The 57,073-nt window shown below is 65.9% G+C and carries 52 protein-coding genes (1 of these 52 cut by a window edge); 31 read left to right on the forward strand and 21 right to left on the reverse strand.

Features of this window, described 5'->3' with window-relative positions; translation table 11 throughout:
- From LL06_RS12835 to LL06_RS12855, 5 genes are all read right to left on the reverse strand, one after another.
- Positions 1–1,266, reverse strand: a 1,266-nt coding sequence (locus LL06_RS12835; protein ID WP_035527258.1) for an FAD-dependent oxidoreductase, incomplete at its 3' end; no start/stop codon positions are given.
- A complete protein-coding gene (locus tag LL06_RS12840; protein ID WP_035527261.1) occupies positions 1,263–2,159 on the reverse strand; it encodes a choline/ethanolamine kinase family protein in 897 nt (298 codons plus the stop codon). The genes LL06_RS12840 and LL06_RS12835, both read right to left, overlap by 4 nt.
- A 3-nt stretch (positions 2,160–2,162) precedes the next feature.
- A complete protein-coding gene (locus LL06_RS12845) occupies positions 2,163–4,163 on the reverse strand; it encodes an ABC transporter permease subunit (protein WP_052161522.1) in 2,001 nt (666 codons plus the stop codon).
- A gap of 26 nt (positions 4,164–4,189) precedes the next feature.
- Positions 4,190–5,212, reverse strand: a complete 1,023-nt coding sequence (locus LL06_RS12850) for a betaine/proline/choline family ABC transporter ATP-binding protein (protein ID WP_052161523.1) — start codon at positions 5,210–5,212, stop codon at positions 4,190–4,192.
- 151 nt (positions 5,213–5,363) lie between these two features.
- Positions 5,364–6,350 (reverse strand): ABC transporter substrate-binding protein, encoded by a 987-nt coding sequence (locus LL06_RS12855; RefSeq protein ID WP_035527267.1) that lies wholly within the window; start codon positions 6,348–6,350, stop codon positions 5,364–5,366.
- A 242-nt stretch (positions 6,351–6,592) separates the two neighbouring features.
- Between LL06_RS12855 and LL06_RS12860 the strand changes: the two genes are divergently transcribed.
- Positions 6,593–7,351: a DeoR/GlpR family DNA-binding transcription regulator gene (locus LL06_RS12860; RefSeq protein ID WP_035527271.1), complete on the forward strand. Its 759-nt coding sequence runs from the start codon at positions 6,593–6,595 to the stop codon at positions 7,349–7,351.
- 12 nt (positions 7,352–7,363) lie between these two features.
- On the opposite strand, the gene LL06_RS12865 is transcribed toward LL06_RS12860, so the two are convergent.
- The 10 genes from LL06_RS12865 to LL06_RS12910 all read right to left on the reverse strand — a co-directional run bounded on the left by LL06_RS12865 (position 7,364) and on the right by LL06_RS12910 (position 18,103).
- Complete coding sequence (locus LL06_RS12865; RefSeq protein WP_052161525.1) at positions 7,364–8,866, reverse strand: mannitol dehydrogenase family protein; 1,503 nt, start codon at positions 8,864–8,866, stop codon at positions 7,364–7,366.
- Positions 8,866–9,639 (reverse strand): L-iditol 2-dehydrogenase, encoded by a 774-nt coding sequence (locus LL06_RS12870; RefSeq protein WP_035527274.1) that lies wholly within the window; start codon positions 9,637–9,639, stop codon positions 8,866–8,868. The genes LL06_RS12865 and LL06_RS12870 overlap by 1 nt, the downstream gene beginning before the upstream one ends.
- Positions 9,639–10,637, reverse strand: a complete 999-nt coding sequence (locus LL06_RS12875; protein WP_035527277.1) for an ABC transporter ATP-binding protein — start codon at positions 10,635–10,637, stop codon at positions 9,639–9,641. The genes LL06_RS12870 and LL06_RS12875 overlap by 1 nt, the downstream gene beginning before the upstream one ends.
- 19 nt (positions 10,638–10,656) lie before the next feature.
- Positions 10,657–11,481, reverse strand: coding sequence for a carbohydrate ABC transporter permease (locus LL06_RS12880; RefSeq protein WP_035527279.1), 825 nt, complete (start codon positions 11,479–11,481; stop codon positions 10,657–10,659).
- A gap of 10 nt (positions 11,482–11,491) precedes the next feature.
- A complete protein-coding gene (locus tag LL06_RS12885; RefSeq protein ID WP_035527281.1) occupies positions 11,492–12,361 on the reverse strand; it encodes a sugar ABC transporter permease in 870 nt (289 codons plus the stop codon).
- Positions 12,362–12,472: 111 nt separating this feature from the next.
- Positions 12,473–13,738: a sugar ABC transporter substrate-binding protein gene (locus tag LL06_RS12890; protein ID WP_244447128.1), complete on the reverse strand. Its 1,266-nt coding sequence runs from the start codon at positions 13,736–13,738 to the stop codon at positions 12,473–12,475.
- A 209-nt stretch (positions 13,739–13,947) separates the two neighbouring features.
- Positions 13,948–14,904, reverse strand: a complete 957-nt coding sequence (locus LL06_RS12895) for a sugar-binding transcriptional regulator (protein WP_035527287.1) — start codon at positions 14,902–14,904, stop codon at positions 13,948–13,950.
- On the reverse strand, positions 14,901–15,617 hold the full coding sequence (locus tag LL06_RS12900; RefSeq protein WP_152599595.1) for an HAD family hydrolase: 717 nt from the start codon (positions 15,615–15,617) through the stop codon (positions 14,901–14,903). Before LL06_RS12900 ends, LL06_RS12895 begins: the two co-directional genes overlap by 4 nt.
- A 95-nt stretch (positions 15,618–15,712) precedes the next feature.
- A complete protein-coding gene (locus LL06_RS12905; protein ID WP_052161526.1) occupies positions 15,713–16,888 on the reverse strand; it encodes a carboxylate-amine ligase in 1,176 nt (391 codons plus the stop codon).
- A 57-nt stretch (positions 16,889–16,945) separates the two neighbouring features.
- Complete coding sequence (locus LL06_RS12910) at positions 16,946–18,103, reverse strand: acetate/propionate family kinase (RefSeq protein ID WP_035527290.1); 1,158 nt, start codon at positions 18,101–18,103, stop codon at positions 16,946–16,948.
- A 392-nt stretch (positions 18,104–18,495) separates the two neighbouring features.
- Between LL06_RS12910 and dhaL the strand changes: the two genes are divergently transcribed.
- From dhaL to LL06_RS12985, 15 genes are all read left to right on the forward strand, one after another.
- On the forward strand, positions 18,496–19,113 hold the full coding sequence (dhaL, locus tag LL06_RS12915) for a dihydroxyacetone kinase subunit DhaL (RefSeq protein ID WP_052161528.1): 618 nt from the start codon (positions 18,496–18,498) through the stop codon (positions 19,111–19,113).
- A 3-nt stretch (positions 19,114–19,116) separates the two neighbouring features.
- Positions 19,117–19,503, forward strand: coding sequence for a dihydroxyacetone kinase phosphoryl donor subunit DhaM (dhaM, locus tag LL06_RS12920; protein ID WP_035527295.1), 387 nt, complete (start codon positions 19,117–19,119; stop codon positions 19,501–19,503).
- Positions 19,504–19,526: 23 nt separating this feature from the next.
- Positions 19,527–19,829, forward strand: a complete 303-nt coding sequence (locus LL06_RS12925) for an HPr family phosphocarrier protein (protein ID WP_035527298.1) — start codon at positions 19,527–19,529, stop codon at positions 19,827–19,829.
- Positions 19,813–21,420, forward strand: a complete 1,608-nt coding sequence (ptsP, locus tag LL06_RS12930; protein WP_035527442.1) for a phosphoenolpyruvate--protein phosphotransferase — start codon at positions 19,813–19,815, stop codon at positions 21,418–21,420. The genes LL06_RS12925 and ptsP overlap by 17 nt, the downstream gene beginning before the upstream one ends.
- Complete coding sequence (locus LL06_RS12935; protein ID WP_035527300.1) at positions 21,417–21,839, forward strand: hypothetical protein; 423 nt, start codon at positions 21,417–21,419, stop codon at positions 21,837–21,839. Before ptsP ends, LL06_RS12935 begins: the two co-directional genes overlap by 4 nt.
- Positions 21,840–21,860: 21 nt before the next feature.
- The gene (gene dhaK / locus LL06_RS12940; protein ID WP_035527303.1) at positions 21,861–22,862 is read left to right on the forward strand and encodes a dihydroxyacetone kinase subunit DhaK; all 1,002 of its coding nucleotides are present in this window, start codon (positions 21,861–21,863) and stop codon (positions 22,860–22,862) included.
- A gap of 156 nt (positions 22,863–23,018) precedes the next feature.
- The gene (locus tag LL06_RS12945) at positions 23,019–23,711 is read left to right on the forward strand and encodes a hypothetical protein (protein ID WP_035527306.1); all 693 of its coding nucleotides are present in this window, start codon (positions 23,019–23,021) and stop codon (positions 23,709–23,711) included.
- A gap of 24 nt (positions 23,712–23,735) precedes the next feature.
- Complete coding sequence (locus tag LL06_RS27295; RefSeq protein ID WP_152599596.1) at positions 23,736–23,987, forward strand: hypothetical protein; 252 nt, start codon at positions 23,736–23,738, stop codon at positions 23,985–23,987.
- A gap of 101 nt (positions 23,988–24,088) precedes the next feature.
- Complete coding sequence (locus LL06_RS12955; protein WP_210165721.1) at positions 24,089–25,315, forward strand: DUF1513 domain-containing protein; 1,227 nt, start codon at positions 24,089–24,091, stop codon at positions 25,313–25,315.
- A 154-nt stretch (positions 25,316–25,469) separates the two neighbouring features.
- Positions 25,470–26,507, forward strand: a complete 1,038-nt coding sequence (locus LL06_RS12960; protein ID WP_035527314.1) for a BMP family protein — start codon at positions 25,470–25,472, stop codon at positions 26,505–26,507.
- Entirely contained in the window at positions 26,507–28,057 is a 1,551-nt protein-coding gene (locus LL06_RS12965) for an ABC transporter ATP-binding protein (RefSeq protein WP_035527316.1), read from the forward strand. Before LL06_RS12960 ends, LL06_RS12965 begins: the two co-directional genes overlap by 1 nt.
- A complete protein-coding gene (locus LL06_RS12970; protein WP_035527319.1) occupies positions 28,047–29,096 on the forward strand; it encodes an ABC transporter permease in 1,050 nt (349 codons plus the stop codon). Before LL06_RS12965 ends, LL06_RS12970 begins: the two co-directional genes overlap by 11 nt.
- A gap of 4 nt (positions 29,097–29,100) precedes the next feature.
- Positions 29,101–30,045, forward strand: a complete 945-nt coding sequence (locus LL06_RS12975; protein WP_035527322.1) for an ABC transporter permease — start codon at positions 29,101–29,103, stop codon at positions 30,043–30,045.
- Positions 30,042–31,331: an amidohydrolase family protein gene (locus LL06_RS12980; RefSeq protein ID WP_035527325.1), complete on the forward strand. Its 1,290-nt coding sequence runs from the start codon at positions 30,042–30,044 to the stop codon at positions 31,329–31,331. Before LL06_RS12975 ends, LL06_RS12980 begins: the two co-directional genes overlap by 4 nt.
- 99 nt (positions 31,332–31,430) lie before the next feature.
- Positions 31,431–32,126, forward strand: coding sequence for a hypothetical protein (locus LL06_RS12985; protein ID WP_152599597.1), 696 nt, complete (start codon positions 31,431–31,433; stop codon positions 32,124–32,126).
- A 27-nt stretch (positions 32,127–32,153) separates the two neighbouring features.
- Here LL06_RS12985 and lysS read toward each other — a convergent pair whose 3' ends face one another.
- The gene (gene lysS, locus LL06_RS12990) at positions 32,154–33,650 is read right to left on the reverse strand and encodes a lysine--tRNA ligase (protein ID WP_035527331.1); all 1,497 of its coding nucleotides are present in this window, start codon (positions 33,648–33,650) and stop codon (positions 32,154–32,156) included.
- Positions 33,651–33,654: 4 nt separating this feature from the next.
- Positions 33,655–35,127 carry a glutamate--tRNA ligase gene (gene gltX / locus LL06_RS12995; RefSeq protein ID WP_035527334.1) on the reverse strand — a complete coding sequence of 491 codons (1,473 nt, stop codon included), beginning with the start codon at positions 35,125–35,127 and terminating at the stop codon, positions 33,655–33,657.
- A 277-nt stretch (positions 35,128–35,404) separates the two neighbouring features.
- On the opposite strand from gltX, the gene LL06_RS13000 reads away from it, so the two are divergent.
- From LL06_RS13000 to LL06_RS13025, 6 genes are all read left to right on the forward strand, one after another.
- Positions 35,405–36,427 (forward strand): LacI family DNA-binding transcriptional regulator, encoded by a 1,023-nt coding sequence (locus LL06_RS13000; protein WP_035527445.1) that lies wholly within the window; start codon positions 35,405–35,407, stop codon positions 36,425–36,427.
- 48 nt (positions 36,428–36,475) lie between these two features.
- Complete coding sequence (gene xylB, locus LL06_RS13005; RefSeq protein ID WP_035527336.1) at positions 36,476–37,930, forward strand: xylulokinase; 1,455 nt, start codon at positions 36,476–36,478, stop codon at positions 37,928–37,930.
- Positions 37,927–39,240, forward strand: a complete 1,314-nt coding sequence (xylA, locus tag LL06_RS13010) for a xylose isomerase (RefSeq protein ID WP_035527339.1) — start codon at positions 37,927–37,929, stop codon at positions 39,238–39,240. Before xylB ends, xylA begins: the two co-directional genes overlap by 4 nt.
- Before the next feature lie 135 nt (positions 39,241–39,375).
- Positions 39,376–40,173 (forward strand): 3-oxoadipate enol-lactonase, encoded by a 798-nt coding sequence (pcaD, locus tag LL06_RS13015; RefSeq protein ID WP_035527342.1) that lies wholly within the window; start codon positions 39,376–39,378, stop codon positions 40,171–40,173.
- Positions 40,174–40,225: 52 nt separating this feature from the next.
- Positions 40,226–41,587, forward strand: coding sequence for a GH1 family beta-glucosidase (locus tag LL06_RS13020; RefSeq protein ID WP_035527345.1), 1,362 nt, complete (start codon positions 40,226–40,228; stop codon positions 41,585–41,587).
- A gap of 78 nt (positions 41,588–41,665) precedes the next feature.
- Positions 41,666–42,379 carry a YetF domain-containing protein gene (locus tag LL06_RS13025; RefSeq protein ID WP_052161529.1) on the forward strand — a complete coding sequence of 238 codons (714 nt, stop codon included), beginning with the start codon at positions 41,666–41,668 and terminating at the stop codon, positions 42,377–42,379.
- A 26-nt stretch (positions 42,380–42,405) separates the two neighbouring features.
- Here the strand turns inward: LL06_RS13025 and LL06_RS13030 are convergent, their stop codons facing one another.
- The 3 genes from LL06_RS13030 to LL06_RS13040 are packed head-to-tail and all read right to left on the reverse strand — an operon-like array spanning position 42,406 to position 45,625.
- Positions 42,406–43,410 carry a 4-hydroxyproline epimerase gene (locus tag LL06_RS13030; protein ID WP_035527348.1) on the reverse strand — a complete coding sequence of 335 codons (1,005 nt, stop codon included), beginning with the start codon at positions 43,408–43,410 and terminating at the stop codon, positions 42,406–42,408.
- A 23-nt stretch (positions 43,411–43,433) separates the two neighbouring features.
- Entirely contained in the window at positions 43,434–44,684 is a 1,251-nt protein-coding gene (locus tag LL06_RS13035; protein ID WP_035527351.1) for an FAD-dependent oxidoreductase, read from the reverse strand.
- Complete coding sequence (locus LL06_RS13040; protein WP_035527353.1) at positions 44,681–45,625, reverse strand: rhodanese-related sulfurtransferase; 945 nt, start codon at positions 45,623–45,625, stop codon at positions 44,681–44,683. The genes LL06_RS13035 and LL06_RS13040 overlap by 4 nt, the downstream gene beginning before the upstream one ends.
- A gap of 140 nt (positions 45,626–45,765) precedes the next feature.
- Here LL06_RS13040 and LL06_RS13045 point away from each other — a divergent pair, with 140 nt between their 5' ends.
- The 8 genes from LL06_RS13045 (at position 45,766) to LL06_RS13080 (ending at position 55,099) form a co-directional block, all read left to right on the forward strand.
- Positions 45,766–46,404: a 2-dehydro-3-deoxy-phosphogluconate aldolase gene (locus tag LL06_RS13045; protein WP_035527356.1), complete on the forward strand. Its 639-nt coding sequence runs from the start codon at positions 45,766–45,768 to the stop codon at positions 46,402–46,404.
- A 105-nt stretch (positions 46,405–46,509) separates the two neighbouring features.
- Positions 46,510–47,208, forward strand: coding sequence for a tellurite resistance TerB family protein (locus LL06_RS13050; protein WP_035527360.1), 699 nt, complete (start codon positions 46,510–46,512; stop codon positions 47,206–47,208).
- Between the two features lie 59 nt (positions 47,209–47,267).
- Positions 47,268–49,064 (forward strand): ATP-binding protein, encoded by a 1,797-nt coding sequence (locus tag LL06_RS13055; RefSeq protein ID WP_052161530.1) that lies wholly within the window; start codon positions 47,268–47,270, stop codon positions 49,062–49,064.
- Between the two features lie 66 nt (positions 49,065–49,130).
- Complete coding sequence (locus tag LL06_RS13060; protein ID WP_244447126.1) at positions 49,131–50,498, forward strand: sigma-54 dependent transcriptional regulator; 1,368 nt, start codon at positions 49,131–49,133, stop codon at positions 50,496–50,498.
- 288 nt (positions 50,499–50,786) lie between these two features.
- On the forward strand, positions 50,787–51,791 hold the full coding sequence (locus LL06_RS13065) for a DctP family TRAP transporter solute-binding subunit (RefSeq protein WP_035527364.1): 1,005 nt from the start codon (positions 50,787–50,789) through the stop codon (positions 51,789–51,791).
- A gap of 194 nt (positions 51,792–51,985) precedes the next feature.
- Positions 51,986–52,666, forward strand: coding sequence for a TRAP transporter small permease (locus tag LL06_RS13070; protein WP_081963950.1), 681 nt, complete (start codon positions 51,986–51,988; stop codon positions 52,664–52,666).
- A 6-nt stretch (positions 52,667–52,672) separates the two neighbouring features.
- Positions 52,673–54,289 carry a TRAP transporter large permease gene (locus LL06_RS13075; RefSeq protein ID WP_035527367.1) on the forward strand — a complete coding sequence of 539 codons (1,617 nt, stop codon included), beginning with the start codon at positions 52,673–52,675 and terminating at the stop codon, positions 54,287–54,289.
- 138 nt (positions 54,290–54,427) lie between these two features.
- Positions 54,428–55,099, forward strand: coding sequence for a LysE family translocator (locus LL06_RS13080; protein ID WP_244447127.1), 672 nt, complete (start codon positions 54,428–54,430; stop codon positions 55,097–55,099).
- A gap of 167 nt (positions 55,100–55,266) precedes the next feature.
- Here LL06_RS13080 and LL06_RS13085 read toward each other — a convergent pair whose 3' ends face one another.
- Positions 55,267–56,445, reverse strand: coding sequence for a pyridoxal phosphate-dependent aminotransferase (locus tag LL06_RS13085; protein ID WP_035527372.1), 1,179 nt, complete (start codon positions 56,443–56,445; stop codon positions 55,267–55,269).
- 85 nt (positions 56,446–56,530) lie between these two features.
- On the opposite strand from LL06_RS13085, the gene LL06_RS13090 reads away from it, so the two are divergent.
- Positions 56,531–57,073, forward strand: the 5' portion of a protein-coding gene (locus LL06_RS13090) for a GNAT family protein (RefSeq protein WP_035527375.1). The gene runs 135 nt beyond the window's last position; only the first 543 of its 678 coding nucleotides appear in the window; the start codon lies at positions 56,531–56,533; its stop codon lies off the right edge, out of view.

Genomic DNA, 57,073 nt, shown 5'->3' on the forward strand with positions numbered 1-57,073 from the left:
CGAGACGATGCGCGGGCGGCCCGACTCGTACTCCACATGGGGGAAGCCGATGGCGTAGTGCTTGCCATAGGCCTCGAGCGTGCGGTCGTTGACCCACTGCCGGTCCCTGTGCATCTCCGAGAACCGGCGGATGTCGACGACCCAGAGATCGAGCGGCGCCTCGCCGTCGATCGCCCATTGCGCCAGCACCCAGCCGGCGCCGCCGCCGGAGGCGATGCCGAAGGCGTTGAAGCCGGCGCCGACGAACATGTTGACGCATTCGGGCGCAGCACCCAGGATGAAGTTGCCGTCCGGGGTGAAGCTTTCGGGGCCGTTGATCATCTGCTTGACGCCGACCGAATTCAGCGCCGGCACCCGTTCGATCGCCTGCAGCATGTGCTGCTCGAAATGGTCGTAGTCATCGTCGAACAGCCGGAACTCCCATTCATGGGGCACGTCGTCCATGGTCCATCCTACCGGATTGGGCTCGTAGCCGCCGAAGCAGAGGCCGCCGACCTCCTCCTTGAAATAGGTGCGGCGGTCCGGGTCGCGAATGGTCGGCGCATCGCTCGACAGGCCGTCGATCTTCTCGGTGATGACATACTGGTGCTTGACCGGCTGCAGCGGCACATTGATGCCCGCCATCGCGCCCACTTGGCGCGCCCATTGCCCGGCGCAATTGACCACCTTCTCGCAGGCGATGTCGCCTTTGCTGGTCTTGACCGCGAGAATCCGGCCGTCCTTCATCTCGAAGCCGGTGACCCGGACATTCTCGAAGATCTTCGCGCCATGCATGCGCGCGCCCTTGGCCAGCGACTGGGTTATGTCGGAGGGACTGGCCTGGCCGTCGGTGGGCAGCCAGCTCGCACCCACCAGGTCGTCGACCTGCATCAGCGGAAACATGGATTTGGCCTCCTGCGGGGAGAGGAGCTGCATGTCCATGCCGAAGCTCTGCGCGGTGGTCGCGAGCCGCCGGTATTCGATCCAGCGGTCCTGGTTGGTGGCGAGCCTCAGGCAGCCCGACATCTTCCACCCCGTCTCGAGCCCGGTCTCCTGGTCGAGCCGCTTGTAGAGATCGACCGAATATTTGAGCACCTTGGTGATCGACGCCGAGGAGCGCAATTGCCCCACCAGGCCCGCGGCGTGCCAGGTCGAGCCCGAGGTCAACTGGCCCTGCTCGAGCAGGATGACATCGGCCTTGTGATCGCGCGCCAGATGATAGGCGGTGGAGCAGCCGATGATGCCGCCGCCGATGACGATGATCTGGGCTCTGTCCGGGAGTGTCATGGTGAGGTCTTTCCATAGGTCGAATGATAGTGCTCGAGGGCCGTGTCCAGGCGCGCAAGATTCTCGGCGGTGTAGGCGCGGTAGTCGACGCCCGGCGCATCGAGGTGCAGTTCCGAGACGAGGCTCCAGAGCGTCTCGCGCAGCAGCGAGGCGCATTGCATGGCGTGAAAGGCGCGGGTCGTCGCCGGATCGGGTGCGGAGCCAAGCGCGGCCTCGAGCAGGAGCGCGGCTTCATCGGGGCCCATTTCCGCATTCGATGCGGCGCCGGCGATGTCGAACATGGCGGTGGAGAAGCCGGCATATTCGAAATCGATGAGCCAGAGCTTGTGCCCGTCATCGAGGAAATTGGCCGGCAGCAGGTCGTTGTGGCCGAAGACGATCGGCAGCAGGCATTGTGCCGCCTCGAGAGCATCCGAAAGCTCGAGCCACGCCGGCAGGCGGTCGGTCATGCGGGATCCGCCCGATTTCAGGGTCCGGGCATAGTCGCGAATGACATGGAAGACCCAGAACATGAACCCCGCGCCTTCGACGTGATGCGGCATCGTCATGTGGAAATCGCGCAGGAGTCGGCCGATCCGCCCCGCATTGGCGCGGACATCGGCGGCGCTGAAGGTCTTGGCGTCGAGGAAGGCCGAGACCATGATTCCGGGCTCGGAATACTCGACGCGGGGGGCAAATCCGGCGGAATGGGCCGCGCGGGCGGTCATCACTTCCCGGGCGCGGTCGACATGGTGGAAGGGAAAGTCCCGGCCGAGCCGCACCACGTGGCGTCCGCCCGCATCCGTGACAAGCCAGTTCTCGTTGCTCAATCCGCCCGACAGCGGCGCGATATCGATGCTGCCCGAGAAACAGGGCAGCAGGCGGATGCGGTCGAGGGTGGCGGGATCGGTCATGGTCTACTCCAGGCCCAGGCGGCGTCTGGCATGGATGGCGCCCGCCGAGATCAGCCGGTCGGCGATGATGGCGATGGCGGCGATCGACAGGCCGGCGACGAGGCCGCGGCCGGTGTCGGCCTTGGTGAGCGCGATATAGACCTCCTGGCCGAGGTCGCGGGTGCCGACCAGCGCGGTGATGACCAGCATCGATAGCGCGAACATGATGGTCTGGTTGAGGCCAAGCAGGATTTCCGGGAGCGCCAGCTTCAGCCGGATGCGGGTGAGGATCTGCCACTCGGTGCAGCCCATGGCGCGGCCGGCCTCGATCAGCCTGGGGTCGACCTTGCGGATGCCGAGCGCGGTGTAGCGGATCGCCGGCGCAACGGCGAAGGCGACGACCGCGATCATGGCGGTGAAATCGCCGACCCGGAACAGCATCACCGCCGGCATCAGGTAAACGAAACTCGGCAATGTCTGCAGCGTGTCGATGGCCACCTGCACCCAGGACCAGACCCGGTCGCGGGTGGCGGCGAAGATGCCGATCGGCAGGCCGATCAGGGCGGCAAGGACAGCCGAGATGCCGCAGAGATAGACGGTGATCATCGCCTTTTCCCACTGGCCGGTGGCGGCGATGAACAGGGCCAGGCCGCTGGCGAGCGCCGCCAGCCGCAGCCCGCCGAGCCGGCATCCCGCAAAGGAGAGCAGGGCGGCCACGCCGAACCAGGGCAGGTCGCCCAGGAATCGCTTGAACGGGATCAGCACGTTGAGCAGCATCGCGTTCTTGATGGCCTCGAGCGTGTCGAAGAAATTGATGTTGATCCAGGCCACGACTTCCGACCAGAAGGTGCCGGTCGAAAGCTGCCACGCCTCCGGATAGGTGTGGATGCCGGGCACTACATAGCCCAGCAGCGTGGTCATGATCGCAAGCGCCAGCGCGGCGATGAGGTAGGGGTGGCGCGCGAAAAGTCCCGAGGTCGCGGGGTCCGAGGCGGGAGCCGAGAGCTTCTCCGCCGCCGCCTGGCTGAGGCGATCCATGGCGATGGCAAGCGCCACGATGGCGAAGCCCGCCTCGAGACCGGCGCCGAAATCGAGCCGTCTCAGGGCTGCCAGCACGTCGAAGCCCAGGCCGCCGGCGCCGATCATCGAGGCGATGATGACCATGTTGAGCGACAGCATGATAACCTGGTTCATGCCCACCATCAGGCTTTCGCGCGCGGCGGGCACCATCACCCGCCAGGTCATCTGCCGGTCGGTGCAGCCGACCATGTGGCCAAGATCGATGATCTCGCCCGGCACGGCGCGGAGCGCCAGGATGGCGATGCGGGTCATCGGCGGTGTGGCGAAGATCAGCGTGGCGATCACCGCCGCCGTCGGCCCGAAGCCGAACAGGAACAGCACCGGGACGAGATAGGCGAACACCGGGATGGTCTGCATCAGGTCGAGCGGCGGCGTGATCAGGCGCTCGATCCACCGCCAGCGCCAGGCGGCGATGCCGAAGAGCAATCCGAAGACGACGCCGAGCGGCGCGGCAACGAGGATCGAGGCCAGCGTGATCATCGCGCTGGTCCATTGCCCGAACACCGCCAGGAACAGGAAGCAGCCGCCCGCCAGCAGGCCGAGGCGCATGCCGCCGAGCCAGTGGCCGAGCAGCATGACCAGCCCGATGACCGCCACCCAGGGCAGGGGCGGGACGATCTGGATCGCCGACGAGCCGCTGCCTTCGAGAAAACCGGTGGACAGCAGGCTGGAGGCCAGCCTGTAGGGCACGTCCAGCACGGCGGAGACGAAGCGGGTGAGATCGGTGAAGCTGAACAGGCCGAAGCTGGCATCATCGATCAGCCATTTCATCGCAGAACTGATCCACTTGGCCAGCGGCACGGTGTAGGCTTTCGGATAGTCGAAGGCTGCTCGTGCAACGGGTTCGGCATAAAGCCAGAAGGCGATAAAAGCCGCTAGCGCGACCAGCCAGGCAATCGGCAACCGAAGGGCCTTCGCGGCGTCGTGCGCCGCGTTGGTTTCCAATGCTGGAGAGCCCGGGGTCGCCATCGTCAGCCCTGCAGCATCAGCTTGACCACGGCGTCGCGGTCGAGGCGACCGATGATGCGGCCAGTGTCGTCGGTGACGCCGAGATGGGCGACGCCGTCGAGGAACAAGGGGGCCGCCTGGGCGATGTTGGCGCGGGCGGACACGGTCGGCCCGGCCGGGTCCGCGCCATTGGCGGGCAGCATCAGGCTCTGGGCGCGGATCACCTTGGCGCGGGCGACGTTGCGGGTGAATTCGGCCACATAGGAGGTGGCGGGCGTGAGCACGATCTCCTCGGGCGTGCCGGCCTGGACGATCTCGCCATCCTTCATGATGGCGATCCGGTCGGCGAGCCGGATGGCCTCGTCGAAATCATGGGTGATGAAGACGATGGTCTTGTGCAGCACCGTCTGCAGCCGCATGAATTCGTCCTGCATCTCGCGCCGGATCAGCGGATCGAGCGCGGAGAAGGGCTCGTCGAGAAACCAGATTTCCGGCTCGACCGCCAGCGAGCGGGCGATGCCCACGCGCTGCTGCTGGCCGCCGGACAACTGGCGCGGGAAGGCGCTCTCCTTGCCGGCGAGACCCACAAGCTCGATCATCTCCCGGGCGCGGGCCTGGCGGGCCGCCCGGCCCATGCCCTGGATATCGAGCGGGAAGGCGACATTGTCGAGAACCGTGAGATGCGGCAGCAGCGCGAAATGCTGGAACACCATGCCCATCTGGTGGCGGCGGATCTCGATCATCCGCGCCTGCGAGGCCTTGAGCAGGTTCTCGCCCTTGAACAGCACGTCGCCGCCCGACGGCTCGATCAGCCGCGACATCAGCCGGACCAAGGTCGATTTTCCGGATCCGGACAGGCCCATGATGACGAAGATCTCGCCCTCGTTGACATCGAGATCGACCTCGCGGACCGCGCCGACGAGACCGGCCTCGGCGATCGCGGCGGCGTCGGGATGGCCATCATGATCGGCCAGGAAACCGGCGGCGCCGGGGCCGAACAGTTTCCAGACATTGCGGCAGACGAGCTTGGCTTCAGGAGAGGTCATGAACACCCCGGTCGGAGACACATGAGAGTCTGGTGGAGGATCGGGCCTGCGCCGGCCGCGCCCGCGAGGAGCAGGGAGCCATCGGCAACCGGGCCCGAAGGTCCGGCCGCCGAGGTGTCCCGGCAGGAGGCGCATCCGGCCCCGGGTCAGGCTATTTCTTGATCCAGCCCGACCAGCGGGCCTCGTTGGCGCCCATCCAGTCGGCCACGACGGCGGAGACGGTCTTGCCGTTGAGATCGACCTCGGTGATCATCTTGCCCATCTCGTCATTGTCGATGGTGAAGGCCTTGATCGCGTCATAGGCGCCCGGCCACTTGTCCTTCACGCCGGCCCAGCCGACCTTCCAGATCTCGCCGAACGGCTTGCCGCAGTCATAGGCGGCATCGGGATTGATGCCCGCGGCGGGGTCGTTGTAGCACTCGGCCGAATATTCCGGGAACTCGACCCACTGGCCTTCATACTTGGCCGGCGCCCAGTGCGGCGCGTAGATCCACAGCATGATCGGGGCCTGCCGCTGATAGGCGCTTTCGAGTTCGGCAAACAGCGCCGCGTCGGTGCCCGCATGGATGACTTCGAACGGCAGGTCGAGAGCTTCGACGCGCTCGTCGTCAAACCCGCCCCAGGTCACCGGGCCGCCAAGATAGCGGCCCTTGGGCGCGGTCTCGGCGGTCGAGAAGGCCTCGGCGCAGGCTTCCTCCTTGAGCGCTTCCCAATTGGGCAGGCCCGGGCATTTCTCGGTCATGTAGGAGGGGTACCACCACTCTTCCTTGGCCTTCATGCCGGTGGGGCCGAAATTCTCGACCTTGCCGGTGGCCGTGGCTGCGTCCATGGCCTCGCGGCCGGTGGTTTCCCACATTTCCATGGCCACGTGCAGGTCGCCCGTTTCGAGTCCCGCGAACTGCGCCAGGTAATCGGCCTGGACATATTCGATCGAATAGCCGGCCTTCTTGAGCACTTCGCCCATGATCTCGGTGGTGATCAACTGGCCGGTCCAGTCGTGGAGCGTGAGCTTGATCGGGTCGGTGGATTCCTGCGCCGGCGCGGGAGCGGACAGGCCGAGACAGGAAGCGCCCGACATGACGAGCGCCGCGGTCCATCGCCTGAAGGAGCGGCCGGTAAAGATATTGGCTGAATGCATGTCGAGCCTCCTGTTCACCCTGTTGGATCCCGCATCCCGGCGCCTCTGCCGTTGGCCATGGCCATCCCCCGGCAACACGCCCCTGCGCGGTTTGTTGTTGACCGGTCAATCCCACACCACGACCCGAACCTTGTCAATCAATTCTGTGGTTATTTTCGGCTTTGATGCCCGGATCGGTTGGTTTTGATTGATACGGCGCCAGCTATCGCTTAGAAAAAGGGCAGATCAACAGGTGTTCGTCCATGCTGTCCAAACGTCATGCCGAGATCATGCGGATGCTGACCGACGAAGGCACCGTGACCATCTCCGACCTTGCCGCCCGGCTCGGCGTGTCGCTCGAGACCGTGCGGCGCGACGTGCGGCCGCTCACCGACAGCGGTGCGGTGCTGAAGATCCACGGCGCGGTGGGGCTGGCGGGGCAGGTGGGCGAGGCGCCTTTCCAGCGGCGGATGCGCGAGAATGCGGACGCCAAGCGCCGCATCGCCCGGGAAATGGCGCAGCTCATCCATGACGGCGAGTCGGTGATGCTCGACACCGGCACCACCACCAGCTTCGTGGCGCGCGAACTGCTCGGCCACCGGCGCCTGACGGTCGTGACCAATTCCTCCGACATCGCCCGCACGCTGGCGACGGTGAACGGCAACAAGGTCTATATGGCGGGCGGCGAGCTCAGGAGCGATTCAGGCGCCGCCTTCGGAGTCTCGGCCATCGAGTTCATCGCCAAGTTCTCCGTCGCCCACGCGATCATCTCCGCCGGCGCCATCGATGCCGGCTCCGGCGTCATGGATTTCGATCTCGAGGAGGCCGAGTTCGCCCGGATGATGATTTCACGCGGCGAACGCAGCTATGTGGTCACCGACCACACCAAGTTCGGCCGGCGCGGCCTCGTCTCGGTGGCGGGCTTCGAGGCCATCGGTAACCTGGTGACCGATGCGCCTGTGACCCGCGACCTGGCGGAGGTCCTTGATGCGCAGCAGACGCGGCTGATCGTGGCGGCTTAAGGCCAGGCCGGATCAGCCGGCCAGATACTCGGCCAGCACCGTGCGGGTCGGATCCTGCTGCAGACGCCTGAGCGCCGCGGTGAAGGCGTCAACGAAGGCCTCGGTCTCCGCGAGCGCGCCGAAGATATCCGGCATGGCCAGGAATTCGCGCGGATCGCTTCGCGCCGCCAGCGCCCGCTCCGTCAGGCGCGCGGCATTGGGATCGTCGATCGCGACGGCTGACCCGTCATGGGCGGCGGCGCAATAATGCGCCCACAGCGCCACTTCCAGCGCCAGCCCCCCGATCGGCTGACCTGCCTCCAGCCGCGCGGCGATGGTGGGCAGGATGAATTTCGGCTGGCGGTTGGAGCCATCGAGGCAGAGCCGCGGAATGGTGTCGCCGAGTGCCGAATTCGAGAAGCGCCTGGCGACGAGGGCGATGTAGTCGGTCAGGCTGACGCCCTCGATCACCGGCACGGTGGGAAGGATCTCGTCCACCGTGAGCTTGGCGAGGAACCCCGAGATCAACGGATCGGCCATGGCGTCGTGGACATAGTGGTGGCCGAGCAGGGCGGAGGCATAGGCGATGGCCGCATGGCCGCCATTGAGGATCCTGAGCTTCATCAGCTCATAGGGGGCGACGTCGCGGACGAACTCGACGCCAACCTTTTCCAGCGCCGGCCGCCCTTGCGGAAAGGTGTCCTCCATCACCCATTGCCGGAACGGCTCGCAGACCACCGGGGCGGCATCCTCGATGCCGAACTGGGTCCGCACCAGGTCGATTTCGCGCGCCCCGGTCGCGGGGGTGATGCAGTCGACCATGGAATTCGGGAACGCCACTTCTCCAGCGATCCAGTCCGCCAGTTCCGGATCGATCAGCCGCGCCAGGCCCAGCACCGTGGCGCGCGCCACATGGCCGTTCTCGGGAAGATTGTCGCAGGACATGACGGTGAAGGGGGCGAGACCCAGGTCCCGCCGCGCCTTCAGCGCGTGGATGATGACGCCGAACACCGTCTGGGGCGACTGGCTCGCGCCGACCTCGCGCAGGATGGCCGGATGGGTGGGGTCGAAGCCGCCGGTTTCGGCGCTGAGGAAGTAGCCGCCCTCGGTCACGGTGAGCGACACGATGCGAATGCGCGGATCCTGCATCGCGGCGCTCAGGGCGCCGGGATCCAGCGCGACGAAATCGATCATCGATCCGATGACGCTGGCGCGGTAGCCCTCGGGATCGAGCTCGACCACGGTGGTCAGCCAGTCCTGGGGTGCGAGCTTGTCCCGCATGGCCTTGTCGAAATGCATCATGCCGGCGCCGACGATCGCCCAGTCCAGATCCTTGCCCAGTTCGAACAGGCGATGGAAGTAGCTCGCCTGGTGGGCGCGGTGGAAATTGCCGACGCCCACATGCAGCACGCCCGGCGTCAAGGCCCGGCGGTCATAGCCGGGGGTGTTGACGCCCGGGGGGAGGAGGGCGAGCGTTTCTGTGCGCAGCGCCGTGGCGGCGGCTTCCTGCGGTTGGGGGGGAAGGGTATCGGGCATCAGTTCATCCAGTTCCCGCCGTCGACATTGTATGTCTGGGCGACGATGTAATCGGCGTCTTTGGTGGCGAGAAACACCGCCATTCCTGTGAGGTCCTCGGCCGTTCCCATGCGGCCGAAGGGCACGGCCGCGCCCACGAGCCGCTTCTTGTCGCCCGGCGCCAGGTTCTCGTGGCGGGCGAACAGCGCGTCGACATGGTCCCAGTGCTCGCCGTCGACCACGCCCGGGGCGATCGCGTTGACGTTGATGCCATGCTTGATGAGATCGAGGCCGGCGGACTGGGTGAGGCTGATGACGGCGGCCTTGGTGGCGCAATAGACGCCGACCAGGGCCTCGCCGCGCCGGCCCGCCTGGCTTGCCATGTTGATGATCTTGCCGCCCTTGCCGCGGGCGATCATGGATTTCGCCACCGCCTGCAGCGTGAACAGGGTGCCGGCGACATTGATGGCAAACAGCCGGTCGAAGCTTGCGCGGGTGATCTCGACGATCGGGGCGAGATCGAACAGCGCCGCATTGTTGATGAGAATGTCGATGCCGCCCGTGCGCTCGGCCACCGTCCGGACGGCGGCGTCGATGGAGGCCTGGTCGCTCACATCGAGATGCACCGCGAAGGCCTGATCGCCGATCCGGGATGCGGTCGCGGTCGCCCGCTCGAGGTCGATGTCGGCGATGGCGACGGTCGCGCCCTCCGCCACGTAGCGTTCGGCGAAAGCTTTGCCGATGCCGCGCGCCGCGCCGGTGATCAGGGCGGTCTTGCCTGCAAGCCGCGACATCAGATGGCCAGTCCCGCCGCGTCGAAGCGGTAGATCCTGTTGGGATCGGGCGTGAGCCAGACGGTGTCGCCATGGTTCACCTTCATCTCGCCGCTGGCGCGGACATTCACCGTCCCGAGATCGTCGGTGTGGACATGCAGGAAGGTGTCGGAGCCCAGGTGCTCGGCCACGCCGACGGTGCCCTTCCAGGTGCCTTCGGTCGTCGAGATCGCGATATGCTCGGGGCGGAAGCCGATGGTTTTTGCGCCGTGCTTCTCCGCAGGCGCGCCGGTGACCAGGTTCATCTTCGGCGAGCCGATGAAGCCCGCGACGAAGAGGTTGCGCGGCGCATTGTAGAGCTCCATCGGCGAGCCGACCTGCTCGATGTTGCCGGCGTTGAGGACGACGATCTTGTCAGCCATGGTCATGGCCTCGATCTGGTCATGGGTCACGTAGATCATCGTGGTCTTGAGCTGGTAATGCAGTTCGCTGATTTCGAGCCGCATGGTGCCTCGCAGCGCGGCATCGAGGTTGGAGAGAGGTTCGTCGAACAGGAAGGCCGAGGGCTGGCGGACGATGGCGCGGCCGATGGCGACGCGCTGGCGCTGGCCGCCGGAGAGCTGGCCGGGACGCCGCTCCAGGTAATCGGTGAGGTTGAGGATGCGGGCCGCGTCCGCCACCTTCCTGTCGATGGTGGCCTTGTCCTCGCCCGCCATCTTCAGCGGGAAGGCGATGTTCTTGGCAACCGTCATGTGCGGGTAGAGCGCGTAGGACTGGAACACCATCGCCAGTTTGCGCTTAGCCGGCGCCTCGCCGGTGACGTCGCGGCCGTCGATGGAGATCGTGCCGGAGGTGGTGTCCTCGAGCCCCGCTATCAGCCTGAGCAGGGTGGACTTGCCGCAGCCCGAGGGGCCGACGAAGACCACGAACTCGCCGTCCTCGATGTCGAGGTTGAGTTCGGGGATGATGACGACGCTGCCAAAGGACTTCTTGACGTTGCGAAGTGTGATGTTGCCCATGACGGTTCCCCCCGGGGTTTTATTTCACGGCGCCGAAGGTCAGGCCGCGGACAAGTTGCTTCTGGCTGAACCAGCCCATGATCAGGATCGGCGCGATGGCCAGTGTGGAGGCTGCGGAAAGCTTGGCCCAGAAAAGGCCCTGCGGGCTCGAGAAGGAGGCGATGAAGGCGGTGAGCGGGGCCGCGTTGGTGGTGGTGAGCTGAATCGTCCAGAAGGATTCGTTCCAGGCCAGAATGATGTTGAGAAGCATGGTCGAGGCGATGCCCGGCACCGCCATGGGCGTGAGAATGTAGACGATCTCGTTCCACAGCGACGCGCCGTCCATCCGCGCCGCCTCGAGGATCTCGCCCGGAATCTCGCGGAAATAGGTGTAGAGCATCCAGATCACGATCGGCAGGTTGATGAGCATCAGCATCACCGTGAGGCCGATGCGGGTGTCCATCAGGCCGGTGCGCAGGAAGATGAGATAGATCGGCACCAGCACGGCGACCGCCGGCATCATCTTGGTCGAGAGCATCCACATCAGGATGTCCTTGGTGCGCTTGGTCGGCGAGAACGCCATGGCCCAGGCCGCCGGGATTGCCACGATCAGCGCCAGGATGGTCGAGCCGACGGCCAGGATCACCGAATTCATGAACGGCTTGAAATAGTCGTTCTGGGTCTGGACCGCGATGTAGCTCTCGATGGTGAAGGAGGGGATCAGGTCGAAGCCGGCGATCGCCTCGGATTCGGTCTTGAGGCTGGTGATGATGGTGTAGAGGATCGGGAAGAAGATCACGAGGGCGAGCGTCCAGGCGACCGCGGTGTTGATGGCCTTGGTGCGGGTGGTGACTGCGCGTGCCATGTCGTGTCTCCTAATCCAGGTTCTTGCCGACGGCGCGCATCAGGAAGATGGCGACGAAGTTGGCGAGGACGACGGCGATGATGCCGCCGGCGGCGCCCCCGCCGATGTCGAAGTTGAGACGGGCCGCGCGGTAGATCAGGAACACCAGATTGGTCGAGGCGTAGCCGGGGCCGCCATTGGTGGTGACCAGGATCTCGGCATAGACGCCCAGCAGGAAGATGGTCTGGATCAGGATCACCACGGTGATGGCGCGGGCCATGTGCGGCAGGGTCAAGTAGATGAATCGGCTGACGACGCCGGCGCCGTCCATTTCGGCGGCTTCCTTCTGCTCGCCGTCGAGCGACTGCAGCGAGGTGAGCAGGATCAGCGTGGCAAACGGCAGCCACTGCCAGGCGACGATGACGATGATCGAGAACAGCGGATACTGGGCGAACCAGTCCACGGGGGCGACACCGAAGAAATGGGCGATGTCGGCGAACACGCCGTAGCTCGGGTTCATGATCATGTTCTTCCACACCAGCGCCGCGACCGGCGGCATGACGAAGAAGGGCGAGATCACGAGAATCCGGACGATGCCCTGGCCGAACATGGGCTGGTCGATCAGCAGCGCGATGGCGATGCCGCCGATAATGGTGATCAGGAGCACGCCCAGGACGAGGACCAGCGTGTTCCAGATCGACTCGAAGAAGGCGGGATCGGTGTAGAAATAGCGGTAGTTGAAGAATCCGGCCCAGCTGGTGTTGGCGGGATTGAGCAGATTGTAGTTCAGGAAAGAGAAGTAGAGGGTCATTGCCAGCGGCACGACCATCCAGATCATCAGCAGGATGATCGCCGGCGCCCGCATGATCGTCGCAAGGCTTTGGGTTTGACGGGTGGCCATGACAATTCTCCCTGCGGTTGACGGTGGGCGTGCGGCTTTCGGCCGGGTTTTCCGGCGGGAAATGGGCCGCCCGTTTTGGAACGGGCGGCCAGGTGCCCCGGGAGGGTGGCGCTACTTGATGTAGCCGGCGCGCGTCATTTCGCGCGTTGCGACCGACTGGGCTTGCGCCAGGGCGTCGTCGACCGACATCTGGCCTGCGAGCGCCGCGGAGAAGAGCTGGCCGACTGTGGTGCCCAGGCCCTGGAATTCGGGAATGGCCACGAACTGCACGCCGACATAAGGCACCTCATCGACGGTGGGCTTGGTCGGGTCCGCCGCGTTGATCGAGTCGAGCGTCATCTTGGCGAAAGGCACCTTGGCGTATTCCGGGTTCTCGTAGAGCGAGGTGCGGGTGCCGGGGGGCACGTTTGCCCAGCCTTCCTTCGAGGCGACCAGTTCCAGATAGGCCTTGGAGGTTGCCCAGGAGACAAAGGTCTGCGCCGCGTCGGCGTTCTTGGTGCCGGCGGGCACTGCGAGCGACCAGGCCCACAGCCAGTTGCCGCGCTTGCCGAGACCCGTGTCGGGCGCCAGCGCATAGCCCACCTTGTCGGCGACGGTGGAATCGGCGGGATTGGAGACGAAGGACGCCGCCACGGTGGCGTCGATCCACATGCCGCACTTGCCCTGCTGGAACAGCGCCAGGTTCTCGTTGAAGCCGTTCGAGGAGGCGCCCGTGGGGCCGGCCTCGTTCATCAGGTCGACATAGGACTGCAGCGTGTTCTTCCAGGCGGGCTGATCGAACTGGGGCTTCCAGTCCATGTCGAACCAGCGGGCGCCGAAGGCGTTCGACAGCGCCGTCAGGAAGGCCATGTTCTCGCCCCAGCCGGCCTTGCCGCGCAGGCAGATGCCGTTGATGCCGTTCTCGCGGTCGGTCATCTTGCGCGCCGCATCGGCGATGAAGTCCCAGGTCGGGGCGTCGGGCATGGTGAGCCCTGCCTTTTCCATGAGGTCGGTGCGGTACATCACGAACGAGCTTTCCCCGTAGAACGGCGCGGCGTAGAGCTTGCCTTCGTAGGACAGGCCGCCGGCAATGGCCGGGATGATGTCGGCTACGTCGTAGTCGTCGCCCAGGTTGTCGAGCGGCAGCAGCCAGCCCTGCTTGGCCCAGATCGGCACTTCGTAGGTTCCGATGGTCATCACGTCGTACTGACCGCCCTGGGTGGCGATGTCGGTGGTGACGCGTTCGCGCAGGATGTTCTCCTCCAGCGTCACCCAGTTCAGCTCGATGTCCGGGTGCTTCGCGGTGAAGTCGTCGGTCAGTGCCTGCATGCGGATCATGTCACCGTTGTTGACGGTGGCGATGGTCAGTGTTTCGGCAAGCGCCGCCGTGCCAAGCATCGACAGCGCCGACGCGCACAGAAGCGCGTTTGCAAATCTCATCATGAATTCCTCCCAATACCCGATGTGGGCAAATGCCAATTAGACGGGCAATTATTCATTCAGACTTCGGCGAGAGTCAATGCAGATTCGATGCTGCACCTGCTCAGAAAGCAGCGCCGACAAGATTAGCGTAATGTTTTCAAGTCTCTGAGGATGGCCCGTTTTGCTCAATGATTGAGCAGATGCTCCGCCGTGGCTTCGTCGGTGATCAGCCCGTTGATCAACCGACCGCGCATGGCCGCAAGGATCGCTTCGACCTTGAGGATGCCCACCGCAATGGCGATCACCGGCTTGGCGGGAGCGATCTGCAGGACGGCGCTCGCCACCCTGTCATTGGTCAGCCCGTCGATCAGCGTTCCGGAGCGGTCGAACACCCAGGAGGTGATCTCGCCCACGGCGCCCGCCTTGATGAGCGCGCGCGTCTCCTCGCGGCTGACGAAGCCGTCGACGAGCAGGGGCGCGTTGTCGCCGATATTGCCGATGCCGACGAAGGTGACGTCGGCCTGGCGCGCCAGTTCGAGAATGTTGTGCACAGCCTCCTGCTGCTGCAGCAGCAGCTTCTCTTCCATCGACCGCGCGAACACCGGCAGCGGCATCGGGTAGTGGCGGGCATTCACCCGGTCGGCCATGCGGATCACCACGTTGTAGGGCGTGGCCGCCCCGTCCGACATCATGTTGCCGAGCAGCGAGACGATGCGGTGCTGCGGACAGTCCATCTTGGGCAGTTGCTCGACGCTGGCGCGCAGGGCGCGGCCGGTGCCGAGCGCGATGATCTTCGGATGATCGGATTTGAGGATCCGCTCGATGTCGCCCGCGGCCAGTTGCGCGACACCGGTCAGCGCAGCCGGCGCGCCAGGATCGCTTGGCGCGACCTCGCAGGAGGCGAGGCCGAACTTCTCCACAAGCCCGTGCGACAGCTCCATGCATCGGGCGATGGGGTGGTCCAGCCGCACCTTGACCAGCTTCTCGCTGACCGCCAGCGAGACCAGGCGCTGGGCGGATTGCCGCGAGACGCCGAGCTTGCGGGCGATCTCGTCCTGGGTGTTGCCGGCGACATAATAGAGCCAGCCGGCGCGGGCGGCGTCGTCAAGACGGCTGGTTTCGTGATCGCCCGCGGTGCTCATGTGCCCATCCGTTCATCCGGTTGCCGATTGGCGTGAGGCACCATTTCAAAGAAATGCTCCCATTTGTCAAAGCACCGCACTTTTCCGCCCAGCGTGAGCGCGTCGTCGCTCATGCCGCTCAGATGGCTTCCGCCGGTGAAACGCAGCACCTGCATGCCCGCCTGGTTCGCCGCTTCGATGCCGGGCAGCGAGTCTTCGATGACCAGGCACAGGGCCGGATCGGTGTTCATCCGCCGGGCGGCGTGCAGGAACAGATCAGGCGCGGGTTTGCCTCTCTCGACCTCGGAGGCGGTGAACACCCGCGCCTCGAAAAACTTCGACAGGCCCGTGAGGTCCAGCGACCTGAGCGCCCGCTTGGGCGAACTGCTGGTCGCCACGCAGGACAGGGTCGCGAGGCGCGACAGCAGCGGCTTTATGCCCGCGGTGGTCGTTAGTTCCTGTTCGAACCGGGCCAGGAGGTCGGTGCGGTATTTCTCCTCGAAATCCGTTCCAGGGAGATAGCCGTGGGAGTGGCGGATCTCGGCGGCGACCTTGGCCCAGCTCCGGCCGAGGAAATGGGTCTGCACATGCGCTGTGTCGACCTTCACCCCGACGCTGGCGAGCGCATCGATCAGCACACGGGCGCTGATGACCTCGCTGTCGATGAGGACGCCGTCGCAGTCGAAGATGATCAGTTCGGGAGCGGGCGAAATCAGCGTCAGGCCTCGATCAATGGGTCAGGAGCCAGATCCGATAGCACAGCCCGCGCCGCAAAGGCAGCCCGGCAAAGCGTGGCGCAGGAGATGAAGGCCCTCGCGCACGGTCCGCCTCAGGCGCTTTGCCCGGCCGCGGGCTCGGCTTGCCGGTGGTTCTGGAGGCCTTCGGTGAACTCGTCGACCAGCGAGCGCACAACCTCCTTCTGGGCCTCCCGGGCGCTGGCGCCGCCGGCGATCGCCCTGGCGTGGATCGAGCGTTGCCGGTCCGCGCTGCTGCCGGTCTCGACGATGCGCCGGGTCGACAGGAGTTCGTTCAGGCAGCCGAGCGCCTCCGCATCCTCCCGGACGATGTCGATGAGCTCCTCCAGCAGCAGGGAGAAATCGATCACCTCGCCGCGTGCGAAATCGATCAGGCCGTTGGATCCGCCGTAGCGCTGGGCGCGCCAGCGGTTTTCCTCGACCAGGAAGCGGTCATAGACGCGCCAGCGCTGGTTGCAGCACCCGAGCCGCCACAGCATGTGCATGATCGACTGGGTCAGCGCCACGATCGAGAGCGCGTCATCGAGCCGCGGCGAGACATCGCAGATGCGGGATTCGAGCGTCGGAAACCGGGCCGAGGGGCGAAGGTCCCACCAGATCTTGCTGCTGTCCTCGATCAGTCCGCTGTCGATGATGACCTGCACCGACCGCTGATATTCCGACCAGGAGGAAAACCGCGGCGGCAACCCGGTTCGGGGAAGATTGTCGAACACCGTGAGCCGGTAGGAATTGAGCCCGGTGTCGTCGCCCTTCCAGTAGGGCGAGGAGGTCGACAGGGCCAGCAGATGCGGCAGGAAATAGGGAAACTGCGCCATCAGGTCGATGCGGGTCTCGTCATCGTCGAGCCCCACATGCACATGCATGCCGCAGATCAGCATGCGGCGGGCCACGCCGCCGAGATCGCGTTCAAGCTCGCGGTAGCGCTGCTTGTCGGTGAAATGCTGCTGGTGCCAGTCGGCAAAGGGGTGACAGGAGGCGGCGAGCGGGGCCAGGCCGTGCTCTCCGGCAAGGCGGGCGATGACCAAGCGCAGGCTGGCCAGGTCCGCGCCGGCTTCGGCAACCGTTCTGCACACCCGGGTGCCGACCTCGATCTGGCATTGCAGGAATTCGGGGCTGACCTGGTCGTGCAGTTCCTCAACGCATTGCGCCATCAGCGATTCCGGCGCTGCCGCGAGATCCAGGCTGTCGCGGTCAACGAGCAGGTATTCCTCTTCGACACCAAGGGTGAAGCTGGGTTGCCGGTAGCTCATGGCGGGATTTGACCCGGAAAATACCGGCAGCGCAAGCCGCCACGGACAGGCCGGCTGTCACAGGAGCCGCGCCACCGCGTGGGCGATCACGAGTTCCTCGTCGGCCCTGACCACGAAGGCGGGCCGCGCACTGCCGCCGGCGGTCAGCCGTTCGGCTCCGGCGGCGTTGGCCGCGGGATCGAGCGCGAAGCCCAGCCAGCCGAGCCTCTCCAGCGCCTTCGCGCGGATTGGCGCGGCGTTCTCGCCGATGCCTCCGGAAAACACCAGCGCATCGATGCCGCCCAGAGCCGCCATCGCGCCGCCGATCTCCTCCACCAGCCGGTCGACATACATCTCGACGGCGAAGGCGGCGTCGGGTCCGCCGCTTGCCAGCAGCGTCCGCATGTCGCCTGAAATCCCGGAGACTCCGGCCAGGCCGCTCTGATGATAGAGCAGTTTCGAGACCTTGTCCGCGTCGCCGCCGAATTGCTCGAGCAGCCAGAGCACCGCGCCGGGGTCGAGCCGTCCGGGCCGCTGGCCCATCATCAGCCCGTCGAGCGGCGTGAAGCCCATCGATGTCCAGCGGCTCACGCCGTCGATCATGCCGCTGATCGACGAGCCGTTGCCGAGGTGACAGGCCACCACCCGGCCCCGCGGCAGGCCAAGCTGCGGCAGGGTGGCGGCGACGTGTTCGTAGGACAGGCCGTGAAAGCCGTAGCGGATCAGCCCCTGCCTTGCATAGGCGCGGGGCAGGGCCATCTCGCGCCGGACCGCCGGCACGCCGGCATGGAAGGCGGTGTCGAAGCAGGCGACCTGGAGGACGCCGGGAAGGGCGGCAAGCGCCGCATCGATGCCCGCCAAATTGTGCGGTTGATGGCCGGGGGCCAGCGGCGCAAGCGCAGCAATGCCTGACCGGACCGCGGCGTCGATCGCCACCGGCGCGTCGAACTGCTCGCCGCCGTGGACGACCCGGTGACCGACGCCGCCAATGGCGCCCGCGCGCGGCAGGATGACCTGTTCGATCAATCGCGGCAGCAGGTCGGCGTGGCCCTGATCCGCAGTCCCGAACACGACCGCATCCTGTCCCGGGAGCCGCAGCCTCGGCATCTGGCCGTGCCCGATGGCCTCGACCAGTCCCGACATGGTTCGCTCGATCCCGGGCGTGAACAGGGCGAACTTGATCGACGACGAGCCGCAGTTGAGGGCCAGCAGGCTGTCATACGCGCTCTCGGTCATCGGGTCGGCGTCCTTTCCGCACGAGGAGGTGGCACCCGGTCCGGCGCAGGAGGCGCCGGTTTGGACTGGTGCATCGCAGCTTGCTCTACTGTCTGTTGTGCCGGATTGGAAGCTCTGCGCAACCCAAATCCACACTGGTCTGGCGGGTTTGGCGCAAGTGGAATGATCCATCCAACTTGCTGGGCTGCGCCGATGGACACCAGGGCCGGCGACGATTGCCGGGGCTTCGCAGCTTGGGCCGGCGACCGGATTGCAATGTTTAGTAAAAGCTGGTTCACTAAACAAATGACTTAACTTTCGCGGATCCAGATCCGCCCGGTTCTGTCGCGCAGGAAGGGGAGTTCCTGCAAAAGGCCCGTCACCGGACCGGCCTGTTTTTGGGAGGAACAGCAATGCCTGCGCTGACATCCGACGACTTCCGCGCGCTGGCCTGCGCCATGGCGGCCGCGATCGCGGCAAACGCCCAGCGCCTGACCGACCTCGACAGCGCGATCGGCGACGGCGATCACGGCGCCAACATGAAGCGCGGCTTCGACGCGGTGGAGGGCGAGCTCGACCAGATTGCCGCCAAGCCGCTGCCCGATGCGCTCAAGGCCGCTGGCATGAAACTGGTGATGACGGTCGGCGGCGCGTCCGGTCCCCTGGCGGGCACCTTCTTCATGACGCTTGGCAAGGAACTACCTGAGAATTTTGACCGGGCCGGGTTCGTCGCGGCCTATGAAAAGGCGGTCGATGCCGTTGCCGCGCGCGGAAAATCCCATGCCGGTCAGAAGACCATGCTGGACGTGCTCTATCCGATGCTGGATGTCCTCAAGCAGGGCGGAGACCCCGAGGCGGTCGCGGCGCGCGCCGAAGAGGCGGCGGAGGCGACCATTCCGATGCTCGCCACCCGCGGCCGGGCGTCGTTTCTGGGCGAACGCTCGATTGGCCACATGGATCCCGGTGCCGCATCGGTTGCCCTGCTGGCGCGGGCCGTCGCCAGGACGTTGACCGCACAGGGAGGTGCGTGAGCCATGAATGTGGGCATTGTCATCGTATCGCATTCACCGCTTGTGGCGGAGGGCGTGGCCGACATGGTCCGCCAGATGGTGGGCGACGAGGTGAGGCTGGCCTGGTGCGGCGGCGATCCGTCGGGCGGGCTCGGCACCAGCGTCGAGGCGATCATCCAGGCCATCGACAGGGCCTGGTCCGATGCGGGCGTGGCCGTTCTCATCGATCTCGGCGGGGCGGAAACCAACACGGAAATGGCCATCGAGTTCATCGGCGAGCCGCGGGCGTCGCTGATCGCCATCTGCAATGCGCCCATCGTCGAAGGCGCGATCATGGCGGCAACGGAGGCGTCGGGTGGGGCGTCGCTCGCCGCCGTCGTGGCGACCGCCGAAGAACTGTCGCCGCTCTGAGCCTGCTGAAAGGAACCAGTGACATGACTGCCATGGCGGTTTCGGACGTGATCATCACCAATGAGGTCGGGCTGCATGCAAGGCCGTCGGTGAAACTGACAAAACTCGCCAAGTCCTTTCCCTGCCGCGTGGAGATCGCCATGCGGGAAGAGGGGCCGTGGATCGATGCCAAGAGCATCGTCAAGGTGATGGCCGCCAAGGCGCCCAAGGGAACGCGGTTGTGGCTGCGGGCCCAGGGCGAGCAGTCAACCATGGCGGTGGCCGCGCTGACCGCGCTGGTTGAACGCGGATTTGACGAAGGCGGCGGCCATGACGGGGCCAGCTAGGATTTCGGGGCAGGGCGCCAGCGCCGGCTTTGCCCGCGGGCCGGTCCACCTGGCGCGCCGGGGCGGCCGCAGCTACATCGCCAAATCGACGCCGGAGCAGGAACTGCAGGCGCTGCATCTTGCGGTCGAGACGGCGGCCACTGTCATCGCCTCGGCGATGGGCCAGGTGTCAGGAGATGCGGCCGATATCCTCGAATTCCAGCTTGCCATGCTGGAGGATGGTTCCTTCACCGAAGCTGCTGCCGGGATCATTTCCTCTGGGGCCACCGCCCCTGTGGCGTGGACGGTGGTGCTGGATGCCGAGATCGCCGGTTACCAGGCGTCGGAGGACGCCTCCTTCGCGGCCCGGTCGGCGGACCTCGCCGACATCCGCGACAATGTCCTGTCGGCCCTGTCGGGCGACAGCGCAGCGACAATCCCGCCCGGCGTCATCCATGTCGACGAGGACATCGCCCCGACGCGGTTTCTGGCCCATGACTGGAGCACGGGCGGCGGCCTGGTGCTGCGCCGGGGCAGCGTGGCCAGCCATGTGGCGATGCTGGCGCGGGCGCGCGGCGTGCCGATGATCGTCGGCATCGGCGACGGCGCGATCGCCGACGCCGCGGAGGCCCTGCTGGATGGGCAGGCGGGCGAGCTGCTGGTCTCTCCCGATCCTGTGCAGATTGCCGCGTTCAACGATCGCCGCAGCCTCAGCCAGGCGCTTCAGCGGGATGCGGATGCGGTTGCATCCGACCCCGCCGTCACGCGGGACGGCGAGACGGTCGCGGTGCTTGTCAACATTGCCGATCCGGACGATGTCGACCGGATCCCCATCGTTCATGTCGACGGCGTCGGACTGATGCGGACCGAGTTCCTGTTTGGCGGCGAGCGTGGCCTGCCGGACGAGGACACGCAGCTTGCCGCCTATCGCAAGGTGCTCGCCTGGGCGGAGGGCAAGCCGGTGACGATCCGCACCCTCGACGCAGGCGGCGACAAGCCGGTCGCGGGCTATACGATCCCGGAAGACAATCCGTTTCTCGGCATGCGGGGTATCCGCCTGTCTCTGGCAAGGCCGGAGGTGTTCCGGGTGCAGATCCGGGCGCTGCTCAGGGCAGCTCCATACGGGGCGCTCAAGGTGATGCTGCCGATGGTCTCGATCCCGGGCGAAATCGCCCAGGCGCAGGCGATGTTTGCCGAAGAGGCGGCCGATCTGGCAGGCGCGGGCGTAATCCATAGGATGCCCGAGATCGGCATCATGGTCGAAGTTCCCTCGGTGGCGGTCACGCCGGACCGTTTCGCCGGCGCGGCGTTCTTCTCGATCGGATCGAACGATCTGACCCAGTATGTGCTGGCGGCGTCGCGGGACAACACGAGGCTCGGCGCGCTTGGCTCGATCGATGATCCCGCAGTGCTGAGGCTGATCGCCAATGTGACGCGTTTCGGCGCGGAGAACGGCGTTGAAACCAGCCTGTGCGGCGATGCCGCCAGCGATCCGGAGATGACTAGCGTCTTGCTCGGGGCCGGACTGCGCCGGCTTTCGGTGGCGCCGGCGCGGGTGGCGGTGGTCAAGGCGGCGGTGCGGCGCTTCGTGCGCGGGGAGCAGCCCGGATGAAACCGCACACCGGCGAAGAGGCGATCCGCGCCTACAAGCAGAAACTGGCCTCGATCGTCGACAGGCGCCCGTCGGGCACGCGCCAGCGGCTGGCGGATGCGCTCGGCAAGAACCGCAGCTTCGTGACCCAGATCACCAGCCCCAGCTACCTCACGCCCTTGCCGGCGCGGCATCTCCCGGTGATCTTTTCGGTTTGCCATTTGAGCCAGGCGGACCAGCAGGAGTTTCTGGCGCTCTATCACGCGGCGCATCCGGGACGGGTGGCACGGTCGCCGGCCGGCCGGCGGACGCGGCAACTGACCGTCACCGCGCCGGATCTCGGCAGCGAGGAGCGCAACCGCATGTTCGACCAGGCGGTCGCGGATTTCATCCACCGCATGGGTGCGATGTTCGGCAGCGAAGCGGACGAGGAGGCCTGACGGCCACGAAGGGAGGACAGCATGAAGAAACTGATGAATGGGGCCGAGACGATCCTGGCCGAAAGCCTTGCCGGTTTCGCCGCCGCGCATGAGGACATCGTGGTGCTGGATCCGTCCGGCAAGTTTGTCCGCCGCAGGGACCTCAGGACCGGCAAGGTCGCGCTGATTTCCGGCGGCGGCTCCGGCCATGAGCCGCTGCACGCGGGACTGGTCGGCTTGGGCATGCTCGACGCCGCCTGTCCCGGCCAGGTGTTCACCTCGCCCACGCCCGACCAGATGCTGGAGGCGGCGCAGGCTGTCGAGGGCGGTGCGGGCGTGCTGTTCATCGTCAAGAACTATGAGGGCGATGTCATGAATTTCGACATGGCCGCCGAGATGCTCACGGACATGACGGGCATCGAGGTCATGCAGCTCGTCACCAATGACGACATCGCGGTCGAGGATTCGCTGTTCACCACCGGACGCCGGGGCGTGGCGGGAACCCTCGTGGTCGAGAAGATCGTCGGCGCCGCGGCGGAGCAGGGAGTGGGGCTTGCCGATCTCGTGGCGCTGGGCGAGCGGGTCAACCGGCAGTGCAGATCCTTCGGCGTGGCGCTGATCAGTTGCACGGTGCCGGCCGCGGGCAAGCCGACCTTCGAGCTCGGACCCGGCGACATGGAGTTCGGCGTGGGCATCCATGGCGAACCCGGCCGCCGTCGGGCGCCGCTCGCCAGCGCCGACGAGATCGCCACGGAGATCTGCGAAGGGATCGTCAAGGAATTCGGCGATGTCAAAGGCCGGAAAGCGCTGTTGTTCGTCAACGGCTTTGGCGGCACGCCGCTGATGGAGCTCTATGTGATGCACAACAGTGCGCGGCGGATCTTCGAGGCCCACGGGCTGACCATCGCCCGGTCGCTGACCGGATCCTACGTCACCTCGCTCGACATGGCCGGCTGCTCGATCACGCTGACGCTGATGGACGACGACATGCTCGCGCTGTGGGATGCCCCGGTGCGGACGGCTGCCCTCAGATGGGGCGTCTAGGCCGAGGGTGAGCGCGTCCGGGTGGCGCGCTCGTAAGCCCCCGGTCGGAAAACATGGCAAACTTGATATTCATCAAGGAAACGACCTCGCCGATCAGTCATCTTCCTGAGGGAAATCAGGGAGTTTTGAGGGCTTCGAAGCCGTCAAGGATTGTGCATGCTGAGCCTGGCCGGGGACAAATATCACCTTTCGCGTTCAACGCTGCTGCGTCTCACATCGGCCATCGGCAGCGCCGCCGTGTTCGGACTGCTGGCGGCGCCGGTGCTTCAGGGCGCCTATTGGCCCTCCGCCTTCGCTTTGGCCTTCATCTACGGATTCTTCTTTGTCGGCGGCACCGGCTACCGGATCCTCATCGCGGTGGCGCTGCGGGATGGGTCGCGCAAGGCCTCCGCGTCCTGGTCGGGCGCCACCACGGCTTCGGCCCTGGCCGCTCTGGTGGCCGCATTGCTGCTCCAGCTCCAAAGCGGGCAAGCGGCCTTGCTCGTGCTCGCCGCCTATGCTGTGGCGATCAACATTGCCTACATCCCGGTCAAGTTCGCCTGCGTTGAGGCAGGCTGCTGCCATGCCCATCGGCGCGACCCGGTCATCATTCGAAATCATGATCTGCGCCATGTCGAGATCATAGCAAGCGCCGTCGTGCTTGCGCTGGCAACGGCGGCGTTGTGGGCAGGGGCGACCGGCCTGGCCGCTTGTCTCGGCGTGGGCGGGCATCTGGCGATCCGGCTTCTGTCGCGCTGGTCGCGCGAGCGCATGCCCGGCGCCGGTCTTCAAGACGAAGTCAAGGGACAGGAACTCGTACCGCTGGGGCTGGTCCTTGCCGCGGCCTTATGGATGACGGCGCCATACTGAATCTTATTCACAAAGGAGAAAAGCATGAAGACCCACTCAGACAACGAAACTGTCGACCGCTCCCGCCTCAAGCTGCTTGGCGTGCTGGCTGCGGCAGGCGCATCCGGTGGCTGTAACGCCACGGAACACGGCCGGACAATCGTGGGCGATCATGTCGCGCGGACAGTCGAGGCGAAAAATCCGTTCTCGACCCTTCGTGGCGTCCAGTCGAAGCCCCTGCCGAGGACAGAGCCCGCAGGCGGTGAAGGCGGCGGCGGGGGCGGAGGTTCGCATTAAGCGTCATGTCCATGGATCGCCGAACCTTCCTTGCGGCAGCGGGCGCCCTGGCGGCGGCGCCGCTGACCGGGTGCGCCACACAGGAGGCGCCCGGACAGGCCATGGCGGCGCGCACCGTCGCGCCGCTCAAGCCGCTGAGCGCCACTTCGGTGTATGTGCCGGGATACATGCCGAACAAGGCGCAATCCGGCGGGGTGCCGCTCAAGGAGAACCGTTATTTCGCCCGCAACATCTCGGATCCGGAGCGGCCGTTCCGGCTCTTGACCCGGATCGGGATGGATGGCGAGGTCCGGCAGGCGCTGCTGCCCGCCGCCGCGCATGATGTCGAGATCTCCCCCGATGGTTCGGTGGGCGTGATGTGCGGGTTCGAGGCGACCGACCAGGTTGCCTTCGATCCCGTCACTCTCGATCTCGCCGCTGTCGCGCCGTCCTTTTCCAAGGGCTGGCGCGGCGGCGGCCATGCCGCTTATCTCGCCACGGGGAAGACCGTGCTGCTGTCGGAGCGCGCGCCCCATGAAGGCCTGAGCAATAGCAGGCTGGAGGCGCATCACGGACGCATTACCATCCGCGACACCGATACCTTGAAGATCCGCGGCAGCTATTCCACCCATGGCATCGACCCGCACGACATCCGGCTGATCGAGGACGACCGCTATCTGGTCATCGCCAATTACGGGTCCCTGCCGAACGCCAGTTCCGGCAAGCTGGATGTCCCGCGCCATGTGCACGAGGCCTGCGTCACCATCCTCGACATGAATGACGGCAAGCTCGTCGACAAGCGCGTCACCGATCGCCGCCGCACGGAGCTCAGGCACCTGGCGGCCGGCAAGCTCGACCGGATCTTTGCCATCCAGGCGCGGCTCGGCAGCGAGGCCGATCTGGCGCGCGAACTCGAGCCTGACCGCGAGGCCCAGGACGAGGACATCACCTCCGAGCCCGGCATGTCCTACATGTCGGCGGCAACGCTGAAAATGGCGAGGGGGCGAGCGCCGCGCAGCATGGGAAGCCGCGGCGACATCGCCGAGATGCGCCACGGCCTGTCGATCCGCTATGACGCGCGCCACGACCAGGCCATCGCCAGCTATCCGAGCGCGCACCGGGTGATGGTGTTCGACGGGGCCTCGGGCGCGGTGCTGCAGTCCATCGACACGCGCAAGATGGGCCTTCGCTTTCCCTGCGGCATCACGCTCCTGCCCGACGGGGTGCATTATGCCGTGACCGGGTACTGGGAGAATCTGTTCGTGTTCGAACGCGGCAGCCACCGGCTCAACCGCGAGGCGTGCCTCTATCCGACCTTCTTCGGCCACAGCCACATCACCGCCGCCTGAGCGTCGTGCCTGCCCAGCGAGCGGAAACATTTCCTGCCACATGATTGTGCAAAGGCCTGTCGAGGCCTGTTGCCAAGGACCTCGGCGCGTTTTATCATTTGGTCAAAAATAAGACGGGTTCAGTTCACATCATCGTCCAACAGGAGCGTCAGCCATGACCAAGACGACTACAGCCGGCCGCCTCACTCTTCTCAGCCGTCGCCAGGTGCTGGCCGGAACGGCCGCGGCTGCGGCAGCCCTTTCCATGCCCGGCTTTCTCACCCGCGCCCGCGCCGAAGGGCCGGTGAAGGTGGCCGCGATCTACACCGTGCCGGTGGAGCAGCAATGGGTGAGCCGCATCCACAAGGCGGCCAATGCGGCGGTCGAACGCGGCGACATCGAGTATGTCTTCTCCGAAAACACCTCCAACAACGACTATGAGCGCGTCATGCGCGAATATGCCGAGGCCGGGCACGACCTGATCGTCGGCGAGGTCTTCGGCGTCGAGGACGCCGCCCGGATGGTGGCAGCGGACTATCCGGAAACCGCCTTCCTGATGGGCTCGAGCTTCCTGCCCAAGGACGACGCGCCGAACTTCGCGGTGTTCGACAACTATATCCAGGACGCGTCCTACCTGTCCGGAATCATCGCCGGCGCGATGACGAAGTCCAAGAACATCGGCATGGTCGGCGGGTTCCCGATCCCCGAGGTCAACCGGCTGATGCATGCCTTCATGGCGGGCGTCAAGGAAACCGCGCCGGACGCCAAGTTCCAGGTGGCCTTCATCGGCTCCTGGTTCGATCCGCCGAAGGCCAAGGAGACCGCCTTCGCCCAGATCGACGGCGGCGCCGACATTCTCTATGCCGAGCGCTTTGGCGTGTCCGACGCCGCCAAGGAGAAGGGCGTGCTGGCGATCGGCAACGTGATCGACACCCAGGCCGATTATCCCGACACCGTGGTGGCCTCGGCGCTGTGGCATTTCGAGCCGACGCTCGATCACGCCATCGAGATGGTCAAGGCCGGCACCTTCAAGGCCGAGAACTACGGCGTCTATTCCTTCATGAAGGAGGGCGGCTCTTCGCTCGCGCCGCTCGGAACCTTCGAAGGCAAGGTCCCCGAAGAGGCGCTCAAGCTGGTCGCCGAACGCGAGGCGGCGATCAAGGACGGCTCCTTCATGGTCGAGATCAACGACGAAGAACCCAAGTCCAACTGATGGACGATGCTCAGCGCCCGGAGGCGGAGATCGTTCTCCGCCTCTCGGGTATCACCAAACGGTTTGGACCGCTGGTCGCCAATGACGCGATCTCGCTCACGCTCCGGCGCGGCGAGGTCGTGGCGCTGCTCGGCGAAAATGGCGCCGGCAAGACGACGCTGATGAACATCCTGTTCGGCCACTACACCGCCGACGAAGGAGGGATCGAGGCTTTCGGCGCGCCCCTGCGGCCCGGAGACCCGAATGCCGCGCTGGCGGCGGGCATCGGCATGGTGCACCAGCACTTCACCCTGGCCGACCAGATGACCGTGCTCGAAAACATCGTGCTCGGCACCCGCCCGCTCTGGTCGTTCAACCTCGGCAAGGCCGCCGCGCGCAAAAGGATCCGCAAGCTCGCGGCCGACTACGGGCTCGAGGTCGAGCCCGACCGGATGATCACCGAGCTGTCGGTGGGCGAGCGGCAGCGTGTCGAAATTCTCAAGGCGCTCTACCGCGAGGCGCGCATCCTGATCCTCGACGAACCCACCGCGGTGCTGACGCCGATGGAGACGCAGGCGCTGTTCGCCACGCTCAAGAAGCTGGTGGCGGCGGGATTGTCGGTGATCTTCATCTCGCACAAGCTCGGCGAAGTGCAGTCGGTCTCCGATCGCGTCGTCGTGCTGCGCGGCGGCAAGCTTGCCGGCGAGCGCACAACGTCGGAGGCGACGCGGCGGGAACTGGCGGAACTGATGGTGGGCGGGCAGTTGCCGGTCAACGAGATCGGGCCGCCGAGCCCCGGCGCCATCCTGTTCGAGCTCAGGGGCGTTTCCACCCGCAGCACCGGTGGCGCCGCGCTCAGGCAGGTGTCGATCGGGTTGCGCGGCGGCGAAATCACCGGTCTCGCCGGCATCTCCGGCAATGGCCAGGCGGCGCTGGCGGCGCTGATCGCGGGTACGGTCGAGGCTTCCCAGGGCGATATCATCGTGCATGGCGAGACGATCGCGCACTGGTCGCCGCGCGCGGCGCTGGACAAGGGGCTGGGCCGCATCCCCGAGGACCGGCACGCCACCGGCATGATCGGCGACATGAGCGTGGCCGAGAACGTGATTTCGGAAGCCTATCGCAGTCCGCGGTTTTCCCGGTTCGGGTTCCTGGACTGGAAGGCCGCCGCGTCTTTCGCAGCCGACATCATCAAGGCCTATGACGTCAAATGCCCGTCGCCCGAAGCGCGCGTGCGGCTACTGTCGGGCGGCAACATGCAGAAGCTGATCCTCGGCCGGGCGCTCGACGGCGGCCCGGACATCATTCTCGCCAGCCAGCCGACGCGAGGCCTCGATGTCGGCGCGGTGGCCTATGTGCATGCGCGGCTGATCGAGGCGCGCGACCGGGGCGCCGCCGTGCTGCTGATCTCGGAGGATCTCGACGAGATCCAGACGCTCTCCGACCGGATAGTCGTGATCCACCGCGGGCACCTGTCCAGGCCCTCGGCGCGCGGCGAACTCAGCGTCATGGAACTGGGCGAACTGTTGGCGGGTCACGGCCACGACGAAGGGGCACATCATGTGGCTTGAGCCGAGAGCCTCGACCTCCGGAGCAGCCACGATCCTGTGGCCGGCTGGCGCGATCCTGGCGACGGTCGTGTTCTCCTCGGTTCTCGTGATGATCGCCGGGGCCTCGCCGCTCACGGTGTTCTGGCTGGTGGCCAAGGGGGCGGCGGGATCGCAGTTCGCGTTGCTCGAGACGCTGACCCGGGCCACGCCGCTGATCTTCACCGGGCTCGCGGTAGCGGTCGCCTTCCGGGCGCGGCTGTGGAACATCGGCGCGGAGGCGCAGCTCTATCTCGGCGCGGTGATGACGGTGGTGCTGGGCACCGGCGCGGTCACGCTTCCCTCGGCGGGGCTGATCCCGCTGATCATGCTTGCGGCCATGCTCACCGGCGCACTCGCCCTGCTCGGACCTGCCATCCTCAAGACACGGTTCGGCGTCGATGAGGTGGTCACCACGCTTCTCCTGAATTTCATCGTCCTGCTGTTCGTCTCGATGCTGCTCGAAGGCCCGCTCAAGGATCCGACGGGCCTAGGCTGGCCGCAATCCAAACGGGTGATCGCGGAGGCGCAACTGCCGCGGCTGATCAAGGGCAAGCGGCTGCATTTCGGCTTCGTGCTGGCCATTGTCTCGGCCGTCATCGTCTGGGTGATCATGAAGAAGACCGTGCTCGGCTACGAAATGCGCGCGGTCGGGCACAATGCGGAGGCCGCGCGGTTCGCGGGCATTCCGGTCAACCGGGTGATCGCCAAGACGGCGCTGTTGTCGGGTGGCCTCGCCGCGCTGGCGGGTTTCTCCGAAGTCGCCGGCCTCAAGGGCAACCTGACGCTCGACCTGTCGCCGGGCTACGGCTACACCGGAATCGTCGTCGCCATGCTCGCCATGCTCAATCCGCTCGGCGTCATCGCTGCGGCGATCTTCGTCGCCGGCATCTTTGTCGGCGCCGACGCCATGAGCCGGAGCGCCAATGTGCCGAGCTACATCGCAGAGGTGATGGTGGCGACCTCGCTTCTGACCATGGTCGCGGCGATCATGCTGATGCGCTACCGCGTGCGCTGGAGATGACCCGATGACCGAGGCTTTCGAGATCCTGTTCACCGCCAGCTTCTGGGTCGCCGCCATCCGCATCGCCTCGCCGCTGATCTTCGCCACGATGGGCGAGCTGATCTGCGAGCGCGCCGGCGTGCTCAATCTCGGCATCGAGGGCATCATGGTGGCCGGCGCATTCTCCGGCTGGTTCACGGTCTACATGGGCGGGGATCTCTGGACCGGGGTGCTGGTGGCGGCAATGACCGGGGCGCTGTTCGGGCTGCTGCACGGTTTTCTCACGGTGCCGCTGGGCCTGTCGCAGCATGTGACCGGCATCGGCATCACGCTGCTCGCCTCGAGCCTCACCTATTTCACCTACCGCATCCTGCTGCCGGAGGTGACCTCGCCGCCGAAGATCGAGCCGTTCCAGCCCTTCGCGGTTCCTGTTCTGTCGGACATTCCGGTGCTGGGGCCGGCGCTGTTCAACCAGACGCCGCTCACCTATCTCGCCTATCTCACGGTGGCGGCCGTCGCCTTCATGCTCTACCGCACCCCGGTGGGCGTGGCGGTGCGGGCGGTGGGCGAAAATCCCTCGGCGGTGGAGGCGCAGGGCATTTCGGTGACAGCGGTCAGGATCGGCGCGGTGATGGCGGGCTCGGCGCTGATGGCGATCGGCGGCGCGTTCCTGACCATGTCCGCCTTCAATTCGTTCTTCTTCGAGATGATCAACGGTCGCGGCTGGATCGCCATCGCGCTGGTGGTGTTCGGCTCCTGGCGGCCTGGTAAGGCCTTGATCGGGGCCATCCTGTTTGCCGCCTTCGACGCCTACCAGGTGCGGCTGCAGCAGATCACCGGCGGCGTCATCCCCTACCAGATCTTCCTGATGATGCCCTTCGTGCTGTCGATCGTGGCGCTGGTCGTCGTCGCAAGGCGCGCGACCTATCCGAAGGCGCTGATGATCCCCTACCAGAAAGGCGAAAGATGAGTTTCGACATCCTGCTCAAGGGCGGCGTGCTGCCTGACGGAACGCGCGCCGACATCGGCATCACCGGCGACCGGATCGCGGCGATCGCGCCCGGCATCGAGGCGGAAGCCGGAGAGACCATCAATGTCGCGGGCAACCTGGTCTCGCCGCCCTTTGTCGACCCGCATTTCCACATGGACGCGACGCTGTCCTATGGCCTGCCGCGGATCAACGCCTCGGGCACGCTGCTCGAAGGCATCGGCCTGTGGGGCGAGCTCAAGCCGCTGTTGACGCATGAGGCGGTGAAGAGCCGTGCGCTTGCCTATTGCGACTGGGCCGCGTCGATGGGGCTGCTCGCGATCCGCACCCATGTCGATGTCTGCGACGACCGGCTGCTCGCCGTCGAGGCGCTCATCGAGGTCCGGCAGGAGATCTCGCACTACATCGACCTGCAGCTTGTGGCGTTCCCGCAGGACGGGCTCTACCGCTCGCCCAAGGCCCTGGAAAACACCATCAGGGCGCTCGATCTCGGCGTCGATGTGGTCGGCGGCATCCCGCATTTCGAACGCACCATGGCGGACGGCCGCGCCTCGGTCACGGAACTGTGCGAAATGGCGGCCCGGCGGGGCCTGATGGTCGACATGCATTGCGACGAGACTGACGATCCGCTGTCGCGGCACATCGAGCAACTGGCCTACGAGACCCAGCGGCTCGGGCTGCAGGGCCGGGTGGCCGGATCGCACCTGACCTCGATGCATTCGATGGACAATTACTACGTCTCCAAGCTGCTGCCGCTGATGGCGGAAGCGGAGGTTGCGGCGATCCCCAATCCGCTGATCAACATCACGCTGCAGGGACGGCACGACACCTATCCCAAGCGGCGCGGCATGACCCGGGTGCCGGAAATGCTCAGCCACGGCATCCGCGTCGGCTTCGGCCAGGATTGCGTGCTCGATCCCTGGTATTCGCTCGGCACCGCCGACATGCTGGACGTGGCCTTCATGGGGCTGCATGTGGCGCAGATGACCAGTCCCGCCGCCATGCGCCGCTGCTACGACATGGTCACCACGGAAAGCGCCGCCATCATGGGGCTAGAGGGCTACGGTCTCGAGGTCGGCAAGCGGGCGGACCTGGTGGTGCTCGACGCAGGCGACCCGGTGGAGGCGATCCGACTCCGGGCCACGCGGCTCCTGGTGATGGCGCGGGGCAGGGTGATCGCCCGCCTGGAGCGCTCACCGATGCGGCTTGCCATTCCCGGACGAGAAGGCGAGATCGACCGGCGTTTTACGGTTCCCGCACGGGAGTGAGGCAGACCGGGACATCCGGAAGCCGGCGGGATTAACATTTGTGAAAGCGCACTGGTCTAAAGTCCGGGGGTATAGTTCTGCGTAAAAGGTGCTCCCCGTATGGCCGCTGCAAAGCGCCGATTGTTTCAAGCGTTCAAGATTTCCCGGAAGCTCGCGCTTCTCTCGGGCGGATTCCTGCTTGTGCTCGGGGCCTCAGGAACGGCCGCGCTGGTGTTCGCGCCGGCCATGTCCGGCTCCGAAAGCGAAGCCGGCGGGCATTGCAAGACACTCTATCAATCCGAGTTCCGACGCGGCGAGGAAAAGCGCCTCATCGCCGTGATCTCCACCGATGACCGGGAGCCGCTCGCCCGTGTCCGGACCGGGGTGCGGATCGCCCGGCATCTGGCCGAGACGCTGCGTCCGGATCTCGTGATCGTCCAGGTCGCCGATCATCACGGGCCGACCCTGCGCGCGGAGCTTCGGGGTCAGGCGATCGGCGCGGAAATCGTCCATGCGCCCAATCCGGGCAAAACCATGGCGACCACCAAACCCTGGGAAGCGCGTTACGTCGACACGGTCGCCACGGACACCGGCTATTATTTCGGACCCCGCGTCGACATGCGCCTGGTGGAGCTTGAAACCGTCAATCACGAGATCGAACTGGTCGAGGGATGCGACGGCGATGTGGTTGCCGAAGACCCGCAGACGGTGTCGGCCGGCGGCCACGGGGAACCGGCGGCCAGCGGGCATGCAGAGCCCCCCGCTGGCGGCCACGACAAGCCTGCCGCCGGGCACGACGCAGCCCCCAGCCACTGAGCCAGTTTAACCTGGACGGGAAAGCGCCTAGTCAGCCTTGGCCTTGCGTGCCGGGAAGAGAATGACATCGCGAATTGACGGCGCATTGGTCAGCAGCATGATCAGCCGGTCGACGCCGATGCCGAGCCCGCCCGCCGGCGGCATGCCCTGATCGATGGCGTCCAGGAACTCCTCGTCGAGCTGCTTTTCCATCTCGCCGCGGGCGTGGGCCTGCTCGAGCTGCTCGACCATCCGCTTGCGCTGCTCTTCGGGATCGTTGAGCTCGGAGAAGGCGTTGCCCAGTTCCCAGGCGTTGCAATAGGTCTCGAACCGCTCGACCAACCGCGGCTCGCCCGGCACTTCCTTGGCGAAGGGCGAGATGTCCTTGGGGAAATGCGTCACATGCGCCGGCTGGATCAGCGTGGCCTCGACCTTTTCCTCGAAGATGAAGGCCAGGCATTCGCCCCAGGTCCAGTCGTCCTCGATCTCGAAGCCGGCGGCGCGGGTGGCGGCGCGGGCTTCCTCGTCGGTGGCGATCGCGCGGAAGTCGATGCCGGTCGCCTCCTTGACGGCGTCGGGCATCGGCACCCGCCGGAACGGACCCTTGAACGACAGTTGCTTGTCGCCATAGGCGAATTCGGTGGTGCCGTGGATGGTCATGGCCAGCTTCTCGAACATCCGCTCGACCAGATCCATGATGTCTTCGTAGTCGGCGTAGGCCCAGTAGCATTCCATCATGGTGAATTCGGGATTGTGCCGCGTCGACACGCCCTCGTTGCGGAAATTGCGGTTGATCTCGAACACCTTGTCGGTGAGCCCCGAGACCAGCGTCCGCTTGAGGTAAAGCTCCGGCGCGATGCGCAGGTACATGTCGAGCTTGAGCGTGTTGTGGTGGGTCTTGAACGGCTCCGCCGTGGCGCCGCCATAGACCGAGTGCAGCATCGGCGTCTCGATTTCCATGAAGCCGTCATCTTCCATGAAGCGGCGGATGCCGGAGACGATCTTCGAGCGCTGCTGGAAGCGGAGCTTGGAATCCTCGTTGGTCATGATGTCGAGATGGCGCTTGCGGTAGCGCAACTCGATATCCGTGAGCCCGTGCCACTTTTCCGGCATCGGCAGCAGTGCCTTGGTGAGCATGGTGATCTCATGGGCGTTGACGGTCAGTTCGCCGCGCTTGGTGCGGCGGACTTCGCCGGTGACGCCGATGATGTCGCCGAGGTCGATCAGCGGCAGCAGCGTGCGCGCCTCTTCCGGTGTCGTGTCCTTGTGGCTGAAGATCTGCACCTTGCCTGAGGCGTCGTGGATGTCCATGAACATGCCGGAATTGCGCGACGAATAGACCCGTCCGGCGACGGTGACGATGTCGCCGGTCAAGGTGTCGGGCTCGATGTCGGCGTATTTTTCCGCCAGTTCCGCATTGGTCAGCGTGCGGTGGAAATGCGCCGGATAGACCTCGGCCACCGTTTCCCGGAGTTTTGCGAGCTTCTGGGCGCGGACTTCGGTGACATCGGACGACAGGCCGGGTTCGATCGTGGTGTCGGTCATGGGATTACCCGTTGTTTGCTTTGGCTGCGTCCACGCCCGCCTTGACGGCGGCTTCGGCCTGCTTGAGGCGCTGGCGGACGACGGAGCGGCCGAGAATGGCCATGGAATCGAAGAGCGGCAGCGATCGCGACGAGCCCGACACCGCGATGAACAGCGGCGCGAGCAGGTTGCGCAGCTTGATCTCGGTGCGCTCGGAGATGGCGCGCAGCTCCGCCTCGATGCTCTCGGCGGTCCATTCGAAAATGGTCTCGAGATCCGGCTGGACGACCTGCAGGATCTGCAGCACGTCCTCGAGCGAGACCTTCTTGATGCCCGCGAAATCCGCAGCCGTCAGGCCCAGGTCGCCCTTGAGCAGGAAGCCGGTGAGATCGGGCAGGTCGGAGAGCTTGGTGATGCGCGACTGCGCCAGCTTCATGCCTTCGCCGAAGCGGTTGTTCTCCTGCGCCCAGGCGAGGACGCGGGAAACGAACTCGGTTTCGGAAACGCCTTCGCGCAGCCAGCGGCCGTTGAGCCAGTCCAGCTTCTGCAGATCGAAGATCGCGCCGGCCTTGGACAGGTTCTCCGGATCGAACTTGGCCGCGAGCTGATCCATGGTCAGCATTTCCTCGCCCTCCTCGATCTGGATGAAGAACAGGCCGAGGAAGTTCATCAGTGCTTCGGGCAGGTAGCCCAGCGCCGCGTAGTAGGAAATCGAGGTCGGGTTCTTGCGCTTGGACAGTTTCGACTTGTCGGCGTTGCGCATCAGCGACAGATGCATGAACACCGGCGGCTCGAGGCCGAGATACTGGTAGATCAGGATGTGCTTGGGGACCGAGGACAGCCATTCCTCGCCGCGGGCCACATGGGTGATCTTCATCAGGTGGTCGTCGACCACATTGGCCATGTGATAGGTCGGCATGCCGTCGGCCTTGAGCAGCACCTGCATGTCGATCGCGTCCCAGGGAATGTCGACCTCGCCATAGACGCCGTCGACGAACTTGCAGGAGCCTTCGGTCGGGATCTTCATCCGCACCACCGACGGTTCGCCCGCCTGCATGCGGCTCGTGACTTCCTCGGCCGTGAGCGTCAGGCAGCGGCCGTCATATTTCGGCGGCTTGCCGGCGGCGCGCTGGGCGGCGCGCATCTCATCGAGCCGCTCGGGCGTGCAGAAGCAGCGGAAGCCGTGGCCGTTCTCGATGATCTTCTCGACATAGGGAAGATAGATGTCCTTGCGCTCGGACTGGCGGTAGGGACCGTAGGGGCCGCCGATGTCGGGGCCTTCGGACCAGGTCAGGCCGCACCATTTGAGCGCGTCGAGAACCTTCTGCTCGAACTCCGGCGTGGAACGGGTGGCGTCGGTGTCCTCGATCCTGAGGATGAATTCGCCGCCGTTTTTTTGCGCGAAAAGATAGTTGAACAGCGCGATGTAGGCGGTGCCCACATGCGGCTCGCCGGTCGGAGACGGTGCGATGCGCACCCGCGTTGCAGTGTTGGCCATCTTGACTTCGCCCGCTTTCAGGTCCTGTTGAATGGTGCGCGCGGCGGCTTTTGCCGGCGGCGATCGGCCCGCTGGGGACGCTGCGGCCAGGCAAGGCGCGGCGGTGAACGGCAGGCGCTGCCTTAGGCCATATTGCGCCCGTTGCGTCAAGTATAGGGGCCTGCGGAAGGCCGGGCGGCCGGGTGCGCTTTCGCCGCACACCTGTCATCCGGATTCCGCCGGATTTCTGATTTACGTACCTCAAACATTCGTCTAGAAAGCGGGGCAGGAGGACATGATGCGGCCCACCGTGCATGACATTGCTGCAGAAGCCGGCGTCAGTCTGGCGACCGTCGACCGGGTGCTCAACCGCCGGCCGGGGGTGCGGCGTCAGACCGTCGAGAAGGTCGAGAATGCGGTGAACCGGCTCGGCTATGTGCGCGATGTCACGGCCGCCAACCTCGCCCGCAGACGGATCTATCCGCTGGTCTTCGTCATCCCCGCAGGCCCCAACAGCTTCATGCGCGTGCTCGAGGCGGAGATCGCCTCCGCGATGGGGCGCTCTCCGGTCGAGCGGACCTCGATCCGGATTGAAACCGTGCCGCCGTTCGATTCGGGCGCGCTCGTCCGGGTGCTGGACGCTCTCGACCCGAAGGCCGTCTCCGGGGTGGCGCTGGTCGCCACCGACACGCCGGACGTGCGAGCCGCGGTCGACCGGCTGATGGATCAGGGCGTGCAGGTGGCGACGCTTGTGTCGGACCTGCCGGGATCCCGGCGGGTGCATTTCTGCGGCATCGACAACATCGCCGCCGGCCGCACGGCGGGCAACCTCGTCGGACGGTTCTGCGCCGGGCGGCGCGGCAGGGTGCTGGTGGTGGCCGGCTCGATGCGGGTGTCCGACCACATGGACCGGGCCTCGGGCTTCGCCGCGGTGCTGGAAGCGGACTTTCCGGATCTGGACATCGTCGGACCCGTGGAAACCAATGATGACGCCGATACGGTCGCGCAGGCGGTGGCGGCAGCGCTTGACGCGGATCCGGGCATCATTGCCATCTACAATCTCGGCGCCGGCAATCGCGGGCTGATCGAGGCGATCCGCGCGCGCAGGCAGCGCAAGCTCGCCGTCGTCGCCCACGAGGTGACCGATCATTCGCGCCAGGCGCTGGCGGAGGGCGTGTTCGACGCCGTCATCAATCAGGATTGCGGTCACGAGGTGCGCAGCGCGATCCGCGTGCTCAAGGCCCATGCCGACGGCCTGGCTCCGCTGAGTGACCAGGAGCGGATCCGCATCGATATTTTCCTCAAGGACAATTTGCCATGACCGCCGTCGGGGAACCCACTCGGTTTTTGCTTGAAAGGACTTTTTGCCATGTATCTCGGGCTTGATCTCGGAACCTCTTCGCTCAAGGCGCTGCTGATCGATGACAGCCAGCGGATCCTCGGATCGGCGAGCGCGCCGTTGACCGTGGAGCGGCTGCATCCGGGATGGTCGGAGCAGGATCCCGATAGCTGGATAACCGCCACGCGGGCGGCCTTGGCGGAGCTCGCAAAGACCCATGCGGCGGAGCTCGCCAGGGTGCGTGGCATCGGCCTGTCGGGCCACATGCACGGCGCCACGACGATCGACCGGACCGGCAAGGTGATCCGTCCCTGCATCCTGTGGAACGACACCCGCAGTTACAAGGAGGCGGCCGAGCTCGACGCCGATCCGCAGTTCCGGCGGCTGACCGGCAACATCGTCTTCCCCGGCTTCACCGCGCCGAAGCTGAAATGGATGGCGGCGCACGAGCCCGAGGCCTTCGCGCGGGTGGCGAAAGTGCTGCTGCCCAAGGATTATCTCAGGCTCTGGCTCACGGGCGAGGCGATCTCGGAGATGTCGGATTCGGCCGGCACCTCCTGGCTCGATGTCGGCAAGCGCGCCTGGGACGACGGCCTGCTCGCGGCCACCGGGCTCGATCGCAGCCAGATGCCGTCGCTGGTCGAGGGCACCGAGCGCGCCGGCGCGCTGCGCGCCGATGTGGCCTCCGACCTGGGCCTGCCCGCGGGCATTCCCGTCGCCGGCGGCGCGGGCGACAATGCGGCGTCCGCCTGTGGCATGGGGACGGTCGGCGACAACCATGCCTTCGCCTCGCTCGGCACGTCGGGCGTGCTGTTTGCCGCCAACAACCGCTACCTGCCCAATCCCGACAGCGCCGTGCATGCCTTCTGCCACGCGCTGCCGGGGACCTGGCACCAGATGGGGGTGATCCTGTCGGCGACCGATTCGCTCAACTGGCTGTCGGGCGTGACCTCGACCAAGCCCGCGGTGCTGACCTCCGAGCTCGGCGAGACGCTTCAGGCGCCGGGATCGGTGATGTTCCTGCCCTATCTGTCCGGCGAACGCACCCCGCACAACGACGCCGCCATCCGCGGCGCGTTCGCCGGGCTCGGGCATGAATCGGATCGGGCGGCCCTGACCCGCGCCGTGGTCGAAGGCGTGAGCTTCGCCTTCCGCGACAGTCTCGAGGCGCTCGCCCAGGCGGGAACCGCGCTCACGCGGGTGACCGCCATCGGCGGCGGCTCGCGCTCGATCTACTGGCTCGAGGCGCTGGCCACGGTCCTGAACCTGCCGGTCGACCTTCCCGAGGGCGGCGATTTCGGCGCGGCGTTCGGCGCGGCCCGGCTCGCGCTGATCGCCGCGGAGAACGCCGACCCGCTGTCGGTCTGCACGCAGCCGGCGACCGAATCCACCATTCTTCCCAATCGCGATCTCGCTCCGGCCTTCGACGAGGCCTACCGGCACTATCGCGCCCTCTATCCCGCAATCAAAGGAGCCATGTCATGAGTACTGGATTTTTCGGAGACGTCAGCAAGATCAAATACGAGGGCCCGGACAGCACCAATCCGCTCGCCTTCCGCCATTACAATGCCGACGAGATGGTCATGGGCAAGCGGATGGAGGACCATCTGCGCTTCGCCGTCGCCTACTGGCATTCGTTTGCCTGGGAGGGCGGCGACCCGTTCGGCGGGCGCACCTTCGAGCGTCCCTGGTTCCCCGCCGACACGATGGCGCTGGCCAAGCTCAAGGCCGACGTGGCCTTCGAGATGTTCTCGGCCCTGGGCGCTCCGTTCTACTGCTTCCATGACGCCGATGTGCGTCCGGAAGGGGACAATTTCGCGGAGAACACGCGAAACCTCGAGGAAATCGTCGACTATTTCGCCCGCAAGCAGGAAACCACCGGCGTCAAGCTGCTGTGGGGCACGGCCAATCTGTTCTCCAACCGGCGCTACATGTCGGGGGCGGCGACCAATCCGGACCCGGACGTATTCGCCTTCGCCGCGGCGACGGTGAAGACCTGCATCGACGCCACGCACAAGCTCGGCGGCGCCAATTACGTGCTGTGGGGCGGGCGCGAAGGCTACGAGACGCTGCTCAACACCGATCTCAAGCGCGAGGACAACCAGCTCGGCCGGTTCCTCAACCTCGTCGTCGAGTACAAGCACAAGATCGGCTTCAAGGGCACGATCCTGATCGAGCCCAAGCCGCAGGAGCCGACCAAGCACCAGTACGACTACGACGTCGCCACGGTCTACGGCTTCCTCAAGCGGCACGGGCTCGAGAACGAGGTCAAGGTGAACATCGAGCAGGGCCACGCGATCCTCGCCGGCCATTCCTTCGAGCACGAGCTGGAACTGGCCCAGGCGCTCGGCATCTTCGGCTCCATCGACATGAACCGCAACGACTACCAGTCGGGCTGGGATACAGACCAGTTCCCCAACAACGTGCCTGAGATGACGCTCGCCTACTACGCCATCCTCAAGGGCGGCGGGTTTAAGACCGGTGGCACCAATTTCGACGCCAAGCTGCGCCGCCAGTCGCTCGATCCGGAAGACCTGCTCTATGCCCATATCGGCGGCATGGACACCTGCGCCCGGGCGCTGAAGGCCGCGGCGAAGATGGTCGAGGACGGCGTGCTGACGCGCTTCGTCGAGAAGCGCTATGCCGGATGGGACACGCCCGAGGCAAAGAAGATGCTCGACGGCTCGCACAGCCTGTCGGATATCGCCGACTATGTCGCCAATGCCGATGTCAATCCGCAGCCGAAATCCGGCCGCCAGGAATATCTGGAAAACATCGTCAACCGCTACGTCTGACGGCGATCCTGCGCGTGCGGCGGCCCCTTGCCGGGGCCGCCGCGGCCGCCCGCGCCGTGTTTTGTTTGCACGCCGGTGCCGGGTGGCGTAAATCAGGCCTCCAATCTGAAGCCCATTCCGGAAGGAAGCCCCGCCATGCAATTTGCCCGCCTGAACGGTGTCGTCATCCATCACCAGGTGATCGGCGCCGCCCCCGACCGGCCGACCATCGTGTTCTCCAATTCGCTGGGCACGGATTATCGCATCTGGCGCGACGTGATCGTCCGGCTGGCCGGCGATTTCGGGATCATCGCCTATGACAAGCGCGGCCACGGCCTGTCGGAGGCAGGCGAAGGCGCGATCACCATGGACGATCATGTCAATGATCTCGCAGCCCTGCTCGATCATTTCCAGGCCAAGGACGTCATCGTCTGCGGCCTGTCGGTGGGCGGCATGATCGCCCAGGGGCTGGCCGCGTCGCGGCCCGAACTGGTGCGGGCGCTGATCCTGTGCGACACAGGCCACAAGATCGGCACGCGGGAAATGTGGGACGCGCGGATCGCCGCGATCACGGAGCAGGGGATCGCCGCGATCTCCGACGCGATCCTCGAACGCTGGTTCACCAAGGCCTACCGCAGCGCCGACAACGCCGAATTCACCGGCTACCGACTGATGCTCGAGCGGACCCCGGTGCAGGGCTATGTCGGCACCTGCGCGGCGATCCGCGATGCCGATTTCACCCGGTCGAGCGCGGCGCTGACCGTTCCCGTCCTGTGCGTGGTGGGGTCCGAGGACGGCTCGACGCCGCCGCAGCTCGTGGGCGAACTGGCCCGGCTCATCCCCGGCGCGATGTATCAGGAAATCCCCGGCGCCGCGCATCTTCCCTGCATCGAGAAGCCCGTGGAACTGACCGAGATCATCAAGGCCTTTGTAGACCGGTTGCCCGCCGCCTGACGAAGGCGCGGACCGCCCGAAACGACACACCGGATACTGGAATGGACACGCAATGACCGCCGACACCTCCCCGCAGAAGCTCGCTCACCGGTTTCCCGAGGATTTCCTGTTCGGGGTGGCGACTGCCGCCTATCAGATCGAAGGCGCTGCGACCGCGGACGGCCGCAAGCCCTCGATCTGGGATGCGTTCTCCCACATGCCGGGACGGGTCAAGGGCGGGGACACCGGCGATGTCGCCTGCGACCACTACAACCGCCTCGAGGCCGATCTCGACCTGATGGCCGGGCTCGGCGTCGATGCCTACCGGTTTTCCATCGCCTGGCCGCGCATCCTGCCCGACGGCACCGGCGCGATCAACGACAAGGGCTTCGACTTCTACGACCGGTTGCTCGACGGGCTCAAGGCGCGCGGCATCAAGGCCTTCGCGACGCTTTACCACTGGGACCTGCCGCTGGCGCTGATGGGCCGTGGTGGCTGGACCGACCGGGAGACGGCCTCGGCCTTTGCGCAGTATGCGGGCGCGGTGACGCGGCGGCTGGGGGACCGGCTCGACACGATCGTCACTTTCAACGAGCCCTGGTGTTCGGTCTATCTGGGCCATCTGATGGGCGTGCATGCCCCCGGCGAACGGTCCATGGAAGCGGCGATGGCGGCGCTGCATGTCACCAACCTCGCCCATGGCCTCGGCGTGCAGGCGATCCGGGCGGAGCGGGCGCATTTGCCGACCGGCATCGTTCTCAATGCCATGAGCGTGATGGCCGCAAGCGACAGCGATGCCGACCGCAAAGCCGCGCAACGGGCGAATGACTTCCACAACGGCGTGTATTTCGGCCCGCTGTTCGAGGGCGTCTACCCGGCTTCCGTGCTCGAGGGATGCCCGGATCTGGCGGGCCATATCCGGGAGGGCGACCTCGACACGATCCGCCAGCCGCTCGATTTCTGGGGGCTGAACTATTACACGCCGATGCGGGTCCGCGACGATCCGGCGTCGGCCTTTCCGCATGTCGCGACCGCGCCGGCGGTCAAGCCGGAGAAGACCGATATCGGGTGGGAAATCGAGCCCGCCGGGCTGTCCCACATCGTCAAGGATCTCTACGGCCGCTACACGCTGCCGGAATTCTACATCACCGAGAACGGCGCCGCCGACAACACCGACGTCGAGAACGGCGCGGTCAGCGACACGATGCGGCTCGACTACCTCTCGACCCACCTGTCCGTCGCCGCCGACCTGATTGCGGAGAACTATCCGCTGAAGGGCTATTTCGCCTGGAGCCTGATGGACAATTACGAATGGGCCGAGGGCTATTCGATGCGCTTCGGCATCGTCCATGTCGATTATCAAAGCCAGGTCCGCACCATCAAGCAGTCCGGCTACTGGTACCGCGACCTGATGGCCGCCCACGACGGCGGCTGATCTGGTTTCGCCGGGTTCGGCTGGAACCAGCGTCGCGGTCGTTCGTTGTGGCGCAGACAACCACCCGGAGCCCTCGCCATGGATCAAGCCGTCATCCCTTTTGACTGGGCGCGCATGCTGCTGGGCGATCCGCCGCCGGCATTCCTGTTGGAAATCTTGTTCCGCACGGTGCTGATCTACATCTACACCTTCGGCCTGATCCGGTGGATCGGCGGCCGCAGCATCTCGCAACTGTCGCTGGTCGAGTTCCTGCTGGTGATCGCGCTGGGATCGGCGGTGGGCGATTCGCTGTTCTATCCGGACGTGCCGCTATTGCATGCCATGCTGGTGATCACCATCATCGTGTTCATCAACAAGGGCCTCGACTACCTGATCCTGTGGTCTGACAAGGCGCAGAAGACGATCGACGGGGTCCCGAACTGGGTCGTGCATGCAGGGAGGCTCAACCCCGACCAGACGGCAGACCGCGGCATCGGCAAGGCCGAGGTGATGGCGCTGCTCCGGATCGAGGGTATCAGCAATCTCGGCGAGGTCGAGGATGCTTTCCTTGAAGCCAATGGCGACCTTAGCGTGTTCCGCGCCAGACAGCCAATTGCCGGAATGCCGATCGTGCCTCCGCACGAAATCTGTCCGCCGCCGCGCTTCGAGCCAGATTCGAAGGAGGCGAAAAATGCCTCTCTGCTCTGTTGCTACGACTGCGGCACGCTCCGTTCGCACACAGAGACGGCCTGCCTGCATTGCAAAGGCGAAATCTGGACAGACGCGAAAATGCCCGACAGCAACCTGGCCTGATGACGTGAGCCACCGGCTGAGCTCGATCAGCGCACCACGAATCCGTGGGCGAAGGGATCTTCCTCGTCGTCGATGGTGATGGTGTTCAGGCCGGTTTCCACCGCCCAGCCGGCGACGGAGGGAATGATCGCCGGTCTGCCCCCAACTTCCGCCGCAGCCTCGACGCGGCCATGAAACAGCGAGCCGATGATGCTTTCGTGGACGAAATCATCGCCGGGCTTGAGCTTGCCCTTCGCGGCCCATTGCGCCATCCGGGCAGACGTCCCGGTGCCGCAGGGCGAGCGGTCGATCGCCTTGTCGCCATAGAACACAGCGTTGCGGGCAATCGCCTCGGGGCGGGTCGGCGCTCCGGTCCACAGGATGTGGCTCAGCCCGCGGATGTCGGGTTTTTCCGGATGGACGAAGTCGTGCTCGGCGTTGAGGCGCTCCCTGAGCGCCGGGCTCATGCGCACCAGGTCCGCGGCGGAAAAATCCCTGATGTCGGCGAAATTCTCCTGGGCGTCGACGATGGCGTAGAAGTTGCCGCCATAGGCGACGTCGACGGTCAGCTCGCCCAGGCCCTCGCACCAGGTGTTGATCCCCGTCGAGTGCAGGAAGGCGGGCACATTGGTGAGCCGCACTTCGGTGACCTTGCGGCCTTTCTGCTGATAGCGTGCGACGATGCGGCCGGCGGGCGTGTCGATCGCCAGAACGCCCGGTTCGCGCGGGCTCACCAGCCCGTTCTCGATCGCCATCGTCACCGTGCCGATGGTGCCGTGGCCGCACATCGGCAGGCAGCCGGAGGTCTCGATGAACAGGAAGGCGATATCGCAGTCCTCACGCGTCGGCGGATACAGAATGGCGCCCGACATCATGTCGTGGCCGCGCGGCTCGAACATCAGCCCGGTCCGGATCCAGTCGTAGTCGCGCAGGAAATGCGCCCGGCGCTCGAGCATGGTGTCGCCCACGAGCTGCGGGCCGCCACCGGTGACGACGCGGACCGGATTGCCGCAGGTGTGGCCGTCGATGCAGAAGAAACGATTGCGCGCCATGGCTTTGCTCTTTGTGCGAGGTTTCAGAAACGGTCGGGCCGGCAGGCCGCGATGTCGATGGCGGGATGCCTGCCGCCGACAAGATCGGCGACCAGCCGTCCCATGGCCGCGGACTGGGTCAGGCCGAGATGGCCGTTGCCGAAGGCCAGCAGCACGGACGGATCTTCCGGCAGGGCGCCGATGACGGGCAGGCTGTCTGGCATCGACGGCCGGAATCCCATCCATTCGACGCCGTCCGAGGTTTTCAGCCCCGGCAGGAAGTCGGCCGCCTTGGCGAGCATGGATTTCGAGCGCGTGTAATTCGGCGGCAGGTCGAGCCCGCCGAGTTCCACCGCGCCGCCGACGCGCAGGCCGGTCTCGAGCGGGGTGACCACGAAGCCGTGATTGCCGAAGATCAGTTGCCGCTTGAGATCGAAGGCGCCCGGCGGCAGCGTGGTGTTGTAGCCGCGCTCGGTCTCGAGCGGGATGTGCAGCCGGGTCAGGGGACCGATCAGCCGCGCCGACCAGGCGCCGGCGCAAACGACGATGCGGTCGGCCTGCCGGGACGTTCCGTCGGCCATCCTTGCGGCAGGGCCCTTTTCGGACCGGTCCAATGACCGGACTTCGGCCTTCTCGAACACCGCGCCATGGCGCTCCGCATGGGTCCAGATCGCCCGCGCGAAGTGCTGCGGCTCGGACACCGTCTTCCATCCCGGCACGAAGGTGCCGGCGACGAAACGGGGCGAAAGGCCGGGCTGCAGCTCGGCCAGCCGTCCGCCGCGGACATGCTCGAAGCCGATGCCCGCCCGCTCGCGCTGGGTCCAGCCGGTGGCGGTGGCATTGAACTCGGCTTCGCTTTCATAGAGCTCGAGCGAACCGTCATGGCGCACCATCGCGCCGATGCCGGCGCGGTCGACCAGCGCCATCATCTCGGTCTCGGCGAGCCGCATCAGCGCTGTCTGCGCGGCAATCGAGGTTCGCAGGCGGCCGGGCTGGCTCGCCTTCCAGAATTGCCACAGCCAGGGCGTGAGCCGCGGCAGATAGGAGGGACGGATCGACAGCGGTCCCAGCGGATCGAGCAGCCACCGGGGCGCCTTGAGCAGGATCTTCGGCGAGGCCAGCGGCATGATGTCGGAGAAGGCCAGCGCCGCCGCGTTGCCCTTGCTGGTCTCCTCGGCGATGCCGCTGCGGTCGATCACGGTGACGGCATGGCCCTGCTCGGATAGAAGCGCCGCCGTGGCGATGCCGACGATTCCGGCGCCGATGATGACAACGCGCTTTGCGGCCTCGCTCATGCGGTCTCCGTCTCGGCGCGCGCCTTCGCGCGTTCGGCCAGCATCTGCCGGTGGCGCATGCGGAAGCGTTCGCGGTCTTCCTCGCTGCGGCTGTCGTGGCAGTGCGGACAGGAGACGCCTTCCTCGAACAGCGCCGAGGCCTGCTCTTCGGGCGTCACCGGGTTGCGGCAGGCGCGGCAGAGGATCTCGTCGCTCTCGCGCAGGCCGTGGGTGACCGCGACGCGCTCGTCGAAGACGAAGCAGGAGCCCTGCCACAGGCTTTTCTCTTCGGGCACCTCTTCAAGATATTTCAGGATGCCGCCCTTGAGGTGATAGACCTTCTCGTAGCCCTTCGCCCGCATGAAGGCGGTGGCCTTCTCGCAGCGGATGCCGCCGGTGCAGAACATCGCGATCGGCCTGGTCCTGTCCTCGAGGCCCGCTTTCTCGACCCAGCCCGGAAATTCCCGGAAAGTGCCCGTCTCCGGGTTGATCGCGCCCTTGAACGTGCCGATGCCCACTTCATAGTCGTTGCGGGTGTCGATGAGGATGGTCTCGGGATCCGATATCAGCTCGTTCCAGTCGCGCGGATCGACATAGGCGCCGACACCCTCGAGCGGGTCGATGTCGGGGACGCCCATGGTGACGATCTCCTTTTTCAGGCGCACCTTCATGCGCCTGAACGGCATCTTGTGGGCGCTGCTTTCCTTGTGCTCCAGAGCCTGAAGGCCGGGGATCGCGCGCAGATGCGCCAGCACCGCGTCGATCGCCGTGCGCGATCCGGCGATGGTGCCGTTGACGCCCTCGCGCGCGAGCAGCAAGGTGCCCTTCACGCCCATCTGGTCGCAGAGGCTGGCGAGCGGAGCCTGCAGGGCCGCGTGGTCCTCGAGCCGGGCGAAATGATAGAGCGCGGCCACGACGACCGGCTGGTTGGGTGCGGGAGCTTGTGGATGTGACTTCATCATCGCGGAATAGCGCGTCTCCGGGATTCAGGCAATCGGGCAGGTCGCCTCACCTCGGCCGGTTGAGCGGCGGAAACATGGACAAGCCAGACACGAAAGGCTATTCGAAGCGCTCCGATTGACGACGCGAAAGGACCAGCGCCATGGGTGACAAGACCCAAGCCCTCATTTCCATCCTGAAACTGCAGCCTGTGGTTCCCGTGCTCGTCATCAAGGATCTCGCCCATGCGGTGCCGCTGGCCCGCGCGCTGGTTGCCGGAGGGCTCAAGGCCATCGAGATCACGCTCAGGACGCCGGTGGCGCTGGACGCGATCCGGGCGGTGGCCGACGAGGTCGAGGGTGCCGTGCCGGGCGTCGGCACGGTGCTCAATGCGCGTCAGTACCAACAGGCGGTCGATGCCGGCTCGCAGTTCATCGTCTCTCCCGGCACGACCCAGGAGCTGCTCGACGTGGCGCGCAAATCGCCGGTGCCGATGTTGCCGGGGGCCGCGACCCCGAGCGAAATCATGGCGCTCAGGGAAGAGGGCTACGAAGTACTGAAGTTCTTCCCCGCCGAACAGGCCGGCGGCGTCGCCTATCTCAAATCCCTTGCCTCGCCGCTGGCGGGCACGATGTTCTGCCCCACCGGCGGGATTACCCCCGACAATGCGCGCGACTACCTGTCGCTGAGCAATGTGATCTGCGTCGGCGGATCCTGGGTGGCGCCCGCGGCGCTGGTCGAGGCAGGCGACTGGGACGGGATCACGCGGCTCGCCACCGAAGCCTCCTGGCTCTCCGCCTGAACCGCTCGCGACCGGAAATCCGTTTGAAAGCGGGACCTGGCCTTCCTATCTGAAAGAAAAGCGGGTGTGACATCCGCACCTTCAGAAAGACAAGGATCAGGTTTCATGTTTGACCCCAAAGCTCTGCTCGAGCAGTTTCTCGGCTCCAACGTTCCAGGCACGCAGGGAACGATCCGCGACAAGGCCACCCAGGCCACGCAACTCGCCAAGGAAAATCCGCTGGCCACCGGCGCCATCGTCGCGGTGCTTCTGGGCACCGGCACGGGACGGGCGATCGGCGGGTCGGCGCTCAAGCTCGGCGGCATGGCCGCGATCGCCGGACTCGGCTACCAGGCCTGGAAGAACTACCAGGCGGGCAAGGATCCGATGGCCGGCCAGACCGCCGGCGAGCCGGAGCTGCTGCCGCCGCCCCGGGATTCCGAATTCTCGACCGAGCCGGCGGCGGTCACCGACGATTTCGCCTTGTCGCTGGTGCGGGTGATGATTGCCGCGGCGCGCGCCGATGGCCATGTCGATGACGCCGAGCGGAACCGGATTCAGGAGAAACTTGCCCTGTCCGGCCTCGGGCGCGATGCGATGGACTTCCTCTCCGACGAGCTGGCAAAGCCGGTCGACATGGACGCGCTGGTGAGATCGGCCTCCACGGAGGCGCGGAAGGTGGAGATGTTCACGGCCGCGCGGCTGACGATCGATCCGGAGACCCGGGCCGAGCGCGGTTTCCTCGACCTGCTGGCCGGCCGGCTTGGCTTGCCCGATCCGCTGGTCGATCATATCGAGGCCACGGTCGCGGCCGCGAAGGTCTGATCGTCCCACGTCATCTCCGGCGCGCTTGCCCGGGCCGGCAAAGCGGCTAAAGTCCGGCGATGGGATCGCGCGCCGTCATCGAGAAGCATTTCCGGCATATCCGAACGGGCCTGTTCGTGGCCTGGGCGCTGATTTCGGCGTTCGTCGTCGGCCTGTCCGTGCATGCGGCGCAGGAGCAGGCGCTGTCCGACGTCATGCAGAAGGCCGGCGAGACGCTGGCCGTGCAGACCGAGATCCTGTCGGGCGTTCTCGACAAGTACCGCCTGCTGCCGCCGCTGCTGTCGCGCCAGTCCTCGATCCGGGCGCTGTTCGTGCGCGACGCCGGGGGCAATGCCCAGACGGTCGACGCGCGCCGCACGGCCGAGGAGATCGCGGCGATGTCCGCTGCGATGGACGTGGCGTTCTTCTTTCCCGACGGCAGCCTGCTGGCCAATGCGCGCGGATCCTCTGTGACCAGCAGTCAGGACCTTCCCGACCTGATCGAGGTGGCCCGGCAGGGACGTCTGGGCCGGGCGGCGCTGTCCTATGGCGAAGGGCAGCGGACCTATGCGTTCTCATCGGGCGTCCGCCGCGAGGGCAGGTTTGTCGGGGTCGTCATCGTCTATGTCGATTTCTACCGTGTCGAAGCGGCGTGGGCGCTGTCGGCGCGGCGCATCTTCGTGACCGACCGGACGGACACCGTGTTCCTGGCCAATGATCCCGAATGGCGGCTGCAGCCGATCTCCGCCCTGCGCGAACCCGGCCGGAGCGACCGCTACCTGATCAATGGCGGGTTCGAGGACAGGCTGGACCTTGTCCGCCGGTTGCCGCTGCTCGAATGGGACCTGCATGTGCTGGCCGATCCCGCTCCGGTCGATGCCGCCCGGTTCAGCGCCGCGGCAATGGCCACTCTTGCCTGCCTGCTCGCCGGCCTGATCGCGCTCGTGGCGCTTCGCCGCAACGAGGTGGCGATCATCCGCGCCCGCGCCGACCGGGCGACGGCGCTCCGGCTCGAGCGCGTGGTGCGCGACCGGACGCGGGCGCTTTCGGTCACCAATCGCTCTCTCAGCCATGAGGTGGAGGTCCGCCGCGAGGCCGAGGCGCGGCTGCGCAAGACCCAGGACGAACTGGTCCAGACCGCCAAGCTGGCGGCGCTCGGCCAGATGTCGACGGCGCTCAGCCACGAGTACAACCAGCCTTTGGCGGCGATCCGCTCCTATGCGGACAATGCCTTGCGGTTTCTCGACCGCGGCCTGACCTCGGAAGTGGCGGGAAACCTCACCCGCATCAACGGCCTGGTCGAGCGGATGGCGGAGCTGTCGCGGACCCTGCTGTCTTTCTCGCGCAAGCCCGGCGCCACGGTGGGCCCGGTGCCGCTCGGCACGATCATCGACGAGGCCCTGATGCTGGCGCGGCCCCGGGCGCGGGCCGCCGGGATCGCCAGCATCCAGGTGGGGCCGGATGTGCCCGGCCTTTATGTCGAGGGCGGCCGCGTCAGGCTTGGCCAGGTGTTCGTCAACCTGATCAACAACGCCGTCGACGTGCTGTCGGGCCAGCCCGGCGGCAGGATCGACATCGATGCCAGGCGCGAGGCCGACCGGGTTGTGGTGACCGTGTGCGACAACGGTCCGGGGATCGCGCCCGAGCAGGTGCCCAAGGTGTTCGATCCGTTCTTCACCACCAAGGGGATCGGCGAGGGCATCGGCATCGGCCTGTCGATCGCCGACAACATCATCCGCGATTTCGGCGGCACGATCACGGCCGGCAACCGGCCGGAGGGCGGCGCCTGCTTCACCATCACCTTGCGCGCGGCCGACGCGCCGGAGCCGGCGGGGGTGCGGCGGATGGAGCCATTGGCCGAAGACGGGGCCGGGTGACGCTGGACAATCCGGGGCCGCCGTGGTTTCAGAGGCTTCATGCGAGCTCTGGGGAGGAGCCTATCCTTGGAAGACAATTCCGCCTTGCGAGAACAGGACCGGGTCATTCATCTCATCGATGACGACGCGGACCTGCGCCATGCGCTCAAGCAGTCGCTGGAACTGGAGGGCCTGAGTGTCGTCGCCCATGCGGATGCGGACGATATCGGCGATCTGCCGCTGCGCAGCCTCTATGGCGTCATCGTCTCTGATATCCGCATGCCCGGCACGGACGGGCTCGCGCTGATGCGCCAGGTGCTGGCGATCGATCCGACCCTGCCGGTCGTGCTGATCACCGGCCATGGCGACGTGCAGATGGCGGTGGAGGCGATGCGGGCCGGGGCCTATGATTTCATCGAAAAGCCGTTTGCCGCCAACCGGCTGTTCTCGGTGGTCGAGCGGGCGATCGAAAAACGCCGGCTGGTGCTCGAAAACCGCACGCTGCGCAACGCGCTTGACGGCGGGGACGACCTGTCCGCCCGGCTGGTCGGCCGCAATCCGGCGATCCAGCATCTCAGGGCGCAGATTTCCGCTGTTGCCGAGACCGACGCCGATGTGCTGATCACCGGGGAGACCGGGACCGGCAAGGAGGTGGTGGCGCGCGCGCTGCATGATTTCGGACCGAGGCGCAAAGGCAATTTCGTCGCCATCAATTGCGCCGCGCTGCCGGCGGATATCTTCGAATCCGAACTCTTCGGCCATGAGGCGGGCGCCTTCACCGGCGCGCAGAAGCTCAGGGTCGGCAAGCTGGAGCACGCCAGTGGCGGCACGGTGTTTCTCGACGAGATCGAATCGATGCCGATCGATCTGCAGGCGAAACTGCTGCGCGCCATCGAAGGCCGGATGATCGAACGGCTGGGATCGAACCGGCAGGTGGCGCTCGACGTGCGCTTCGTCGCCGCCACCAAGGCCGATCTCAGCAACAATCCCGCCTTCCGCACCGATCTCTACTACCGGCTCAATGTGATCACGCTGGAAATTCCGCCGCTCAAGGCCCGCAAGGACGACATTCCGCTGCTGTTCTTCCATCTGGCGCGGGAGGCGCGGGCGCGCTACCGCCGGGAGATCCCCGAAATCACCCCGCAGATCGAGGCCGGGCTGATGGCGCATGCCTGGCCGGGCAATGTGCGCGAATTGCGCAATGTCGCCGACCGGTTCGTGCTGGGCATGTGGTCGGGGTTCGGTTCGGGGCCGGCGGCTCCCGTGGACGCCCTGTCGGGCAGCCTTTCCGACCGGATAGACGCGTTCGAGAAGGCAGTGATCGTGGCCGAGATCAACCGGAACGGCGGCGCCTTGAAGCCGAGCTATGAGAGCCTCGGCATCTCCCGCAAGGGCCTGTATGAGAAAATGCGGCGGCTCGGCATTTCCGCCGATGACTGCGGCGATGGGTCGTAACACGCCCACCGCAGTCCGGACATGTGTCGGCCGGTGCCCACCGGGCCTCGCTTTCTGGGGCTTGTCGCGTCTCCGGGCCCGGTTTCCGGCCCGAGCTGGGGCCTGAGAGGCGGTTTGTCGCTTCATTTTCAAGCTGGCACGGCGATTGCAAGGTTGTTTCTCTGAATGCGATGGACGGGAGGACATCGCCGGGAGGACGCCGGGTCGACGATCTGGCAATTCAGGTTTTTCTCCGGTCTGCGCTTCGCCAGTCAGTTCAGGGCATTCTGCCCCAGTGGAGGACATCTTATGAAAAAACTGCTTCTCGGCGCCGTTTCGGCCGCCGCACTCCTCATCTCCGCCAACGCCGCGTCCGCCAAGTGCGACGACGGCGAGATGGTCATCAAGTTCAGCCACGTCGTCGCCGCCACCGGCCACCCCAAGGGCGACGCCGCCACGCGTCTGGCCGAACGGGTCAACGACGAGATGAACGGCAAGGCCTGCATGGAAGTCTTCGCCAACTCGACCCTGTTCGATGACGACAAGGTTCTCGAGGCGCTGCTTCTCGGCGACGTCCAGCTCGCAGCCCCGTCGCTGTCGAAGTTCGAGGCCTACACGCTGAAATACCGGCTGTTCGACCTTCCGTTCCTGTTCGCGAGCCTCAAGGCGGTCGACAGCTTCATCCAGTCCGATCCCGGCAAGAGCCTGCTGACCGTGATGGAAGACGTTGGCTACACCGGGCTTGGTTACTGGTCGTCGGGCCTCAAGCAGTTCTCGGCCAACAAGCCGCTGCTGCTTCCCTCGGACGCCAACGGCCTGAAGTTCCGCATCCAGACCTCCGACGTGGCCGAAGCCATGATCGAGGGCATGGGCGGTTCGGCCCAGAAGCTCGCCTTCAAGGAAGTCTATGGCGCGCTCCAGACCGGCGTTGTCGACGGTCAGGAAAATTCCTGGTCGAACATCTACACCCAGAAATTCTTCGAGGTGCAGGACGGCGTGACCGAAACCAACCACCAGCTTCTCGCCTATCTGCTGGTGACCTCGACGGAATGGCTCAACAGCCTTGAGCCCGAGATGCGCGACCAGTTCGTCAAGATCGTCGATGAAGTGACGATCGAAGCCAACGCCGCCGTTGCCGCGACCGAGGCGAAGAACCGCCAGAACATCATCGATGCCGGCGGGACGATCCGCGAACTCACACCGGAACAGCGCCAGGCATGGGTTGATTCCATGAAGCCTGTGTGGAGCAAGTTCGAGGGCGACATCGGCACCGATCTGATCGAGGCCGCAGTCGCTTCCAACGCGACGAACTGAACGACGTTGCAGAGAACGCAGGCCCGGGATCGCTCCCGGGCCTGCCATCGGGCATGCGCGGGAGCTTCGCAGGGTGCTCCCGCGGATGTGAATGCGCACGGGGGGTGTGACGCGATGCGCAAGGGCGCTTTCGAGCCTGCCGGCCGGTCCACTGTCCCATCCACAGCATAGCGTCAGTCAAATCGGGGGATCGCATGATTGTCTATCTGCCTTATCTCATCACCGGCATCGTGGTCGCGCTGTTCTGGCTTGCGGAGCGCCGCAACCCGGACTCCGTCACACGGTTTGAGGAGAATGTCCTCGCCGTGATCCTGGCGCTGATCACCTTTGTCTCGTTCTTCCAGGTCGTCGCCCGCTACGGGTTCAACAGCGGCTGGACCGGTGCGCTCGAATTCACCCGGCTGCTGTTTGCCTGGATGATCCTGTTCGGCATGAGCTATGGCCTCAAGCAGGGCATGCATCTGGGAGTGGACGCGGTCGTGCGGCTGTTGCCCAAGCCGGCGTTCAAGGCGCTGGCGATCTTCGGCGCGCTGTGCGCCTTTCTCTACGCGGCCATCCTGATCGAGTCCGCCTGGCTCGGCATTTTGGGAGCCGATACAAGCGGCGGCGCCATGGTCTACTGGTCGAAGATGTACCAGATCGGCATCGGCCTCGACGATCTGCGCTATCCGGAATGGATGCAGGATAGCCTCGGCCTGCAGGAGCGGGTGCAGCGCTGGATCGCCTATGTGATCCTTCCCATCGGACTGGGCCTGTTCGGCTTCCGCGCGCTTCAGGCGGCGGTGGCGATCTGGCGCGGCGACCGCGAACTGATCATCGCCGGACATGAGGCGGAAGACCTCGTTGCCGAAAACCGCAACGTGCTGAAGGACTGATCGACGATGGAAACCGCAATCCTGTTTGTGCTCGTTCTGGGCCTGTTGTTCGCCGGCGTGCCGGTGGCGGTGTCGCTGGGGCTGTCGTCGATCATCCTGATCGCCTTCTTCTCCAATGATTCCATGTCCTCGGTGGCGATCCAGCTTTTCACCGCCTCGCAGAACTACACCCTGCTCGCCATCCCGTTCTTCGTGCTCGCCTCGGCCTTCATGTCGACGGGCGGGGTGGCCAAGCGCATCATCCGCTTCGCCATCGCGACGGTGGGGCATTTCCGCGGCGGGCTGGCCATGGCGAGCGTGCTCGCCTGCATGCTGTTCGCGGCTCTGTCGGGATCGTCGCCCGCCACCGTGGTCGCCATCGGCACCATCGCCATCGCCGGCATGCGGCAGGTGGGCTATTCCAAGGAATTCGCCGCGGGCATCATCGCCAATGCCGGCACGTTGGGCATTCTCATTCCGCCCTCGATCGTCATGGTGGTCTATGCGGCGGCAACGGACGTGTCGGTGGGGCGGATGTTCCTGGCCGGCGTGATCCCGGGCATCCTCGCCGGGCTGATGCTGATGCTCGCCATCTATGTCGTGGCGCGCGTCAAGGGGCTTCCCTCCGAGCCCTGGCGCGGCTTCGGCGAGATCGTCGCCGGCGGCAAGGACGCCGGATGGGGTCTGTTCCTGATCATCATCATCATCGGCGGCATCTATGGCGGCGTGTTCACGCCGACGGAAGCGGCCGCGGTGGCGGCGGTCTATTCCTTCTTCATCGCCATCTTCGTCTATCGCGACATGGGGCCGATGGCGGGCATCCGGTGGATCAGCGACACCGATTCCCGCGCCAGCCGGGCGGGGTTCTCCGGTCTCGTCTACGCCGTGGCCTTCTATTTCGTCTGGATGATCCTGTCGTTCTTCGCCACCAGCGAGTCCGAGACAGTCACCTTCTCCGGCCGGTCCAATCTCGGCCTGGCGATCTCGCTCGCGATCATGGTGGGCTACATCGCCTGGCGCGGCGACAGGGGCTTGGCCGGGGTGCCTTCGGCGCTGGTCGCTGGCCTGCCGATCTGGGGACGGAACCTCAAGCTGATGGGCCGCAATTTCGGGCGCGCGTTCTTCAACGAGGACACCCGCAAGGTGATGATCGATGCGTCCAGGACGACGATCATGCTGATGTTCATCATCGTCAACGCGCTGCTGTTTGCCCATGTGCTCACCTCGGAGCGGATCCCCGACGCCATCACCGAACTCATGCTCGGCTACGGCTTCACCTGGTTCACCTTCCTGATCGCGGTCAACATCCTGCTGCTGATCGGCGGGCAGTTCATGGAGCCGTCCGGCCTGCTTCTCATCGTGGCGCCGGTGGTGTTCCCGATCGCCATGGAGCTGGGCGTCGATCCGGTGCATCTCGGCATCATCATGGTGGTCAACATGGAGATCGGCATGATCACGCCGCCGATCGGGCTGAACCTCTTCGTTACCTCCGGGATCACCGGCATGAGCCTGGTGCAGGTGGTGCGCGCGGCGATGCCGTTCGTCGCGGTGCTGTTCGTGTTCCTGATCATCATCACCTACGTCCCGTTGCTGTCGACCTGGCTGCCCTACAGCCTGATGGGGCCGGAGATCGTCAACAGATAGGCATTGGGTGGCCTGATCACGACAACACCCAAACAGCACTGGGGGCGCGTCAAGCGCCCCTTTTTTATGAGGTCCGAGGAGCGGTGCAAAGCCCGGCGGATCCATCATTTTCTCTGAAGCCTGGCGTCAGGAAATGTCATGGCAGGCCGGCTTGTGATGGGTGGGGCAGGGTGCCATCATGCCCCCATGATCGACCATATCAACTTCCCGCTCATCCTCGGCGCGGCGCTGCTTGCGGTTGCGAGCCCCGGGCCTTCAACGCTCGCGATCGCCGGCACCGCGATGGCGCATGGGCGCGCCCAGGCGCTGGCGCTCGTGGCGGGCATCGTCACCGGCTCCTGGACCTGGTCGATCGCCGCGGCGCTGGGGCTGAGCGCGCTGATGCTCGCCCATGCATGGGTGTTCGAGGTCCTGCGCTATCTCGGCGCGGGCTATCTTCTCTATCTCGGCTGGAAAAGCGCGCGCAGCGCCCTGTCGTCCACCCCGCTCAGGCTTCGGTCGGTGACGTCGCGCGACCACCGGTCAGCCTTCGGCAAGGGGCTCGCCATGCACCTGACCAATCCCAAGGCGATCCTGTTCTTCGGCGCGCTCTATTCGGTCGGGGTGCCGGCGGATGCGACGCCGGCCGAGATCGCCTCCGTGGTGGTGGCCGTCGGCATTCAGAGCATGGCGGTGTTTGCCACCTATGCGCTGGTGTTCTCCAATCCCCGGGTCGTCGTGCTTTACATGCGGCTCAGGCGCTGGTTCGAGGGCGCCTTTGCCTTGGCCTTCGGCTTCGCCGGCCTCAAGCTTCTGACCACCCGAATCTGACCGCTTCCGATGCAGGCGCCCTCGGGACTGGGTGCGGGTCAAAACGCGCCATCAATGGTTAAGACTGCGTTAAGGGTTCTGGCGCACTCTGATCATCAGACATGCCAATCCACTCCTCCCAAGAACGGCATGACGATGAGGGCGGCACCCAGCCGCCCTCGACTTTTTCAGGGCTTCCGGTTCTTCAGGAACTCTCCCATACGCCCGATCGCCTTTTCGATGTTCTGATCCGAATTGGCGCAGGACACGCGGATATAGCCTTCTCCCAGAACGCCGAAATCCGGCCCGCCGATCAGCGCCACGCCCGCCTCGTCGAGAAGCGCGTTGGCGAGCGGCTTCGCCTTCCAGCCGGTGGCCGAGATGTTGGGGAAGGCGTAGAACGCGCCCTTGGGCAGCACACAGGAAACGCCGGGCAGGGCGTTGAGCAGGTCGGTCACCAGCCGGCGGCGGCGATCGAACGCCGTGAGCATCTCGGCCACCGCGTCCTGCGGGCCGTCGATGGCGGCGATGCCGGCAAATTGCGACGGCGCGTTGACGCAGGACCAGCAATTGACCGCGAGCTTGCGCACATAGCCCACCAGGCTGTCGGGCCAGATCGACCAGCCCATGCGCCAGCCGGTCATGGCCCAGGTCTTCGACCAGCCGTTGAGCACGATCAGCCGGTCGCGGATTTCGGGATAGCCGAGAAGCGAGGTGTGGCGCTCGCCGTCATAGGTCATGACGTCGTAGATCTCGTCGGAGAGGATGGCGACGTCCGGATGCGCGGCAAGCCCGGCCACGAGCTTGTCGATCTCGGCCTTGGGGGTGACGCCGCCGGTGGGGTTGGCGGGTGAATTGAGGATCAAGAGCCGCGTCTGCGGCGTGATCAGCGCGAGCGTTTCCTCGGCGGAGAAGGCAAAGCCGTTCTCCTCGCGCATCGGCACGGGGATTGGCCGCGCGCCGACATGCTCGATCATCGAGCGGTAGATCGGAAAGCCGGGATCGGGATAGAGGATGTCGACGCCCGGTTCGCCCAGCATGCGGATGGCGGCATACATAGTCGGCTTTCCGCCGGGCATGATCATCACCGAGTCCGGGGAGATCTCGACGCCGGTCATCGACAGAGTGCGCCGGCACACGGCCTCCCGCGTCGCCAGCAGGCCGTTTGCGGGCGTGTAGCCGTGATGGCCGTCGCGCAGCGCCTTGACCGCGGCCTCGACGATGTGGCCGGGCGTCTTGAAGTCCGGCTGGCCGATGCCGAGGTTGACGATGTCGCGGCCCTGATTGGCGAGCGCCGTGGCGCGGGCGAGCACGGCGAAGGCGTTTTCCTCGCCGATGCGATCGAAAGCGGCGACTGGCTGGATCATGGGTGCTTTTTCCTGTCCGGGGTGGTTGTGTTGTCGAGGCAACTCATGTCCTATCCCGGCGCGAATTTCAATTCAGGCAGAACAAATGCGCGACTTGAGCAACTGGAAACCCTGCCCGGCGCCCGAGGGATTCTCGGTCACGGGGCGGTATGTGATGATCGAGCCGTTCCGGCGCGAGGCGCACGAGGCGGCGTTGTGGGAGGCCCTTGGCGGGGCAGGCATCAACGAGCTCATCCGCTATTTCCCGAACGGGCCCTACGAGGCGGCCGGCGAGCTGGCCGACTGGCTTGAGGCCAATGGCCGGGCCGGGGTGGTGGTCTGCGTGTTCCGCAGCCGCCGCACCGGCGACATTGTCGGCATGGCCTCGCTGATGCGGGCCGACCCGGCCAATGGCGTGGTCGAGGTCGGCGCGGTCGCCCACGGCGCGGCGATGGCGCGGACGCCGATGGCGACGGAAGCGCACTATCTGATGGCCAGGCATGTGTTCGAGGATCTCGGCTACCGCCGCTACGAATGGAAATGCCACAACGAGAACGCGCCTTCCAAGGTCGCCGCGGTCCGCCTCGGCTTCACGTTCGAAGGCCTGTTCCGCCAGCACATCATCTCCAAGGGGGGCAACCGCGACACG

The sequence above is a fragment of the Hoeflea sp. BAL378 genome (genome assembly GCF_000759435.1).
In the GTDB taxonomy this organism is placed as follows: domain Bacteria; phylum Pseudomonadota; class Alphaproteobacteria; order Rhizobiales; family Rhizobiaceae; genus Hoeflea.

Coding starts and splice junctions, on each gene's coding strand:
- LL06_RS13085 (WP_035527372.1), bottom strand. CDS start 56,445: ATGATCCAGCCAGTCGCCGCTTTCGATCGCATCGGCGAGGAAAACGCC.
- LL06_RS13055 (WP_052161530.1), top strand. CDS start 47,268: ATGGGATCGCGCGCCGTCATCGAGAAGCATTTCCGGCATATCCGAACG.
- LL06_RS12840 (WP_035527261.1), bottom strand. CDS start 2,159: ATGACCGATCCCGCCACCCTCGACCGCATCCGCCTGCTGCCCTGTTTC.
- ptsP (WP_035527442.1), top strand. CDS start 19,813: ATGACGGGGCCAGCTAGGATTTCGGGGCAGGGCGCCAGCGCCGGCTTT.
- LL06_RS12945 (WP_035527306.1), top strand. CDS start 23,019: ATGCTGAGCCTGGCCGGGGACAAATATCACCTTTCGCGTTCAACGCTG.
- LL06_RS12875 (WP_035527277.1), bottom strand. CDS start 10,637: ATGGGCAACATCACACTTCGCAACGTCAAGAAGTCCTTTGGCAGCGTC.
- LL06_RS13030 (WP_035527348.1), bottom strand. CDS start 43,410: ATGGCGCGCAATCGTTTCTTCTGCATCGACGGCCACACCTGCGGCAAT.
- LL06_RS12860 (WP_035527271.1), top strand. CDS start 6,593: ATGCTGTCCAAACGTCATGCCGAGATCATGCGGATGCTGACCGACGAA.
- LL06_RS13050 (WP_035527360.1), top strand. CDS start 46,510: ATGTTTGACCCCAAAGCTCTGCTCGAGCAGTTTCTCGGCTCCAACGTT.
- LL06_RS13070 (WP_081963950.1), top strand. CDS start 51,986: ATGATTGTCTATCTGCCTTATCTCATCACCGGCATCGTGGTCGCGCTG.
- LL06_RS13035 (WP_035527351.1), bottom strand. CDS start 44,684: ATGAGCGAGGCCGCAAAGCGCGTTGTCATCATCGGCGCCGGAATCGTC.
- LL06_RS12895 (WP_035527287.1), bottom strand. CDS start 14,904: ATGAGCACCGCGGGCGATCACGAAACCAGCCGTCTTGACGACGCCGCC.
- LL06_RS12965 (WP_035527316.1), top strand. CDS start 26,507: ATGGACGATGCTCAGCGCCCGGAGGCGGAGATCGTTCTCCGCCTCTCG.
- LL06_RS12935 (WP_035527300.1), top strand. CDS start 21,417: ATGAAACCGCACACCGGCGAAGAGGCGATCCGCGCCTACAAGCAGAAA.
- LL06_RS12970 (WP_035527319.1), top strand. CDS start 28,047: ATGTGGCTTGAGCCGAGAGCCTCGACCTCCGGAGCAGCCACGATCCTG.
- pcaD (WP_035527342.1), top strand. CDS start 39,376: ATGCAATTTGCCCGCCTGAACGGTGTCGTCATCCATCACCAGGTGATC.
- LL06_RS13020 (WP_035527345.1), top strand. CDS start 40,226: ATGACCGCCGACACCTCCCCGCAGAAGCTCGCTCACCGGTTTCCCGAG.
- LL06_RS12960 (WP_035527314.1), top strand. CDS start 25,470: ATGACCAAGACGACTACAGCCGGCCGCCTCACTCTTCTCAGCCGTCGC.
- LL06_RS13045 (WP_035527356.1), top strand. CDS start 45,766: ATGGGTGACAAGACCCAAGCCCTCATTTCCATCCTGAAACTGCAGCCT.
- LL06_RS12865 (WP_052161525.1), bottom strand. CDS start 8,866: ATGCCCGATACCCTTCCCCCCCAACCGCAGGAAGCCGCCGCCACGGCG.
- LL06_RS12905 (WP_052161526.1), bottom strand. CDS start 16,888: ATGAGCTACCGGCAACCCAGCTTCACCCTTGGTGTCGAAGAGGAATAC.
- LL06_RS12925 (WP_035527298.1), top strand. CDS start 19,527: ATGACTGCCATGGCGGTTTCGGACGTGATCATCACCAATGAGGTCGGG.
- xylB (WP_035527336.1), top strand. CDS start 36,476: ATGTATCTCGGGCTTGATCTCGGAACCTCTTCGCTCAAGGCGCTGCTG.
- dhaM (WP_035527295.1), top strand. CDS start 19,117: ATGAATGTGGGCATTGTCATCGTATCGCATTCACCGCTTGTGGCGGAG.
- dhaL (WP_052161528.1), top strand. CDS start 18,496: ATGCCTGCGCTGACATCCGACGACTTCCGCGCGCTGGCCTGCGCCATG.
- LL06_RS13080 (WP_244447127.1), top strand. CDS start 54,428: ATGGCAGGCCGGCTTGTGATGGGTGGGGCAGGGTGCCATCATGCCCCC.
- gltX (WP_035527334.1), bottom strand. CDS start 35,127: ATGGCCAACACTGCAACGCGGGTGCGCATCGCACCGTCTCCGACCGGC.
- LL06_RS12885 (WP_035527281.1), bottom strand. CDS start 12,361: ATGGCCACCCGTCAAACCCAAAGCCTTGCGACGATCATGCGGGCGCCG.
- dhaK (WP_035527303.1), top strand. CDS start 21,861: ATGAAGAAACTGATGAATGGGGCCGAGACGATCCTGGCCGAAAGCCTT.
- LL06_RS13025 (WP_052161529.1), top strand. CDS start 41,666: ATGGATCAAGCCGTCATCCCTTTTGACTGGGCGCGCATGCTGCTGGGC.
- LL06_RS12955 (WP_210165721.1), top strand. CDS start 24,089: ATGGCGGCGCGCACCGTCGCGCCGCTCAAGCCGCTGAGCGCCACTTCG.
- xylA (WP_035527339.1), top strand. CDS start 37,927: ATGAGTACTGGATTTTTCGGAGACGTCAGCAAGATCAAATACGAGGGC.
- lysS (WP_035527331.1), bottom strand. CDS start 33,650: ATGACCGACACCACGATCGAACCCGGCCTGTCGTCCGATGTCACCGAA.
- LL06_RS13065 (WP_035527364.1), top strand. CDS start 50,787: ATGAAAAAACTGCTTCTCGGCGCCGTTTCGGCCGCCGCACTCCTCATC.
- LL06_RS13000 (WP_035527445.1), top strand. CDS start 35,405: ATGCGGCCCACCGTGCATGACATTGCTGCAGAAGCCGGCGTCAGTCTG.
- LL06_RS27295 (WP_152599596.1), top strand. CDS start 23,736: ATGAAGACCCACTCAGACAACGAAACTGTCGACCGCTCCCGCCTCAAG.
- LL06_RS12870 (WP_035527274.1), bottom strand. CDS start 9,639: ATGTCGCGGCTTGCAGGCAAGACCGCCCTGATCACCGGCGCGGCGCGC.
- LL06_RS12855 (WP_035527267.1), bottom strand. CDS start 6,350: ATGCATTCAGCCAATATCTTTACCGGCCGCTCCTTCAGGCGATGGACC.
- LL06_RS12850 (WP_052161523.1), bottom strand. CDS start 5,212: ATGACCTCTCCTGAAGCCAAGCTCGTCTGCCGCAATGTCTGGAAACTG.
- LL06_RS12985 (WP_152599597.1), top strand. CDS start 31,431: ATGGCCGCTGCAAAGCGCCGATTGTTTCAAGCGTTCAAGATTTCCCGG.
- LL06_RS12980 (WP_035527325.1), top strand. CDS start 30,042: ATGAGTTTCGACATCCTGCTCAAGGGCGGCGTGCTGCCTGACGGAACG.
- LL06_RS13040 (WP_035527353.1), bottom strand. CDS start 45,625: ATGATGAAGTCACATCCACAAGCTCCCGCACCCAACCAGCCGGTCGTC.
- LL06_RS12910 (WP_035527290.1), bottom strand. CDS start 18,103: ATGACCGAGAGCGCGTATGACAGCCTGCTGGCCCTCAACTGCGGCTCG.
- LL06_RS12880 (WP_035527279.1), bottom strand. CDS start 11,481: ATGGCACGCGCAGTCACCACCCGCACCAAGGCCATCAACACCGCGGTC.
- LL06_RS12890 (WP_244447128.1), bottom strand. CDS start 13,738: ATGCTTGGCACGGCGGCGCTTGCCGAAACACTGACCATCGCCACCGTC.
- LL06_RS12975 (WP_035527322.1), top strand. CDS start 29,101: ATGACCGAGGCTTTCGAGATCCTGTTCACCGCCAGCTTCTGGGTCGCC.
- LL06_RS13075 (WP_035527367.1), top strand. CDS start 52,673: ATGGAAACCGCAATCCTGTTTGTGCTCGTTCTGGGCCTGTTGTTCGCC.